The sequence below is a fragment of the Bacillus sp. ISL-7 genome, assembly GCF_018613065.1.
Genome location: NZ_JAGGQW010000034.1, coordinates 115,344 through 173,014, shown reverse-complemented (window position 1 = coordinate 173,014; position 57,671 = coordinate 115,344). Strand labels below are relative to the sequence as shown.

At 38.3% G+C, this 57,671-nt stretch carries 50 protein-coding genes and 1 pseudogene (2 of these 51 cut by a window edge); 1 reads left to right on the top strand and 50 read right to left on the bottom strand.

Going from position 1 to position 57,671, the window contains the following annotated elements; genetic code table 11:
• A protein-coding gene (locus J7E66_RS12540) for a DUF3388 domain-containing protein (protein ID WP_088086418.1) crosses the window boundary here: on the bottom strand, positions 1-553 show its 5' portion. Its footprint begins 239 nt before the window's first position; only the first 553 of its 792 coding nucleotides appear in the window; the start codon lies at positions 551-553; the stop codon falls past the left edge of the window.
• Between the two features lie 283 nt (positions 554-836).
• Between J7E66_RS12540 and J7E66_RS12535 the strand changes: the two are divergent.
• Positions 837-1,225, top strand: a pseudogene (locus tag J7E66_RS12535) (IS5/IS1182 family transposase); the annotation flags it as partial.
• A 356-nt stretch (positions 1,226-1,581) separates the two neighbouring features.
• Here J7E66_RS12535 and J7E66_RS12530 read toward each other — a convergent pair.
• The 49 genes from J7E66_RS12530 to sucC form a co-directional block, all read right to left on the bottom strand.
• Positions 1,582-1,839, bottom strand: coding sequence for a DUF3243 domain-containing protein (locus tag J7E66_RS12530; protein ID WP_215000413.1), 258 nt, complete (start codon positions 1,837-1,839; stop codon positions 1,582-1,584).
• A gap of 78 nt (positions 1,840-1,917) precedes the next feature.
• Positions 1,918-2,637, bottom strand: a complete 720-nt coding sequence (ymfI, locus tag J7E66_RS12525) for an elongation factor P 5-aminopentanone reductase (protein ID WP_215000411.1) — start codon at positions 2,635-2,637, stop codon at positions 1,918-1,920.
• Positions 2,638-2,708: 71 nt separating this feature from the next.
• On the bottom strand, positions 2,709-4,001 hold the full coding sequence (gene yfmH / locus J7E66_RS12520; RefSeq protein WP_215000410.1) for an EF-P 5-aminopentanol modification-associated protein YfmH: 1,293 nt from the start codon (positions 3,999-4,001) through the stop codon (positions 2,709-2,711).
• On the bottom strand, positions 4,002-5,282 hold the full coding sequence (gene yfmF, locus J7E66_RS12515) for an EF-P 5-aminopentanol modification-associated protein YfmF (protein WP_215000408.1): 1,281 nt from the start codon (positions 5,280-5,282) through the stop codon (positions 4,002-4,004).
• Between the two features lie 193 nt (positions 5,283-5,475).
• Positions 5,476-6,435, bottom strand: coding sequence for an ABC transporter permease (locus J7E66_RS12510; RefSeq protein WP_088086413.1), 960 nt, complete (start codon positions 6,433-6,435; stop codon positions 5,476-5,478).
• A gap of 1 nt (position 6,436) precedes the next feature.
• Positions 6,437-7,483 (bottom strand): ABC transporter permease, encoded by a 1,047-nt coding sequence (locus tag J7E66_RS12505; RefSeq protein WP_215000407.1) that lies wholly within the window; start codon positions 7,481-7,483, stop codon positions 6,437-6,439.
• The gene (locus J7E66_RS12500) at positions 7,476-9,011 is read right to left on the bottom strand and encodes an ABC transporter ATP-binding protein (RefSeq protein ID WP_215000405.1); all 1,536 of its coding nucleotides are present in this window, start codon (positions 9,009-9,011) and stop codon (positions 7,476-7,478) included. The genes J7E66_RS12505 and J7E66_RS12500 overlap by 8 nt, the downstream gene beginning before the upstream one ends.
• Positions 9,012-9,217: 206 nt before the next feature.
• Entirely contained in the window at positions 9,218-10,300 is a 1,083-nt protein-coding gene (locus J7E66_RS12495) for a BMP family lipoprotein (protein ID WP_215000403.1), read from the bottom strand.
• 85 nt (positions 10,301-10,385) lie between these two features.
• Positions 10,386-11,111 (bottom strand): GntR family transcriptional regulator, encoded by a 726-nt coding sequence (locus J7E66_RS12490; RefSeq protein ID WP_214714505.1) that lies wholly within the window; start codon positions 11,109-11,111, stop codon positions 10,386-10,388.
• A 409-nt stretch (positions 11,112-11,520) separates the two neighbouring features.
• The gene (locus J7E66_RS12485; protein WP_215000401.1) at positions 11,521-13,869 is read right to left on the bottom strand and encodes a DNA translocase FtsK; all 2,349 of its coding nucleotides are present in this window, start codon (positions 13,867-13,869) and stop codon (positions 11,521-11,523) included.
• A gap of 133 nt (positions 13,870-14,002) precedes the next feature.
• The gene (locus J7E66_RS12480) at positions 14,003-14,242 is read right to left on the bottom strand and encodes a YlzJ-like family protein (protein WP_215000399.1); all 240 of its coding nucleotides are present in this window, start codon (positions 14,240-14,242) and stop codon (positions 14,003-14,005) included.
• On the bottom strand, positions 14,239-14,994 hold the full coding sequence (locus tag J7E66_RS12475; RefSeq protein ID WP_215000397.1) for a ClpP family protease: 756 nt from the start codon (positions 14,992-14,994) through the stop codon (positions 14,239-14,241). Before J7E66_RS12475 ends, J7E66_RS12480 begins: the two co-directional genes overlap by 4 nt.
• Positions 14,995-15,131: 137 nt before the next feature.
• On the bottom strand, positions 15,132-16,799 hold the full coding sequence (locus J7E66_RS12470; protein ID WP_215000396.1) for a ribonuclease J: 1,668 nt from the start codon (positions 16,797-16,799) through the stop codon (positions 15,132-15,134).
• 192 nt (positions 16,800-16,991) lie between these two features.
• The gene (dapA, locus tag J7E66_RS12465; RefSeq protein WP_215000394.1) at positions 16,992-17,864 is read right to left on the bottom strand and encodes a 4-hydroxy-tetrahydrodipicolinate synthase; all 873 of its coding nucleotides are present in this window, start codon (positions 17,862-17,864) and stop codon (positions 16,992-16,994) included.
• Between the two features lie 97 nt (positions 17,865-17,961).
• The gene (dapG, locus tag J7E66_RS12460) at positions 17,962-19,206 is read right to left on the bottom strand and encodes an aspartate kinase (protein ID WP_215000392.1); all 1,245 of its coding nucleotides are present in this window, start codon (positions 19,204-19,206) and stop codon (positions 17,962-17,964) included.
• Positions 19,207-19,239: 33 nt separating this feature from the next.
• The gene (asd, locus tag J7E66_RS12455) at positions 19,240-20,289 is read right to left on the bottom strand and encodes an aspartate-semialdehyde dehydrogenase (RefSeq protein ID WP_215000390.1); all 1,050 of its coding nucleotides are present in this window, start codon (positions 20,287-20,289) and stop codon (positions 19,240-19,242) included.
• A gap of 191 nt (positions 20,290-20,480) precedes the next feature.
• Positions 20,481-21,080, bottom strand: coding sequence for a dipicolinate synthase subunit B (gene dpaB, locus J7E66_RS12450; RefSeq protein WP_026566481.1), 600 nt, complete (start codon positions 21,078-21,080; stop codon positions 20,481-20,483).
• The gene (dpaA, locus tag J7E66_RS12445) at positions 21,077-21,979 is read right to left on the bottom strand and encodes a dipicolinic acid synthetase subunit A (RefSeq protein WP_168242784.1); all 903 of its coding nucleotides are present in this window, start codon (positions 21,977-21,979) and stop codon (positions 21,077-21,079) included. The genes dpaB and dpaA overlap by 4 nt, the downstream gene beginning before the upstream one ends.
• 168 nt (positions 21,980-22,147) lie before the next feature.
• Positions 22,148-22,390: a YlmC/YmxH family sporulation protein gene (locus tag J7E66_RS12440; protein WP_088086400.1), complete on the bottom strand. Its 243-nt coding sequence runs from the start codon at positions 22,388-22,390 to the stop codon at positions 22,148-22,150.
• Positions 22,391-22,544: 154 nt separating this feature from the next.
• On the bottom strand, positions 22,545-23,783 hold the full coding sequence (locus J7E66_RS12435) for a M16 family metallopeptidase (protein ID WP_215000388.1): 1,239 nt from the start codon (positions 23,781-23,783) through the stop codon (positions 22,545-22,547).
• Positions 23,784-23,885: 102 nt separating this feature from the next.
• Positions 23,886-24,812, bottom strand: a complete 927-nt coding sequence (locus J7E66_RS12430; RefSeq protein ID WP_215000386.1) for a polysaccharide deacetylase family protein — start codon at positions 24,810-24,812, stop codon at positions 23,886-23,888.
• 180 nt (positions 24,813-24,992) lie between these two features.
• The gene (pnp, locus tag J7E66_RS12425; RefSeq protein WP_215000384.1) at positions 24,993-27,107 is read right to left on the bottom strand and encodes a polyribonucleotide nucleotidyltransferase; all 2,115 of its coding nucleotides are present in this window, start codon (positions 27,105-27,107) and stop codon (positions 24,993-24,995) included.
• 243 nt (positions 27,108-27,350) lie between these two features.
• Positions 27,351-27,620 (bottom strand): 30S ribosomal protein S15, encoded by a 270-nt coding sequence (gene rpsO / locus J7E66_RS12420; protein ID WP_026566475.1) that lies wholly within the window; start codon positions 27,618-27,620, stop codon positions 27,351-27,353.
• Between the two features lie 159 nt (positions 27,621-27,779).
• Positions 27,780-28,745, bottom strand: a complete 966-nt coding sequence (ribF, locus tag J7E66_RS12415) for a bifunctional riboflavin kinase/FAD synthetase (RefSeq protein ID WP_215000382.1) — start codon at positions 28,743-28,745, stop codon at positions 27,780-27,782.
• 15 nt (positions 28,746-28,760) lie between these two features.
• Positions 28,761-29,696: a tRNA pseudouridine(55) synthase TruB gene (gene truB / locus J7E66_RS12410; RefSeq protein WP_215000380.1), complete on the bottom strand. Its 936-nt coding sequence runs from the start codon at positions 29,694-29,696 to the stop codon at positions 28,761-28,763.
• Between the two features lie 57 nt (positions 29,697-29,753).
• Positions 29,754-30,125, bottom strand: a complete 372-nt coding sequence (gene rbfA, locus J7E66_RS12405) for a 30S ribosome-binding factor RbfA (protein WP_088086394.1) — start codon at positions 30,123-30,125, stop codon at positions 29,754-29,756.
• A 17-nt stretch (positions 30,126-30,142) separates the two neighbouring features.
• A complete protein-coding gene (locus tag J7E66_RS12400) occupies positions 30,143-30,424 on the bottom strand; it encodes a DUF503 domain-containing protein (RefSeq protein WP_088086393.1) in 282 nt (93 codons plus the stop codon).
• Positions 30,421-32,739, bottom strand: coding sequence for a translation initiation factor IF-2 (gene infB / locus J7E66_RS12395; protein ID WP_215000378.1), 2,319 nt, complete (start codon positions 32,737-32,739; stop codon positions 30,421-30,423). The genes J7E66_RS12400 and infB overlap by 4 nt, the downstream gene beginning before the upstream one ends.
• Positions 32,740-32,758: 19 nt before the next feature.
• The gene (locus tag J7E66_RS12390; protein ID WP_088086391.1) at positions 32,759-33,061 is read right to left on the bottom strand and encodes a YlxQ family RNA-binding protein; all 303 of its coding nucleotides are present in this window, start codon (positions 33,059-33,061) and stop codon (positions 32,759-32,761) included.
• An 8-nt stretch (positions 33,062-33,069) separates the two neighbouring features.
• Positions 33,070-33,342: an RNase P modulator RnpM gene (gene rnpM, locus J7E66_RS12385; protein ID WP_088086390.1), complete on the bottom strand. Its 273-nt coding sequence runs from the start codon at positions 33,340-33,342 to the stop codon at positions 33,070-33,072.
• Between the two features lie 19 nt (positions 33,343-33,361).
• Positions 33,362-34,483: a transcription termination factor NusA gene (nusA, locus tag J7E66_RS12380; protein ID WP_215000376.1), complete on the bottom strand. Its 1,122-nt coding sequence runs from the start codon at positions 34,481-34,483 to the stop codon at positions 33,362-33,364.
• A gap of 36 nt (positions 34,484-34,519) precedes the next feature.
• Positions 34,520-34,990, bottom strand: a complete 471-nt coding sequence (gene rimP / locus J7E66_RS12375) for a ribosome maturation factor RimP (protein ID WP_098933006.1) — start codon at positions 34,988-34,990, stop codon at positions 34,520-34,522.
• 318 nt (positions 34,991-35,308) lie between these two features.
• Positions 35,309-39,634 carry a PolC-type DNA polymerase III gene (locus tag J7E66_RS12370; protein ID WP_215000374.1) on the bottom strand — a complete coding sequence of 1,442 codons (4,326 nt, stop codon included), beginning with the start codon at positions 39,632-39,634 and terminating at the stop codon, positions 35,309-35,311.
• Positions 39,635-39,819: 185 nt separating this feature from the next.
• On the bottom strand, positions 39,820-41,079 hold the full coding sequence (gene rseP / locus J7E66_RS12365) for an RIP metalloprotease RseP (protein ID WP_215000372.1): 1,260 nt from the start codon (positions 41,077-41,079) through the stop codon (positions 39,820-39,822).
• A 59-nt stretch (positions 41,080-41,138) separates the two neighbouring features.
• Positions 41,139-42,281: a 1-deoxy-D-xylulose-5-phosphate reductoisomerase gene (gene dxr / locus J7E66_RS12360; protein WP_215000370.1), complete on the bottom strand. Its 1,143-nt coding sequence runs from the start codon at positions 42,279-42,281 to the stop codon at positions 41,139-41,141.
• A 36-nt stretch (positions 42,282-42,317) separates the two neighbouring features.
• A complete protein-coding gene (locus J7E66_RS12355; RefSeq protein ID WP_215000368.1) occupies positions 42,318-43,112 on the bottom strand; it encodes a phosphatidate cytidylyltransferase in 795 nt (264 codons plus the stop codon).
• A 25-nt stretch (positions 43,113-43,137) separates the two neighbouring features.
• Positions 43,138-43,914, bottom strand: coding sequence for an undecaprenyl pyrophosphate synthase (locus J7E66_RS12350; protein WP_168242774.1), 777 nt, complete (start codon positions 43,912-43,914; stop codon positions 43,138-43,140).
• 464 nt (positions 43,915-44,378) lie between these two features.
• Positions 44,379-44,936, bottom strand: a complete 558-nt coding sequence (frr, locus tag J7E66_RS12345; RefSeq protein WP_215000366.1) for a ribosome recycling factor — start codon at positions 44,934-44,936, stop codon at positions 44,379-44,381.
• The gene (gene pyrH, locus J7E66_RS12340) at positions 44,936-45,661 is read right to left on the bottom strand and encodes a UMP kinase (RefSeq protein ID WP_168242772.1); all 726 of its coding nucleotides are present in this window, start codon (positions 45,659-45,661) and stop codon (positions 44,936-44,938) included. Before pyrH ends, frr begins: the two co-directional genes overlap by 1 nt.
• A gap of 126 nt (positions 45,662-45,787) precedes the next feature.
• Positions 45,788-46,669: a translation elongation factor Ts gene (tsf, locus tag J7E66_RS12335; RefSeq protein ID WP_098933009.1), complete on the bottom strand. Its 882-nt coding sequence runs from the start codon at positions 46,667-46,669 to the stop codon at positions 45,788-45,790.
• Between the two features lie 132 nt (positions 46,670-46,801).
• The gene (rpsB, locus tag J7E66_RS12330; protein WP_088086379.1) at positions 46,802-47,506 is read right to left on the bottom strand and encodes a 30S ribosomal protein S2; all 705 of its coding nucleotides are present in this window, start codon (positions 47,504-47,506) and stop codon (positions 46,802-46,804) included.
• A gap of 196 nt (positions 47,507-47,702) precedes the next feature.
• Positions 47,703-48,482, bottom strand: coding sequence for a GTP-sensing pleiotropic transcriptional regulator CodY (gene codY / locus J7E66_RS12325; RefSeq protein ID WP_168242771.1), 780 nt, complete (start codon positions 48,480-48,482; stop codon positions 47,703-47,705).
• A gap of 122 nt (positions 48,483-48,604) precedes the next feature.
• Positions 48,605-50,008, bottom strand: coding sequence for an ATP-dependent protease ATPase subunit HslU (hslU, locus tag J7E66_RS12320; protein ID WP_215000364.1), 1,404 nt, complete (start codon positions 50,006-50,008; stop codon positions 48,605-48,607).
• A gap of 20 nt (positions 50,009-50,028) precedes the next feature.
• Complete coding sequence (gene hslV, locus J7E66_RS12315; RefSeq protein ID WP_088086376.1) at positions 50,029-50,571, bottom strand: ATP-dependent protease subunit HslV; 543 nt, start codon at positions 50,569-50,571, stop codon at positions 50,029-50,031.
• A gap of 331 nt (positions 50,572-50,902) precedes the next feature.
• Positions 50,903-52,210 carry an FADH(2)-oxidizing methylenetetrahydrofolate--tRNA-(uracil(54)-C(5))-methyltransferase TrmFO gene (gene trmFO / locus J7E66_RS12310; protein ID WP_215000362.1) on the bottom strand — a complete coding sequence of 436 codons (1,308 nt, stop codon included), beginning with the start codon at positions 52,208-52,210 and terminating at the stop codon, positions 50,903-50,905.
• Between the two features lie 167 nt (positions 52,211-52,377).
• Positions 52,378-54,456: a type I DNA topoisomerase gene (topA, locus tag J7E66_RS12305; protein WP_215000360.1), complete on the bottom strand. Its 2,079-nt coding sequence runs from the start codon at positions 54,454-54,456 to the stop codon at positions 52,378-52,380.
• Positions 54,457-54,794: 338 nt separating this feature from the next.
• Positions 54,795-55,682, bottom strand: coding sequence for a DNA-processing protein DprA (dprA, locus tag J7E66_RS12300; RefSeq protein ID WP_215000358.1), 888 nt, complete (start codon positions 55,680-55,682; stop codon positions 54,795-54,797).
• Between the two features lie 90 nt (positions 55,683-55,772).
• Positions 55,773-56,675 carry a succinate--CoA ligase subunit alpha gene (gene sucD / locus J7E66_RS12295; protein WP_215000356.1) on the bottom strand — a complete coding sequence of 301 codons (903 nt, stop codon included), beginning with the start codon at positions 56,673-56,675 and terminating at the stop codon, positions 55,773-55,775.
• Between the two features lie 22 nt (positions 56,676-56,697).
• On the bottom strand, positions 56,698-57,671 hold the 3' portion of the coding sequence (gene sucC, locus J7E66_RS12290; protein ID WP_215000354.1) for an ADP-forming succinate--CoA ligase subunit beta. 187 nt of this gene lie beyond the right edge of the window; the window shows 974 of its 1,161 coding nt (coding positions 188-1,161); its start codon lies off the right edge, out of view; the stop codon is at positions 56,698-56,700.

Genomic DNA, 57,671 nt, shown 5'->3' with positions numbered 1-57,671 from the left:
TTCCATCAAGAATAAATAGATTATTTTCGTTGTACTCATCTTCAATTAATTGATTGCGGATTGTTTGTTTTAACAGTGTCGATGAAACAAATAACCAACGTTTATTTGCACAAACACTCGCTGCAACTAACGATTCTGTTTTACCTACCCGTGGCATTCCACGAATACCAATCAGTTTATGTCCCTCCTGCTTAAATAATTCTGCCATAAAATCAACTAATAAGCCAAGTTCATTCCTTACAAAGCGGAAGGTTTTTTTATCATCAGCATCTCTTTGAATATATCGGCCATGTCTAACTGCAAGCCTGTCACGCAGTTTTGGTTCCCTAAGTTTAATTAGTTTTATTGTGTCCATAGTATGTAAAATTGACTCTAGTCGTTTAATTTGATCATCGTCTTTTGCTAAAATGAGCAAACCACGTCTTCCTTCATCCACACCATTAATCGTCACAATATTAATAGAAAGCATACCCAATAGGGATGAAATGTCACCCAATAGCCCTGGACGGTTCTTTTGAATCTCATATTCTAAATACCATTCTTTTTTCACGATATAAACCTCCTATAAAGAAGTTTCGACACTTTTCTGCATTTCAGCATCTAACCCCTATAATAAATGATTTTGGATGAAGATGAAAGTAAAAACACAGATATTCGTTTCTTTAATGGAGTTTATAGATTTATACATACAAAAAGAGAGGAGAAACCTCCTCTCTCAGGCTGTCGAGAAACTTTCGACAGCCTCTTATTTTCTACAATAACTTTAACCATTCACCGCGTTAATTTATTATAATATTATTAATATATAGGCTTTGCAACATGTCTGTTGATTTGCGCTCCAGGCAATGAATCACAAAATGGTAGGTGGTCGTGTCTTATTTTCGGATTCTACTCATTTAAAGGCTAACGCTAATAAACATAAATTCACAAAACAAGAAATTGAAGTAGAGACTCGTGAATATTTTGATGAATTGAATAAAGCCGTAGAAGAGGACAGATTAGCTCACGGAAAAAAGCAGTTAAAGGAAAGGGAAGAAGTGAAGGAAACTAAAGAAATTCGGGTTAGTACCACTGATCCTGAATGTGGATTTATGTCTCGTGAAAATAAGCAGGAAATGTTTGTTATCTCGATCACCGGACTACTGATATGAAATTTAACATTATTACCGAGGTATATGTTACTCCTGGAAATGTTCATGATTCTGTTCCTTACCTAAGCCGGTTACGGGGATTGAAGAAAGCAACGAACAGGCTGTCCTTACGGCAGCCTGCCAAAATATGAAAAAGATTGCAACACAATTAGCAAGGCTAGAAAAAGTGTGTTGCAATTCTTTAGGTTGATTACCTCCCTGTTGCTTTCTGCGGAAGGGACGCAGACTCCTGCGGGAGGACGGGGCTGGGGAGACCCCGCAGGCACTAGCGCCGAGGAGGCTCCCCGGACCGCCCGCGGAAAGCGAAGTGCCTGGAGCTGAAATCAACAGACCCATTAGCAGGTACAATGAATAATTAAATGCTGAGAATAAAAAATTGCCGAGAAAAATACCCTTTCTCGACAATCTGAGAGGAGAAACCTCCTCTCTTTTAGCGGGCGCCATTATTTTGAATCAATTTAACCATGATATTTGCAATAGCTTGTTGTTCTTCTTTATCAGCAACAGACCAAAGATCAGAAAGAATTCTTTCTTGTTCGTTTTTTGGCTCTACTTGGCTTGATAAATAATCACCAATTTGAAAGGCAAGATTATTAATTGCTCCCTCACTCATACCTTCATTTTGTGCATGGTGAAGACGATCAGCAAGAAAGTCCTCCCACTGTTTCCAGTTATCTAAAACAGACATTGTTTTCCCTCCTTTAAATTAGTACAAGTTTATTTTGCGATGAAGTGAAAGGAACTATACATGAATAACTTGTGAATTTTATGTATACCAGCCACCATTTAACGCAAGGACTTGGCCTGTCATATAGGAAGATTCATCTGAGAGCAAAAAAGCGACACTCCTTGCTATTTCTTCGGGCTGACCAAGTCTTCCCATAGGTATCTCATAAGAAATCTGATCCACCTCTTCTTGTGAAAAACTTTCCATCATTGGTGTCTCGATCGCACCAGGGGCGATCGCATTAACGCGAATGCCATTCATTGCTAATTCTTTACTTAATGCCTTTACAAAGGCAATTTGTGCACCCTTTGCGGTAGAATAGGCCACTTCACAGGCCGCACCTGTTTGACCCCAAATGGATGTAATCACGACAATGTTCCCTTTCCCTTTAACAAGTAAATTCGGCAGGAGCTCTTTGGTCAGCATTAATGGATTTAGTACGTGAACATTCATTAATGCCTCTGCTTCAGACTGTTGCAAATCAATAAGAAGTCCATATTGACTGATTCCACCGCAATGGATGATGGCGTCTAGCGAAAAAACCTCAGAGTAGACTTTCTTATATCCATTAGGACCGCCAAAGTCTGCTTGGATAGGAATATACTCTCCACCGTATGGCTGCAGTTTTTCGATTAGGTCTCGAATCGATTGTTCATTTTTATTATAATGCAGATACAAATGATAGCCTTTTTCAGCGAGTTTAAGCGCAATGGCTTGTCCTATTCCACCACTTGCCCCAGTGATCAGTGCATATTTCATTTCTTCACTCTCTCTCTAATAAAAAAACTTTTATACGAAGAAAAAGCGCCGTGTTACGACGCCTCACTTTTCTATTTTTTCTTTGGAACTACTTGGCAAACTGAAAAGCGTTCTTCCGAGATCACCTGAGATGCTAGTGATTGCACATCGTTTAAGGTGATTTTTTCAAGTGTTGGAACAACATCAAAAAGATTCATATCATTAAATGCATAGCGAGTAAATTGATTTGCGATATATTCAGGTGAATTGATCGCTCGTAGAAATGCACCTATCTTCTTTCTTTTCGCTCTTTCCAATTGCTCTTCATCAAAGATCATTTGGCTTTTAGCCTTCAAAAGCATTTTTTCTAGTGTTTCAGCCAGCTTATCAGGTTCACCTGTATCCCCGCCAATCATCGCAAACCCAAAGCCTTGTTCCTGCGTGTAATCAAAGGAAAAGGTTTCATCAATTAAACCTTCATTATACAACTGATTATAATTTTCTGAGCTTTTTCCAAACAATAGATCCAGTAAAACATTCATTGTTAATTCATTTTTAAGCAATTCATCGCCTGTTTGGTCGATATGAAGTGCTTTAATACCTAGTAAGCATTTTGACGTTTGAACATTCATTTCAAGTACTTGTTTCTTTTCGGCTGCTTGTGGTGGTTCTGTTTCAAATTTCCGCTTGATTTCAGGCATATCCTTGTATTCTTTTTTTGCTTGATTTTCTTTCACTTGGTTCATGAAACTGTTGGGGTCCACTGGGCCAACAATAAATAACAGCATGTTGCTCGGGTGATAGAAGGTGTTATAGCATTCATATAGCCAATCTTTTGTAATATGTGAAATAGACTCAATTGTACCTGCTATATCAATCTTAACTGGATGATTCTGATATAGATTTTGGATTAATCCAAAGTATAAGCGCCAATCTGCATTATCATCATACATTGTGATTTCTTGCCCAATAATCCCTTTTTCTTTTTCGACCGTTTTTTCTGAAAAATAAGGATCCTGAACAAAATCAACGAGTGTTTCAAGGTTCTTTTCAACTTCAGAGGTGCTTGAAAATAAATAAGCAGTCCGTGTAAAGGAGGTAAAAGCATTTGCGGATGCCCCTTGACGGCTAAATTGCTGGAAAACATCACCGTCTTCCTTTTCAAAAAGCTTATGTTCTAAAAAGTGAGCTATGCCGTCTGGTACTTTAACATACTCCTCTTTTCCTAATGGAACAAATGTATTATCAACAGAACCATATTTCGTCGTAAAGGTAGCAAAGGTTTTATTAAAACCCTTTTTAGGCAAGATATATACATTTAGTCCATTGGCTAGTTTTTCATGATAAAGCTCTTCCTGAAGCTGGTCAAAAGTTATTTTCTCCATCTATTTGCCCGCCTCCGTTCCAGTTAAGAAGTATATGGTATCAATTACGATTTTTTTTGCAACTTCTACAATTTCTTCTTTCGTTACTTTTTGCATTTCTTGCAGCCATGTATCCAAATTAATATTTGCATCGGCCACGACGTTATGATATAGAATTTCCGTAAGTCCTCTTGATGTGTCTATCGTCTCAAGAATTTGATTTTGAATCACTGCCTTGGTTTGTACGAGTTCTTGGTCTGTGAAATCACCATTTTTCATTGCCTCTAATTGATCATGAATAATTCCAACTGCCTGGTCATAATTCTTTAAATCAATGCCTGACATAACCATCATCAAGCCTTTGTGACTTTCAAGACGGCTCGCCGCATAATAAGCAAGGCTTGCTTTTTCCCGTACATTAATAAATAATTTGGAATGCGAAAACCCCCCAAAAATTCCGTTAAACACCTGCAAGGCAAAATATTCTGGGTCTCCATAGACGATATTTGTCCGATAACCAATATTTAATTTACCTTGTTTTACATCTTGTTCTTCTTTTATTTCCTGTACCTGACTTTTTCGGTTTATTTCCTGTGGTACTAACTTTTTCGGTTTTCTGCCCTCAAAATGTAAAAGTTCAGCAGCATAATTCTTTACCTCTTCTTCGTTTACATCCCCGATGATATATAAATCCATTTCATCATTTAAAAAAGCGTTTTTGTAATATTCATATAGATTCTCAGGTGTAATGGCTTCTACATCTGCCGCATCTCCATTAACCTCTAAGGCATAAGGTTCACCTTTACACATTTCTTGTATTAGTCGGACATTCGAGTAGCGCATTTTATCGTCAAAAACTGATTGGATCCTTTGTTTTTGTGTCCGCTTCTCTTTTTCTACAGTATCATGGTCAAATGCATTACCCTGAATATTTGGATTGGTTAATATTTCGGCTAACAATTCAAACCCTTTTTTTAATAATGGGCTAGGATCATTTAAGAATTTTTCATTGGCAATTTCGATGGAGAAACTCATTATATGGTTTTCACCTTTTTTCGAGAGGTCTACAAAAAAGGTGGCACCATATAACTCATCGAGATACGACCGAAGTGCCGTGGTTGTAGGATACTTTTTAGTGCTGCTTTGCAATACTTGAGGAAGAAGAGCGCGTTTGGTGACATCCTCCTTTGTTAATGGTGCTTTCATCTTCCAAATCAATGTATTCGTTTTATATTTTTCTGTTGGTATAAAGTGTAGTTTATACCCATTAAGTTGTGTTATTTTTTCTGTAGCAGTGGCCATTTACATTCCTCCTTAACTGTTCAAAGATCATACTTAACAATATGTAAACATTTTTCTTTATATCTTTTCCTTTGTAATAAAACCTATACTACTTATTACTATAATTTGACATGCTTGGTCATTACAAGCAAATACTCTTTGTTTCAAAAAAAAGAACCTCTGAAAGAAAATCAGGGGTTCTTTTTTCAACCTATTATCGATTACCTTTGATGTAGTGGGTTCCACTAGCTTTTGGTGCATCGGCACGACCGATAAATCCAGTTAAAGCTAATATGGTTAACACATATGGAGCAATTAACAAGTATACATTTGGAATTTCCTTTAAGAAAGGTAAACTTGATCCTATGATACTGATACTTTGCGCGAAACCGAAGAAGATTGCAGCACCTAATGCACCAAGTGGATGCCATTTACCGAAAATCATTGCGGCTAACGCCATGAAACCTTGACCACTGATTGTCGAGTGGCTGAAGTTAGACGTAATAGATTGTGCATAAACTCCACCACCGAGACCACCAAGAGCTCCGGAAAGGATGACACCCAAATAACGCATTTTGGTGACATTTATACCCATTGTGTCTGCCGCCATCGGATGTTCACCGACTGAGCGAAGGCGGAGACCAAATGGTGTTTTGGTAACAATAAACCATACTAAAATGGCAACCAAAATTGCTAGAAACGATGTCCAATACGTATTTTGGAAGAAGATTTTACCGATTACAGGAATATCCTTTAAAACAGGAATATCAATTTTGCTAAACCCCTTACTGATAATTCCAGTTTCACCTTTATCATAAATGAGCTTTACAAGAAAAAGGGTAAGTCCTGTTGCGAGTAAGTTTATTGCCACACCGGAAACCGTATGGTCCGCCCGGAAGGTAATTGCCGCAACCGCGTGTAATAAGGAAAAGATTGCTCCTGCAGCCATTGCTATTAATAATGCTATCCAAGGTGTAGCACTGCCAAATGTATCAAATGTAGTTAAGTTAAATACGATCGCCGAAAATGCCCCAATTACCATTAAACCTTCAAGTCCAATATTAACTACCCCAGAACGCTCCGAGAAAATACCGCCTAATGCAGTGAAGACAAGAGGAGCAGCCCATAATAAAGTGGATGGAATAAGAATGATTAAAATATCCATTAAACTCAACTTACTTCACCTCCTTCTTACTGAATCGGTCAAGAAATACTCTTATTATATAGCTTGATGCAACAAAGAATACGATTAACGCAATAATGATATCAACTAATTCATTTGGTACTCCAGCTTCAAGCGGCATGTTTAGTGCTCCTACTTTTAGAACACCAAATAGTATCGCTGAGAAAAATACACCTAGAGCAGTATTACCACCTAGTAATGCAACAGCAATTCCGTCGAAACCAACGCCTGAGAATCCACCCTTTACAGCGTCATATTCGAATGTTCCTAGTCCTTCCATAGCACCAGCTAATCCAGCAAAGGCTCCGGAAATAACCATTGAAAGGATAATATTTCTATTAACATTCATGCCCGCATATTGTGCGGCATGTTGATTAAAACCTACTGACCTTAATTCAAACCCTCTTGTTGTTCTTTCTAATAAGAACCACATTATAAAACAAGATATAATAGCAAGAATAATACCCCAGTGAAGTCTTGAATAGTCAGTTAGACTTTCCAACCAGCCAGATCGTAATGTTGCTGATTTATGAATAGGACCTGAATTGTCCCCATGATTTGTGATTACATTACGAATAAGATAATTCGATACATGTAAGGCTATATAGTTCATCATAATGGTTACAATTACTTCATGCACACGAAAACGTGCTTTTAATAGACCAGGAATAAATGCCCAAAGCGCACCTGCAACTATGGACGCTAAGATAGCAAGTGGTAAATGAATAATACGCGGCAGGTCAAAAGCTACCCCTACCCAAACCGCTGCAAGCCATCCTACTAAGAATTGCCCCTCAACCCCGATATTAAATAAGCCCACTCGGAAAGCAAAAGCAACAGCTAATCCGGCTAAAATATATGGGGTAAACTGTCTTACTACTTCCCCGATATAATAGATATCTCCAAATGCGCCATTCCATAGTGCAGTAAAGGCCGCAATTGGATTGTACCCACTAAATAACATGATAATTGTTCCAACAATGATGCCTAATAAAACAGCAATAATTGGTGTTAAAATACTTTTAAACCGTTTAGACATGGTTTTGTTCACCCGCTTCCTTTCTATTCGATCCAGCCATCAACAATCCAAGTTCCTGCTCAGTCGTTTCCTTTGGATTAACAACAGCCACGATTTTCCCCTCATAAATAACCGCAATACGGTCACTAACATTCATAATTTCATCCAATTCAAAGGATACAAGCAAGACACCTTTCCCATTATCGCGCTGCTCGATTAAGCGCTTATGAATGAATTCAATTGCCCCAACATCCAATCCGCGAGTTGGCTGTGCCGCAATGAGTAGGTCAGGGTTACGGTCTATTTCACGTCCAATAATCGCCTTTTGTTGATTACCACCAGAAAGGGCACGTGCCAATGTGTATTCACTTGGTGTACGAACATCAAACTCACTTATTAGCGATTTAGCCTTTTTATAGATTTCACTAAAGTTTAAGATTCCGTTCTTTGAGAATGGCTTTTTATTATACGTTTGTAAAACCATGTTCTCTCCAATTGGGAAATTCAATACTAACCCGTGCTTGTGGCGATCCTGAGGAATATGGCCTACGCCCGATTCAGTAATTTGCCTTGGAGTATGATTGATCAATTCTTTGCCGTTTAATTTTACACTGCCCGTTTCAGCTTTACGTAATCCTGTAATTGCTTCAATAAATTCAGATTGTCCATTTCCATCAACTCCAGCGATTCCGACAATCTCCCCAGCACGGATAGAAAGATTAAGACCATTAACAACCATAACACCACGAGGGTCTTTAACAACTAAATCCTTGATTTCAAGTATTTCTTGTTTTGGGGTTGCTTCCTTTTTATCCGTTTTAAAGACAACCTCACGTCCAACCATTAGGCTCGCAAGTTCATTAGGGTTTGTTTCGCTTACGGTTACAGTTCCAATCCCCTTACCTTTACGAATGACGGTACAACGGTCTGAAACTTCCATAATCTCTTTAAGTTTATGGGTTATGAGAATAATAGATTTTCCTTCTTTAATAAGCGTTTTCATAATTTGGATTAATTCTTTAATCTCTTGTGGTGTTAATACGGCTGTAGGTTCATCAAAAATAAGAATTTCTGCCCCACGATAGAGTGTTTTTAAGATTTCAACCCGTTGCTGCATCCCCACTGAAATATCGGATATTTTTGCTTGCGGGTCAACCGCTAGACCATAGCGCTCTGAAATTTCACGAACTTGTTGTTCAGCCTTTTTTAAATCAATTCGACCAGCTGAGGTTATTTCTCTACCAAGGATAATATTTTCAGTGACAGTGAAGGTATCGACCAACATAAAGTGCTGATGGACCATTCCAATTCCAAGATCATTAGCGATATTAGGGTTTGCAATGTTAACCGGTTTCCCTTTAACACGGATTTCACCTTGTTCTGGCTGATATAAACCAAATAGAACATTCATCAAGGTTGATTTTCCTGCACCATTTTCTCCAAGCAAGGCATGGATTTCACCCTTTTTTAATTGAAGGGTTATGTTATCATTCGCAACGAAGCCATTAAACTCTTTACGGATGTTTAGCATTTCAATTACATATTCCATCTTTTCTCACTCCCTGTGATAAGGTAAAAGGAAAAATTGACCAACAGTAGTAAGAGGTCAGACCTTTCCGAATTTTAAAAAAACAGGGAATTCCTCCCCACTAAAATCTTAAATGAAAAGTAGAATATTTATTCTACTCTTCAGTTAGGATTCCTTAGAAAGGAAAAAGCGAGCACTAGTTATATCCCGCTTATTCCTCACAAAAATTATTTTACACTAAAAGTCTTTAATTCAGCACGAGTTCCTGGAACCTTTACTGCACCTGATTTAATCTTTTCAACCCATTCTTTAACTGCAGCTTCAATCGCATCTTTTTTATCTGCTTTTGCGTTGATTGGCGCTAAGCCCACTCCATCTTCAGCTAAACCGTATAATGCAACTTTTCCACCAGGGAAATTGCCATCCATTGCTTTTTTAGATAAATCCTGAACCGCTACGTCAACACGTTTTAGTGCAGATGTAAGAACAATATCTGGACCCATGTCGTTTTGGTCACGGTCTACACCGATAGCCCAAATTTCTTTACTAGGATCTTTTGCTTTTCTGTCAGTTGCTTCTTTGAATAGACCGTTCCCAGTACCACCAGCAGCATGGAACACTACGTCCGCACCTGAAGAATACATTTTAGATGAGATATTTTGACCTAATTCTGCTTTATCAAATGCACCTGCATACTGAACATCCACTTTCACTTCAGGTTTTGCAGCTTTAACGCCTGCTAAGAAGCCAGCTTCGAAACGTTCGATAACTGGGATTTCCATCCCACCGATGAATCCAATATGGTTAGATTTTGTTTGAAGGGCAGCTGCTACACCAGCAAGGAATGCTGCTTCTTGCTCTTTGAAAAGAACACTTGCAACGTTTGGTTGTTTAACTTCAGCATCAATAATTGCAAAGTGTGAATCTTTTTGTTGTTTCGCAATTTCTTCTACAGCAGCTTGCATTAAGAAACCAATTCCGTAAACTAAATCAAAATCTTGACGTGCAAGAGTATTTAAGTTAGTAGAATAATCAGCATCAGATTTTGATTGAAGGTAATCATATCCACCTTTACCTTTTGTTAAGCCATTGTCTTTACCGAACTTTTGAAGACCTTCCCATGCAGATTGGTTGAATGATTTGTCATCAACACCACCAACATCAGTTACCATTCCTACAGAGAATTTATTTGCCTTTTCTCCACCTGTAGCTGGTTCTTTACTTTTATCATCACTTTTTCCACATGCCCCTAAAAGTGTACCAGCAGCTAGAACTAGTGATAAAGCCATTCCAATTTTCCGCTTCTTCATGGTATTGACCCCCTATGAATATTGTTTGATTTAATAAAAATGTTTTTATAGCAAGACTGGTTGCGTTTTCAAAAAGGATAAAAAATTAAACTCTTTTCCTTAAAACATGAAAACTAAACTTGTCCGCTTTAAAATAGTTTACCGAAAATAGGATTGGCTCATCCATTTCATCGAAATGCATTTGTTTTAAAACTAACAAAGCAGTTTCTGGTTCGCATTCTAGAATTGGGGAAATTTTTTCATGATAGCCAATTGGCTCGATTTGAGCAACCGCGTATGTAATCCTTCGGTTTGCCTTATCTTCCAAAATACTGAAGATAGATTCTTCTGTATGGGAAAATGTTTCTGGCAATATGCGTTCTGGTACCTTGTCGACACAGTAGACGACCGGTTCTCCATTTGCGGTTCTTACCCTCTCCATCACGAAAATCTCCTCACTTGTAGAACAAGAGAAACGACGAACATCCTCTTCGGTCGGACCTTGCGTTGATGAACTAAGGAAAATTGTTCCTGGTATCATTCCAGCTTGCTTTATCATAGCAGTGACACTATTAAGTTGTTCAATCCCTGAAGTAAACAATGGCTTAACATTAACAAAAGTTCCAACACCGTGGCGTCTAATGATAACGTTTTCTTCTTCAAGTATTCGCAATGCTTCACGAAGGGTGGCCCTGCTTACACCAAGCTGTTTAGCAAGATCAAACTCAGAAGGTAATTTTTCTTTTTCTTTATATACCCCATCAGCGATATCTTGCTTTAACCGATCGATTACTTGTAAGTATAAATGCCGGTTATCTGATTTTATAGACATGCTGTTTCCTCCAGCCTTATTCCTTAGACATCAGACATCTGATATCATTTCTACTAATCGAAATTATATTAACACTTTTTTTCGGATAAATAAATAGCTATTAAAAAATTTGTCGAAAAAGGCTACGAGGTAATGTCACAAATATAACTAGGATTTTTCACCCATTTTCTATTTAGAATCCCCGGGGATATATGCAGGTATTATATTTATTACGATGAGACTTTAGTATCTAGTTCTATATTGTTGTAACCTCCTACTATTTTATTATTTTTTTTGACTCATTATTCATAGTATGAAAAAAGCCTTTATTATGAGTTGTATTCTTCAACATAATAAAGGCTGTGAATAGAAGTTAATTAACCTGTTCCGGACTTTCAATTATACTTTTTTGTGCTAACTTCTTATTCAATTATGAACTTTGTTCTTCTTTATCTTTAGGTTTTGGCTGTAAAACAGCACGTGGCTTACTGCCCTCATATGGACCAACGATACCGCGTGCTTCCATTTCATCTATTAACCTTGCAGCTCTTGTATAGCCAATACGGAACCGTCTTTGTAGCATGGAAACAGATGCTGTTTGCATTTCAATAATTAACTCAACTGCATCATTATATATATCATCATCGACCGCACCTGTTACTTCAGGAATGTCATCTGGGATCATCTCATCTTGGTATTGTGCTTTCTGTTGGGAAATAACAAATTCAACAGTGTCCTCGACTTCTTGGTCTGAAAGAAACGCACCTTGAACACGAACTGGTTTGGATTCTCCAACCGGAAGGAACAACATATCCCCTCTTCCCAAAAGCTTTTCCGCACCACCCATATCTAAAATTGTTCTTGAATCGGTTGCACTTGACACTGCAAAGGCAATTCTGGAAGGAATATTCGCCTTTATTACCCCAGTAATTACATCTACGGATGGCCGCTGCGTGGCAATGATTAAATGAATTCCCGCTGCTCTCGCCATTTGAGCAAGGCGGGTAATCGAATCTTCTACATCCGAAGAGGCCACCATCATTAAATCAGCCAACTCATCAACAATTACCACAATAAAGGGCAATAATGGCTGTTTATCATTTTCTTCTAAATTATGCTTTCTTACGTGGTCATTATAGCCCTCAATATTTCGTGTACCCGTGTAGGAAAACAATTCGTACCGTCTTTCCATTTCATTTACCACTTTTTTCAAAGCTTGTGATGCTTTTTTTGCATCCGTTACAACAGGTGCTAACAAATGAGGAATTCCATTATAAACATTGAGTTCAACCATTTTCGGGTCAATCATCATTAGTTTCACTTCATGGGGCTTTGCTCGCATTAAAATACTCGTGATAATGCCATTTATACAAACACTTTTTCCGCTTCCAGTTGCACCTGCAACAAGTAAATGGGGCATTTTATTTAATTCAGCTAAAACAGCTTCACCTGTAATGTCCCGGCCTAAGCCAATTAAAAGCTTGGAGTCAGGCTTGTCATTTTGTGTTGCTTCTAATACCTCGCGAAGCGAAACTACAGCGACCTCAGAGTTAGGAACTTCAATACCAATGGCGGATTTACCAGGAATCGGCGCTTCAATTCTTATCCCCTTAGCAGCTAGTGCTAAGGCTAAGTCATCACTTAAACTGACAATTTTACTTACCTTTACACCAACGTCAGGATGAACTTCATATTTTGTTACAGCTGGTCCTAAATGGACCTGTGTTACTCGTGCTTTCACGCCAAAGCTTTGAAATGTCCTCTCTAGCTTTGCCGCATTTGCATGAATTTGTTCATATTCTCCACTCTGATCTGTTTTCTTTGGCAAATTGAGCAATCGAAGTGGTGGCAGCTCATAGGCAATATTCTCTACTTCCGTAAAGGTGATTGGTGGGATACTATCCTCATTTTCTTCAGAAGTTCCTTTTCCATCCTTTGTATCTTCTCGGTGATTCTTATCCTTGGCCTCTTCTTCCACATATGCCTTATCGGCAAAACTTGATATAATTGGCTCAGATGGTCTAATTTCCTCTTGGAGTGGTTGAGTTTCTGCAGTTAAGATAGGCTGATTTTGTTCACGATTTTCCTGCTCTTTTCTTTTTTGTGTAATTCTTTCTGCTTTTCGCTCTCGTTGTTTTTGTTTCCAATCTGTCATATCCGTTTTAAAGGCATCCCATTGACTTTTTGAAAAATCAACCATCACAATCATGATTTTCCCGATGAAATCTCCAAATGATTTACCGGTAAGTAAGATAATTCCAATTAAAATGAAAATAAATGCAATAATTTTCGTACCTGTTTCAGCGAATAAATAATGGAATAAGGCAAATAAAACTGCCCCAAGCATTCCCCCACCAAGATCGGTGGTGCTTGTTTCACCTCTAAGTTCCATCATAAACAATTCCCATGTATTGCTGATTACACTAGGATCTTTAAATTTCCCATCATTTGTTAGCAAATGAAATAGGGTGACATGGCTTAAAAGCAGAATAGCAGAAGTAATAAAATAACTTCCAACCAATTTAATATGGAAGAAAAAAGGAATAGTCCGTTTCCACATTAAATAAACGCTTAACACAACAAGCCCAATTAAACTGAGCATATACCATTCTCCCATCCAAAAACGGAAGAAGATAACGGTTGCCTTCCCAACTGCACCAAGCTTAGCTATTGATATGATCGCAATAGCTAAAAGAGCCAGTGCGGATAATTCAAATTGAACGGTCTTTTTCAAATGGTTATCTCTCTTTTTTGGTTGTCTTCTTTTTTTCTTTGCCATCTAATCACCTTGTTGTTTCATTATGGTATATTTAATCCTTTTTTATATTACATCCTTTAGTAAAAGGAGTTAAAAGGAAGAAAGCAGCCATTCAGGCTGCTCTTGTATCTTACCCTGATTATACCATAATCTACTATTGCAATGCGGACAATCCTTCCAGGCTCGCGAAAGAAATTTTTGCGCCAGGGCATATTTGATTATCCATATAATGCTGTGGATCCGTGCTCAGAATTCGGATAACTTGAACATTTTGCCCATCTAGAGACTCGACTAGGAGTGGAATTCCTTGATAGCTTGCCATTTGTTGATTGCTAGGTGAACTGGCCTCATATGGAAAAATGAGCTCTGGTGGCATCATCGTATAAAGAATCATTGAATCAACACTTCATTCTTTTCTTTATGAAGATCTATCAATTCATTTAACTTTTTCATTGCCTGCCCAAGACCGCCAACTTCATCGATAAGACCTGTTTTTACGGCATCAACACCAATGACATTTGTCCCTATATCTCTGGTTAAATTACCTTTAGCAAACATTAAATCTTTAAATGTTTCTTCAGTAATTTTGGAATGCTTTGTTACAAAATTGACAACCCGCTCTTGCATTTTATCTATATATTCAAAGGTTGCTGGAACGCCAATCACCAGGCCAGTTAATCGGATCGGATGGATCGTCATTGTTGCGGTTTCCGCAATAAAAGAGTAGTTACATGAAACAGCAATTGGGACCCCTATTGAATGCCCTCCTCCTAATACCATTGAAACGGTCGGCTTCGATAGGGTCGCTAGCATTTCGGATATTGCGAGACCCGCCTCGACATCGCCACCAACCGTATTTAAAATAATAAGGACCCCCTCAATTTTTGGATTTTGTTCTATTGCAACGAGTTGAGGTAATAAATGTTCATATTTTGTTGTTTTATTTTGTGGCGGCAGTGCTAGATGTCCTTCAACTTGACCAATAATGGTCAGACAATGAATTTTAGAATCAGTTGAAAGCTGTGGAACATTGGTTTGTCCTAGCTGCTGAATCTTTTCTATCAATGCAGAAGAAGGTTTTTCCTCTTTTTGAGGCTCCCCGCCTTCTTGGTTTTCATATTCATTTTTTTGTATGTCGTTATTCATCCTAATACTCCCTTCAAGCATGATATAGTTTAGTATTTACCTGTAGGAGGTAATTTCATGCTTAAAATAAAAAGCACTGGATCCCCAGTGCATTTTAATAAGAGTAATATTCCATTTTTGATATAGGTTTAGCTTTTTTAGATTTCCATAATTATTGGAAGAATCATTGGTCTTCTTTTTGTTTTTTCATATAAATTTCGGTTTAATTCTTCTCTAATATCCTGCTTTAAACTTGACCATTCAAAAGAATCTTTTGCAATATTTCTTTCTACAATGTCTCGAACTAGATTTGTTGAATCATCCATCAATTTCTCGGATTCACGAACATAAACAAAGCCTCTTGAGATAATCTCCGGTCCTGCAGCTATTTTCCGATCTTGTTTTGTTAAGGTCACTACCACAATAAGAATTCCATCCTGCGATAAAAGTCTTCGGTCGCGAAGGACTATATTTCCAACATCACCAACACCAATTCCATCAATTAGTATATTCCCAGATGGAACCTTTCCAGCAAGGGCAAGCTTCCCTTCTTTCATTTCAAGGATATCACCACGGTCTGGAATTAAGATTTGTTCATCGGTAAGTCCACATTCCATAGCCAATTTTCGGTGAGCCTTTAGCATCCGGTATTCACCGTGAACAGGTATTAAATATTTCGGCTTCATCAAGTTAATCATAAATTTTAATTCTTCTTGGCTTCCATGACTTGATACATGGATGGTTCTTTTACCTGATATAACATTTGCCCCGGCTCTAAAGAGCATATCAACAGTCTTGAATAAAAATACTTCACTACCCCTAAGAGGTGAAGCAGCGATTAAAACGGTATCTCCCTTTTGAATATTAACCACTTTATCAATTTGCTTTGCCATTTTCTGCAATGCCTCTATAGGTTCACCCTGACTTCCAGTCATTAATACAACTATTTCTCGGTCTTGATAATTTTTTATCTCACTAATAGGAATGATTAAATCCTCTGCTACTTCTAAATATCCTAAATCAAGGGCAATATGATAAATTCTTTCAAGACTTTTCCCTACCACTGCGACTTTTCGTCCATTCTCATTTGCTGCATTAAAAATATGCTGGATTCTATTTATATCTGAAGCAAAACAAGCAGCAATAATCCTCCCCGGTGCATTATAGAAAGCATTTGACATTTCACGCTCAACAATTGCTTCAGATGCGGTGTACCCCGGCTTTTCTGCTTCTGTACTATCAGACAACAAACATAATACCCCTTGTTCTCCGATGGATGCCATCTTCCCAATTTCTGGTTTATAAAGCTTTGTAGCCGCTTGATCAAATTTAAAATCACCAGTATAAACGATAATCCCTTCAGAGGTATGTATACAAACACCAACAGAATCAGGGATACTATGATTGGTTTTAAAGAAGCTTACATCAACAGCATCCAAGTTAATAATCGTATCCGAATCCACCTCAATAAAATTTGTTTTACCAAAATAATCTTGTTCTTTAAGTTTAGCATTTGCAAGGGCAAGTGTTAGCTTGGTTCCATAGACAGGGACATCTAATTGACGAAGTACATACGATAAAGCCCCTATATGATCTTCATGGCCATGAGTTAAGAAAATTGCTTTTACCCGGTCTTTATTTTCTTTTAAGTATGTAATATCCGGAATTACTATATCTATGCCAAGCATTTCTTCCTCGGGGAACATTAAGCCGGCATCTATGATAAATATGTCCTTGTCCACCTCAACAAGATACATATTCTTTCCGATTTCTCCTATACCACCAAGTGTAATTAACTTAATGGAATTATTTATTTTCTGTACCAAATTGTAAATCCTCCTAAGTTGAAACGAGTATACGCCGTTAACATGCGCTTCCGCTTTTTAATTTCCGATCGAGATCAGTTAGAGTTATTATACTAGATTTCTGAAAACCTTTCCAACATTTATAATAATTATGCTAATTCTAAACAAAAAATAAGCCAACCGAATGATCCTTCGATTGGCTTTAGGTAGTCATTATAACTTTTTTAATAAAGTAATTAACGCTCCACGTTCTTGTTCTGTTAGCCCTACGAGAGGAAGCCTTACTGATCCAACGTCTAATCCAGCTACCTGTAAGGCTGTTTTAACAGGTGCAGGACTAGGAGCAGTAAATAAACCTTGCATGAAAGGGAGGAGATGCTGATGCAACTTTGCAGCCTTTTCATTCTCACCATTAAAGAATGCCTTTACCATTTCTTGCAATTGATTTCCAATCACATGTGAAGCAACCGAAACAACACCTGCACCGCCAATGGAAAGAACAGGGATTGTCAGGCTATCGTCCCCACTATATAAAACAAAATCATCATCCGTATTGGCAATGATGTGTGTCATTGCATTTAAATCCCCGCTTGCCTCTTTGACTGCAACAATATTAGCTAATTTAGAAAGTCTAATGATCGTCTCGGGAAGGATGTTAACTGCAGACCGGCCAGGGATGTTGTAGACCATAACCGGCAGGGATGTAGCTTCTGCAACGGCTTTAAAATGCTGATATAGACCTTCCTGATTTGGTTTATTATAATAGGGTGCGACAACCATTATAGCATCCACGCCAAGTTGCTCAGCTTTTTTTGTCAATTCAACAGATGCATAAGTATTATTGCTTCCTGTTCCTGCTATTACGGGAATCCGCTTTTTTACCGTTTTTACAACATGATCAAATAATGCCAACTTTTCTTCCTTAGTTAACGTTGGGGATTCACCAGTGGTTCCAGCAACCACAAGTGACTCTGTTCCATTTTCTATTAAAAAATTCACTAATTGCGTGGTCTTGGCAAAATCAATATGTCCTTTTTTATCAAAAGGGGTAACCATTGCCGTCGATACTCGCCCAAAATGAACCATATTCTTACTCCTCTCAATACAATCCAGCATACTAAAAACACTCATTTTCTCTTTCGAATTCATTTATAAGGATTTACCATTGAATTGGTGAAATCATCTATAAATCTGAAAGATTATATTCAAATGATTCTTCTTCTAATTGAAAAGCATCATGAAGGGCATTTACGGATTTAACCAAGTCCTCCTGCTTTACAAGTACCCAAATCGTAGTATGACTATCTGCAGATTGTAGTATCCGAATTCCATGATCCGATAAGGCCGTTACGATTTTCGAAGTAACTCCAGGAACTCCGGCAATCCCTGCACCAACAACAGAAACTTTTGCACAATGACGCTCTACGACAGGATCATGACCTAATTTGTTTAAAACCTGTATTGCTCGATCGGTCATTTCCTCTGTTACTGTATAGATTACTCCGTTTGGCGAAATATTGATAAAATCTACACTGATTCCTTCATTGGCCATCGCCTTAAATACTTCTGCTTGCAAGTAATATTGATCCTTTTTAGCGAATACCTTTATTTGCGTAACATTTGAAACGTGAGCGATTCCAGTTACAACTCGTTCCTTTATGTCACTGCCACGATTATTTTTATTTAATGAGGTTACCAAGGTTCCTAAATTATCTGAGTAGGTTGAGCGAATCCGAATTGGTACTTTTGCCTGCATTGCGATTTCAACTGCTCGTGGATGAATGACCTTTGCCCCCTGATAAGCCATATTACACACTTCTGTGTAAGTTACTATGGGAAGTGGCCGTGCATTTTCTGCAATGCGTGGATCGGCTGTCATAATTCCTTCCACATCGGTAAAAATATCTATCCATTCTGCATTAAGGGCAGCACCTAAAGCTGCAGCTGAGGTATCACTTCCGCCACGACCAATTGTGGTAATATCGCCATTTTTTGCAGCTCCTTGAAAACCGGCAACCACAACAACATCATTTTTCTCTAACTCACTTAGGAGCCTGTCACATTTCATTTCATTGATTTTTGCATTTGTGTGGTCGTTGTTTGTTCGGAAGCCTGCTTGAGCGCCCGTTAATGCAACAGCATTAATACCCTTTTCCAATAACATATTTACAAAAACGACACTAGAAATAATCTCACCGCAGGACAATAATAAGTCGTGTTCCCGTTTTGAGATTTTGCTTAAGTTCCCATCGATTAATGAAAGTAATGTGTCCGTAGCATAAGGATCACCTTTTCTTCCCATCGCACTGACAACGACAACCACTTTATAGCCATCAGCTAAAGCTTTCTCGATATGGCCTTCCGCATATTTCCTACCTTTTTCATCTCTTACAGATGTACCGCCAAATTTTTGAACAATAATTTTCATGGTGACACCAAAACCTGCCTTTTTGATGTAACTTTATTTTACAATACCTAATTTAACTAAACTTTCTGCGATTTGAACAGAATTCCAAGCTGCTCCTTTGAGTAAGTTATCAGAAACCACCCACATATGGAAACCACGAGGCTCATCAATGTCTTTTCTAATCCGTCCAACAAATACATCATTTTTCCCAACGCAATTCGCAGGCATAGGATATAGTTGATTTTCCGGATCATCCTGCAAAATAACACCGGGGGCATCTTTTAATAATGCTTTAATGTCATTCGCACTTATGTCATCCGCTTCAATTTCAAAATAAACAGATTCAGAATGACCTACTGCTACTGGTAGTCTTACACAAGTAGCGGAAACCTGTAATTCTGGTAAGTGCATGATTTTTTTTGTTTCATTAATCATTTTCATTTCTTCAAATGTATATCCATTGTCTTGAAACTTATCAATTTGTGGAATTGCATTAAAAGCAATTTGATAGTGATTTTTATCTGATTTGACAGGTAAAATCTTAGGCTCATATACTTCACCGTTTAAGATTGAACGAGTTTGTTCCATTAATTCCTCGACAGCAGCGGCACCAGATCCTGAAACAGCTTGATATGTTGAAACAATAACTTTTTTCAAACCAAATTGTTGACGGATTGGCTCAAGTGCTACAACCATTTGGATGGTAGAACAATTGGGATTAGCAATAATACCATTTTGATTGTGAAGGTCCGCTTCGTTCACCTCAGGAACGACTAATGGTGTATTCTCATCCATTCTAAAAGCGCTAGTGTTGTCCACCACGATAGCACCACGTTTAACAGCTTCTGGACCAAGTTCCTTTGATACACTCCCGCCCGCACTGAATAAGGCAATCTCGACCCCTTCAAAACTCTCAGGCTTTGCTTCTTCAAGGATATATTCCTGTCCATTAACCTCCACTTTTTTACCAGCTGAACGTGCGGATGATAATAAAGTAAGTTTTCTGATTGGGAAGTTCTCTTTTATTAAAGTGTGAATCATTTGTTGTCCTACTGCTCCTGTTGCTCCAACAACAGCAACGTGATATCCATTTTGTTGATTCATTACAGGTTCCCCTTCCATACTAGCTGGTCATTATATTTCAAAAAGGAATTGGCCTTTATATAGCTGCCAGCATGTTCATATTTTTTATTATCTCATCAGTGGGTATTGAAACTCCCCACTGATGATAGAATAATTTATTTTACCATATTCCTTTAAAGAAATAACCTTTTTTGATGAATGAGGGGGGATAATTAGTCAGAATCTTTATATCTTTCTACTAACACTGGTTGAATTTGTTTCCCTTCGATCGCAGCTTCGACTGTTTCTGTGAGTAACGTCATTCTTGCTACCATTGAATTTGGCTTTTTTATTGGGTCATCCTGGCCATAGGGAATAAAATAAATATTCTTTGTTGCCATTAGCCTCATTAAGTTTACTCCATTTAATCCAAGTGCATCATTAGTCGAAATTCCGAGTACAACGGGTTTTAAATTTCTCAATGTTGCTTTCGCAGCCATTAATACTGGACTATCGTTCATTGCGTTGGCAAATTTACTCATTGATACACCGGTTAATGGAGCAATGACCATACAATCAAGAGGGATTTTGGGTCCCAGAGGCTCGGCTTTGACGATCGAATCAATGACTTTATTTCCTGTTAAATCTTCAATTCGCTGGATCCAATCCTCGCCTTTACCAAACCGGGTGTCTGTATTTTTAACTGTAAAAGTTACCACTGGCATTACTTCAGCACCGGCTTGAACTAATTTTTCTATTTCAGGGAATACTGCATCGTACGTACAATGAGAGCCAGTTAAGCCAAAGCCAATTCTTTTACCCTTTAAACTCATTTCACTTTCCCCTTTCGCTTTCGTAAATCATCTTGGAGCAGTTGAGCAAGAACATTTGCCAGAATTTGGCCGGCTGTTTTTGGCGCAACAATCCCTGGCAATCCCGGGGCAAGCAATGCTTTTATTCCCCTTTTCTCCGCATATCTAAAATCAGTTCCTCCCGGCTTTGATGCAAGGTCAATAATGAGCGTATGTGATGGCATTTTAGAAATAACCATCGCTGTTACGATTAAATGTGGTGCTGTGTTAATTAAAATATCAGTATTCTTTACTTCATTTTCCAAATCCTTCAAATGAAACGGTGTTAAGCCCATTTCAGTGATTCTTGCCAAATGTTCACTTTTCCTAGCCCCTACCTTAACTTTGGCTCCAAGGGCTGCAAATGTTCTCGCCACACTCATACCAACTCTGCCTAACCCTAGAACCGTGATATTCGACCCATGTATTGTAAAATCAGTGTGTTGGATCGCCATCATAATCGTCCCTTCTACTGTAGGGATTGAATTATAGATGGCTACATCATCCCTTTCAAATAACTGAATAAGAGTCCGTTTAGCTTGCTTGGTAATCCCATTTAAATAAGCATTGCTGATTCCTGAATAAATCGTACAATGTTCTGGAGTCTTGGAGAGTAAATCCCCTGTCAAAATAACCTTTTCATTTGAAAAGATTGTTTCTACCTGCCCTTCTAAATTTGTACCAGGTACTGGCAAGATCAGGGTATCCACTGTTGAAAAGTCTACCTCATCCAGCTTTTCCTTGACTGCACCTGTAAAGGCATGATCAAGCTGTTCAAAACCAATAAGCGATAATCTCGCATCTAATTCAGTTAACTTACGGATGATTTCCAGCTGTCTGGCATCCCCGCCAATCACGGCAATCTGCATCCCTGTCAGCATGAAAACATTCACCTTCTTCTTTTTAAAAATCCTACTAAGAATTCCTTTTCTATATATCACTTCACCATCTTATGTAGGTAAACTTCATTCGGTGAGTTTTCCATACATACTAAATAAAAAAGCCCAAGCAAGTTGACACTCGCTTGGGCTTTTTTTGCTAAAGTGTTATTAATCTTCATCCGGTACATCGATTATTATCATATCAGATCCTATCTTTTTAATGTGTTGCCAAGGAACCCTGATTTCTTCCCCTTGTTTTCGGAAACCAAACCATTTTATTGAAGGTATTAGCAGTGCTTGAATTTGTCCGGTGCCTTCATTAATCTCTAAATCGGTTTGTCCAAGTACACCTAACCGTTCTGCCTTTTTTACGTCAACAATTTCCTTTCCGCTTAATTCACTTAACCTCAATACAAGATCCCCCCTTCATTTGCCCCTTATTAATAGTTTATAAGTGGAAGTCCCTATTTAGACTAAGAAATGCACAAGCGCTGTTAAGTGGATCTATAGTATCTAGGACAACAAAAAAAGAGGTAATCCATCAGCATGGAATACCTCTTTTCATTTACGATAATGTATTCGGAAATTCTCCGTCTGGACTAATTAATGTCACGGAATAGTTGTCTGTAAAAACGGCCTTTGTCATTTCGTCCACACTTTTTTTGGTAACCCCATCAATCTGATCAATAATTTCATCCATTGAACGATGACGTTTTAATAAAAGTTCATTTTTACCATTACGACTCATCCTGCTATTTGTACTTTCAAGACTTAGCATCAAGCTGCCCTTAAGCTGCTCTTTACTATTAGTTAATTCCCGTTCAGTAATCCCTTCTTGCTTTAATTTATTAAGTGTTTCTTGGATGGTTTCAAATAGTACATTCAGCTGTTTAGCACCTGTTCCACCGTAAACCGTCACAATCCCACTATCTTGATAAGCTGAATGGTAAGAGAAAACTGAATAGGCTAAGCCCCTTTGCTCACGGACTTCCTGAAATAATCTCGAGCTCATACTGCCGCCCAATATATTATTTAGTGTAATTAAGCTGTAGATGTCTTCATGCCCAACCTTTAATCCTTCAAAACCAATACATAAATGGGCCTGTTCCGTATCTTTCTTGCGCGAAATTCGATTCGAATGGAAAGTAGGTATATTTTCAATTGCTTGGTTATTAGCACCTTTATAGGATCCAAAATACTTTTCGACTTCTTTAATAAATGTTTCAGATACGTTGCCTGCGATTGAGATAACAACATTTTCAGGAGTATACCTTTCATGAATATATTCCTTTAACGTTTGGCCAGTAAACGTATTAAGTATTTCCTCTGTACCTAGTATTGGATATCCTAGTGGATGATCTCCATACACTGCTCTACTAAGTAAATCATGAACAATATCGTCTGGAGTATCTTCGTACATTTTTATTTCTTCTAAGACTACATTTCTCTCTTTGTTTAGTTCCTCTTCCACAAAAGTGGAGTTAAAGAACATATCAGCTAACACATCTAGTGCAAATTGGGAATGTGTATCAAGGACTTTTGCATAATAGCAGGTATACTCCTTTGAAGTAAACGCATTCACCTGTCCGCCAATACTATCAAAGGATTCGGCAATTTCCTTAGCAGACCTTGTGGTAGTACCTTTAAAGAACATATGTTCCAGAAAATGCGAAACACCGTTGTTTTGTGGGTTCTCATCTCTTGAACCCGTACCAATCCATACGCCTATTGCAACTGAACGTACAGTAGGGATATTTTCTAAAACAATTCTAACTCCATTTTGGCAAGTATATTTATTAATCATCGACTTCCTCCAGTCTATATACAGAAGCTGCTATTACTCCATCTATCATTATACTTAGTAAAATGTTTTTTCTCCAATTCTCAGTATATCTTACTGTGATTATTACTCAACTCTTTCTTCGCTCATTAACTCAGAAACTGTTCCAATTTCAAGGTTTTTTTGATTGATCTGCGTGATTAAGCGATCGAGCGATTTCGCAGTGGCTTCTGTTGGATGCATAAGGACCATTGAGCCATTATTAATTTTTGTCATTACACGATTTATAAGTACATCTGGTGATGGTTTTCTCCAGTCAACCGTATCAACGGTCCACATAACCGTCATCATTTTTAATTCGTTGGCAACTTTTATTGTCTCATCCCGAAAACTGCCACTAGGCGGAGCAAACCAAACACATTTCTCCCCTGTAGCCGCTTCTATAATTTCATTCGTTTTCACCATTTGTTCCCTTGCTTTTCCAGCCGTCAATTGTTTCATATCAGGATGAGAATAGGAATGATTCCCCACTTCATGACCAGAACTGACAATCATTTTAGCAAGATCGGGGTTTTTTTTGACCCAATTTCCTTCTAAAAAAAAACTAACCTTTATATTATGTCTTTTAAGAGTAGCAAGCATCTCCGATAAATATTCATTCCCCCACGCTACATTAATAATAAACGTTACCATTGGTTTATTAGGGTTACCTTTATAAATTGGAGCTGGCGGCAAATCTTCGAGGTGAACCTTTGGCTTTTTCTGGGTAAAGACAAGGTTCTTTTCATTAAAAACACCTTTGTTTTTCATATGCTTATAGGAAGCTGCAATGTTAACCTCTCGCCCATTATAGCCCGGAATTGCCTTCCAGACCCTATCAATAGTCGCATCTATAGGCGGTATTTCATATGTAGGGGCATTTTTAACAATACTTTGATAAAGAGGGTCTGACTCTTTTGCTGTTGGCACTGCTGATTCCTTTTTTATAAAAGGATTACCCACGGCGATCCAAACTGCTAAACAAATACCAATGAGGATAAATACCTTTTTCAATTAACTTTCCCCCTTTCCATACAGATTATGTATAAGAGGGACAAGGTAGAACTTTAGGATACTGTTCGCCGCTGATTCTAAAGAATATAGAGAGAATTATTAAAAATCATACACGGAAAAAAGCCAGGGTTTGTCCCCTGACTTCCTTACCATCTCAGATTAAATGTCCCGAGTCTTTTGTTATTGATTTTCAGCCTTTTCACGCTGTTCCTTTAAAATAGCTTTACGTGAAAGGTTTACACGGCCCTGTTTATCAATTTCGGTTACTTTCACTAGAAGTTCGTCCCCGATCTTAACAACATCCTCTACTTTACCTACTCGTTCTTCGGCAAGTTCAGATATATGAACGAGACCATCTTTACCAGCAAAGATTTCCAGGAAGGCTCCAAATTTTTCAATTCGTTTTACCTTACCAAGATACATTTCGCCTACTTGAACTTCACGAACAATATCTTCGATGATTTTCTTTGCCTTTTGGTTCATTTCTTGATTTGTAGAGGCAATAAATACGGTACCATCCTGCTCGATATCAATCTTAACGCCAGTTTCCTCAATAATCTTATTGATTTGTTTACCGCTCGGTCCGATAACGTCCCTGATCTTATCTGGGTTAATTGACATGGTTAAAATCTTAGGTGCAAACTGTGAAAGTTCTGTTCTTGGTTCCGTAATGGTAGCAAGCATTGAATCTAAGATGTGCATTCGGCCAACTTTTGCCTGCTGGAGGGCTTCTTCCAATATTTCACGAGAAAGACCTTCAATCTTTATATCCATTTGAAGTGCAGTAACCCCTTTAGCAGTACCTGCTACTTTAAAATCCATATCCCCAAGATGGTCTTCCATTCCTTGAATATCAGACAAAACAGTATAATGTTCTCCAGATTTTACAAGTCCCATTGCAATTCCTGCTACAGGAGCCTTAATCGGAACACCTGCATCCATCATCGCTAATGTACTAGCACAAATACTTGCCTGCGAAGTGGAACCATTAGATTCAAGTACCTCAGATACAAGTCGAATGGTATATGGGAAATCCTTTTCAGATGGAATAATTGGTTCAAGGGCACGTTCACCAAGGGCACCGTGACCAATTTCACGACGACCAGGTCCTCGGATTGGGCCAGTTTCACCAACACTGAATTGAGGGAAGTTATAATGATGCATAAAGCGCTTTTCTTCCTCAATTCCAAGACCATCAAGAATTTGAACATCACCCATTGCACCGAGAGTACAAATGCTTAGGGCTTGAGTTTGTCCACGTGTGAAAAGTCCCGAACCGTGGGTACGTGGTAAAATACTTATTTGTGAAGAAAGCGGACGGATTTCATCAATTTTTCGGCCATCAGGACGAATCTTCTCCACTGTTATTAATCGGCGAACTTCACCTTTTACAATCTTGTCCAATATTTGCTTTACTTGCTTCATATCTTCATCTGTAGCTTCTTGTTCCACAAATTTGGCAATCACTTGGTTTTTTACTTCTTTAATGGCATCTTCACGGGCATGCTTTTCTTGGACCTGAATGGCTTTTACCATATCAGCTTCGCATATTTCCCTTACTTCTGCCTCAAGTTCCTTATCTATTTCGTAAAGATTGATTTCTCTTTTTGGTTTGCCAATTTCAGCGACAATTTTCTCTTGGAACTCAATTAACCGTTTAATCTCATCATGGCCATACATAATTGCTTCTAGCATAGTTTCTTCAGGAACCTCTAACGCACCTGCTTCTACCATGTTGATTGCATCTTTAGTACCTGCAACAGTTAAATGGATATCACTTTTTTCAGCTTGTTCTACAGTTGGGTTAATAACAAATTCATTGTTAACCCGTCCTACGATAACACCAGCAATCGGTCCTTCAAAAGGAATATCTGATGTACTAAGTGCTAACGAAGATCCGAACATTGCAGCCATTTCGGTAGAACAATCCTGATCCACACTCATGACAATACTAATAACTTGTACATCATTACGAAAGCCATCAGCAAATAGCGGACGAATCGGTCTGTCAATTAGTCTGCTTGCCAAAATTGCCTTTTCACTCGGGCGCCCCTCACGTTTAATAAAGCCGCCTGGGATTTTTCCGACAGCATATAGACGTTCCTCATAGTTAACTGTTAATGGAAAAAAGTCTAAGTTTTTTGGTTCCTTTGAGGCTGTTGCCGTACTCAATACTGCTGTATCTCCATAGCGTACCAAGACTGCACCGTTTGCTTGCTTTGCTAATTGTCCAATTTCGACAGTTAATTTACGGCCTGCCCAAACCATGGAATATTCATGTTTCAATTGTTCCATATTTTTACCCCTCTCTATCTAAATCACTTAGGAGGATGATGCGAAAATTTCCACTTCCGCTGTACTCATCATTCTAAATCTAACTATTATTAAAAAGCTTAGAAAGCTATAGTTTAAATGCGAAATCACCTTAATAGTATGCACAAAAAAGTCATGACTTAAAAATATGTATAAAAAATTCTTTATTTTCTTTTCCTCTTTTTAAAGCTAATAAAAAAGCGGGAATAATCCCGCTTCTGTAAACTAACGACGTAGACCAAGCTTATTAATTAACACACGGTAACGTTGAACATCTTTGTTACGTAGGAATGTTAAAAGATTACGACGTTTACCAACCATTTTCAAAAGACCGCGACGTGAGTGGTGATCTTTTTTATGAGTACGTAAGTGCTCATTCAAATTGTTGATTGATTCTGTAAGGACAGCGATTTGAACTTCTGCAGATCCAGTGTCGCTTTCATGAGTTTTAAACTCATTGATAAGTTCATTTTTACGTTCTTGAGTGATTGCCATCCGGATTCACCTCCTAAATTTTACAAATCCCCTGGTACCGAGCAAGCGTTGGTGATTCGTCTTGCCAAGTAGAGGTTATTTTTAATACGTTAATAAGAATACAACTTTTCACATCAAAAAGCAAGGCTATAACGAAGTTTATTGTAGGAAAAACGCCTTTTATAAGTGAGAATGTGGAAGATTGTCTTGTTTTTTAAAATACTCTAGTGAATTTTGCTTATCTCTTTCAATTTGTGCAACGAGCTCTTCAATCCCTGAAAATTTTTGTTCCTTACGTAAGGGAAGATGCCACTCGATGACCACTTCTTGACCATAGATATCTTTATTAAAGTCAAATAAATGAACTTCAACAGAAAGATGTAAGGCTTCCTTATTAAATGTTGGTTTATAACCAATATTACAGACTCCATTGTACCATTGGGTTTCAACTTTCATTCTTACTGCATATACGCCGGTCGGCGGGATCATGTAATCGTCATTTAAGTCAACATTCGCCGTTGGAAAGCCAATCGTCCTGCCTCGTTTATCACCATGAATGACTTTGCCCGATGTTGTATAAGATCGTCCAAGAAGTGATAAAAGCGCGTCTGTTTTTCCTTCTTTAAGCAAGTTTCTAATTCTAGTTGAACTAACCTTTTGATCACCTTGAGTAAACTTTGGAACGACCGAATAAGAAAATTGATTTCTTGAATGGAAGGGCAATGTTTCCATCGTCCCCTTTCCCATACGCCCATAGGTAAAATCAAAACCAGCAACTACGTGCATTACGTTTAGTCGAATAACATATTGATCAATGAATTCCTGAGGAAGCAAATTGGCAAATTCAGTAGTAAAGTTAATGATAAATAAATAATCAATACCAAGTTCTTCGATAATTTTTATTTTTTCAGATAATGGAGTAATATACTGTATCTGCTGTTCCATTTTCCCTAACACTACCGAAGGATGGGGGTCAAATGTCATGACCGCACTGCAAATATCTTTTTCTTCAGCATGCCTTTTTGCCTCAAGAATTACCTGTTGATGGCCACGGTGCACTCCATCAAAGTAGCCCATAGCCATTGCTAGGGGCGGAAATTCAACATTTGTTATATCGTATGGAAATCTAAGCTTAATTACTTCCAATGAAACTCACCTTTTCTATACCGTACCTTTTTCTTCTAAATCATTACGTAACACTTTAACTGGTTTAAAGAGGTCTGGCTTGCTTGGATGTTTTGAATAAATAGCAAGAGCTAGTCCATCAGCAGTTTCAGTGACAATCGGTCCGTTACTAGTTTTTAAATGCTCTGGCATTTGTAATAATGCGCCATTTTTCACTTTCTCTGCTACTTTATCATTAATTAGGAATTTCGGCAAATGAGAAAGTGCTGTTTCTAAAGGCCTTAAAACACTTGAAATTGTCCCAGCCTCCATATGTTTTTCAATTTCATCAAACGTCAAACAATCCTCCAATGAAAAAGCAGCCGATTGAACTCTTTGTAAAAAGGACATATGTGCAGGGAAGCCCAGAATTTCACCAATCATTACCGCTAAAGTCCGGATGTAGGTCCCTTTACTGCAACTGACCTTAAACCTAAACTGTACAGTTTCACCGATAAATTCATCACGGTCATCTAATAATTCGATGGAATAAATCGTTACCTTTCTAGTGGGACGTTCGACTTCTATACCCTTCCGTGCATATTCATATAGACGGACCCCTCCCACTTTTACTGCCGAGAACATAGGAGGTGTTTGTTCAATTTCACCGGTTATTGAATGAAAAACTTGGAGAATCTCTTCTCGTCGAATGGTCCGATCCACTGGTTTCTGCTCCACAATTTCACCAGAAGCATCTTCAGTAGTAGTCGAAAAACCAATTGTTACTTCTCCCTCATACGATTTACCCGCATCGGTTATGTATTCAGCAACTTTTGTTGCTTTCCCTATACAAATTGGAAGCACTCCTGTTACGTCTGGATCAAGAGTACCCGTATGCCCAACCTTTTTTGTTTTTAAAATCTTTCGCAATCTAAACACACAATCATGGGATGTCAAACCCGCAGGCTTATATAACGGTAATATGCCTTCCAATTAAAATCCTCCAATCAAAAAATTATCGAAAAAAAAGGATAGACAATGTCTATCCAATTATTCTTCTTCACTTTTTTCTAAAGGCTTTTCATCCTTATGCAGTTGATGAAGAAGTGTATCAATTCGATTCCCGTAATCGATAGATTCATCCCATTCAAAGATGATTTCAGGTGTTTTACGAAGGCGAATACGGTGGCCAATTTCGGTCCGAATAAAACCTTTTGCTTTGGCCAGCCCTTTTAAGGTATTTTCCCTTTGCTCTTCATCACCTAATACGGAAATATACACTTTCGCTTGTTGTAAATCTCCTGTTACTTCAACGTCGGTAACCGTCACAAAACCAATACGTGGATCTTTGATTTTGCGACCGATGATGTCACCTAGTTCTTTTTTCATTTGTTCTCCAACACGATTTGCTCTGTGGCTCATCACATTCACCTCTTAACTTAAAGCCATTCAATCTCGGTGATCGTTCTCTCTATTTCTGGAAATGAGTCGATTAATTTCAAAGCATTTTGCAACTCATGTTCCGTCGATACACGCGTGGAAGTTACGACAACTATGGCAATTTTCGTTCGTTGCCACATATCCTGAAAGCCAACTTCTGATACAGAAACATTAAATTTCTGTTTTAAGCGTGTAAGGATTCGTTGAAGGACAGCCCGTTTCTCTTTTAAAGAATGAGCATCATAGATCATACATTCACATTCGGCCACACCGATGATCATTTACGTTCAATTTCTTCCATTACGTATGCTTCAATGATGTCTCCTTCTTTAACATCATTAAAGTTTTTAATTGTAATACCACATTCGTAACCTTGGGCAACTTCTTTTACATCATCTTTAAATCGTTTTAACGCATCAATATTACCTTCAAAAGTGACAACACCGTTACGAATTAAACGAATACCGCTGTCGCGAGTAATTTTACCATCCGTTACATATGAACCAGCAATTGTTCCTACCTTTGAAACTTTAAAGGTTTGACGGATTTCTGCTTGACCAATTATTTTTTCTTGGAATTCAGGATCAAGCATACCTTTCATTGCTGCTTCAATCTCTTCAATCACTTTATAAATTATACGGTGAAGACGGACGTCAACTTTCTCCGCTTCTGCTGCACGTTTCGCATTTACATCAGGGCGAACGTTAAAACCGATGACGATGGCATTAGACGCAGCAGCAAGACTAATATCCGACTCATTAATTGCTCCAGCACCGCTATGAATAATTTTGATGTTAACACCTTCAACATCTATTTTTTGAAGAGAAGCGGCAACGGCTTCAGCAGACCCTTGAACATCCGCTTTAAGAATGATGTTTAAATCCTTCATTTCACCTTGCTTTAATTGATCAAAAAGCGTTTCTAGACTAACAATGGATTTTTCACCACGTTGGGCTACCAGTGCTGTTTGAGCTCGTGATTCTCCAACTTGACGTGCAGTTTTTTCGTCTTCAAACACAACGAAACGATCTCCAGCTTGTGGCACGTCATTAAGTCCAGTTATTTCAACAGGAGTTGACGGACCTGCCTCTTTGACACGGCGTCCTTTGTCATTCACCATTGCACGGACACGACCAAAGGTATGACCAACAACAATAGGATCACCAATTTTTAGTGTACCGTTTTGGACTAGTAAGGTTGCAACGGATCCACGCCCTTTATCTAGTTGTGCTTCGATAACAGTACCAACGGCTTTACGATTTGGATTCGCTTTATATTCTTCTACTTCACTAACGAGTAATATCATTTCTAGAAGGGTGTCAATGCCTTCTCCCGTTTTTGCAGAAAGTGGTACAAAGATAGTATCTCCACCCCATGCTTCTGATACTAATCCATGTTCAGTTAATTCTTGCATTACACGGTCAGCATTTGCAGCTTCTTTATCCATTTTATTAACTGCTACAATAATTGGAACCTCTGCAGCTTTTGCATGATTGATTGCTTCAACTGTTTGCGGCATTACACCATCATCTGCAGCTACTACTAGGATGGTAATATCAGTTATTTTAGCACCACGTGCACGCATTGTCGTAAAGGCAGCGTGTCCTGGTGTATCAAGGAAGGTAATCTTTTTCCCGTTTTCAACCACTTGATAGGCACCAATATGCTGGGTAATTCCCCCCGCTTCTCCTTCTGTAACCTTTGTGTTACGGATGGAATCTAACAAGGTTGTTTTACCGTGGTCAACGTGACCCATTATTGTTACAACAGAAGGTCTTTCCACTTGAGAATCCTCTGAATCCTCAGTAAAGTACACTTCAAGATCTGTTGTATCAACTTTAATTTCTTCTTCCACTTCAACCCCATATTCGCTTGCAATCAATTCAATCGCATCTTTATCTAAGACTTGATTAATTGTGGCCATGACACCTAGTAAAAAGAGCTTTTTAATAATCTCTGAAGGCTCACGGTAAATCTTCTTTGCTAATTCGCCCACAGTTAGAGATTCACTGAAAGTAATTTTCGCTGGAAGCTCCTTCTCTTTTTTCTTCTGTGGCTGGGCTTGTTGAACTGGTGTATGTGTTTTTTTCTTATTTTTATTATTATTATTATTACGATTTTGATTATTATTATAAGGCTTGGCTTTAGCTTTATCAGCATTGCTGAAAACCTTATTTTCTTTGGATTGATTTTCCTGGTTTTGCTTTTTGCCTTCGACCGTCTTTGGAGGAGAAACAACTTTTACCTTGCTAGGAGCGGCATTTTTATCAGCAGCTTCTTCAAATGCTTTAGGAGTTTTCGTCTGAACTTGCGGCCTTTGCGTTGACTGTGCAGGTCTTTGGTTTTGACGCTGCGCTTGAGTTGGACGAGAGTTAGTTCGTTGTTGCTGCTGTCCATTTTGTTTATTCTCTGTGTTTTGCTGTGGCGCCTTGTTATCCTTTTTACTGAATGTTTCGTCAAGCTTTTTAACTTCTGCGTCTTCTATTGTTGCCATATGATTGGAGACCTCTATATTCATTTCTTTTAGTTTTGTGATGATATCTTTACTTGAAATGTTGTGTTTTTTTGCATACTCATATACACGTATTTTACTCATCTTTTCACCCCCGCTAGATTTAATCGAGCAACGTTACCATTTTTTTGGCAAATCCATCATCCAGAACAGCTACAACAACGCGGGCTTCCTTGCCAATTGCTTGACCAAGAAGATGACGATTTTCCACAATTTTATATGGAACCTCATACGAATTACACTTATCAGTAATCTTTTTTGTCGTATTTGCAGAAGCATCTGCGGATAATAAAATGAGATGCGCCTTTCCGCTTTGAATCTGCTTCACGGTAAGCTCCTCACCTGATATGATTTTGCGTGCTCGATTGGCCAAGCCAAGCAATGACATCCATTGATTTTGTTTCATTTGGATTGTCAATTCTCCTTCTCTATAAGCTCAAGTAGCTCTTCGTATAACGAATCATTTATAGAAACCTGTAAGTGATTAGATAGGGTATTTTTTTTCTTGGCTAGTAAGACAGCTTCCTTGTCCCTTGAAAGGTAAGCACCCCTTCCGGATTTCTTCCCCGTCAGGTCGATGGATACCTCCCCTTCCTTTGAGCGAACGATGCGAACAAGTTCTTTTTTCGGTTTCATATCACCGGTTGCAACACACTTGCGCATAGGAACTTTTTTCTGATTGTTCATTCATCATTCACCTCACTTTTTAGTCCAACTCTTCTTCATAATCGAAATCAGTATCAACTTGATCATCAAAAAGCCTAATGGTTTCTTCACGTGGATAAATTCCATTCTCACGTGCTTCAGTTTCTGATTTAATATCAATTTTCCAGCCTGTTAGTTTTGCTGCTAGGCGGGCATTTTGTCCTCGTTTCCCGATTGCTAATGAAAGCTGATAATCAGGAACTACAACTGTTGTTGCTTTTTCATTCTCGTTAACCATAACATCTAATACTTTTGAGGGACTAAGTGAGTTTGCCACAAACACTACTGGGTCCGCTGACCACTTAACAATATCGATTTTTTCACCCTTTAATTCATTAACAACCGCTTGAACCCTCGCACCCTTAGGTCCAACACAAGACCCAACTGGATCTACCTCATTATTATCCGAGTGGACAGAAATCTTCGAGCGATCCCCTGCCTCACGGGCAACTGACTTAATTTCAACGGTTCCATCATAAATTTCAGGAACTTCAATTTCAAACAAACGTTTTAAGAGACCAGGATGTGTTCGAGATACGAATATTTGCGGCCCCTTGGTGGTCTTTTCAACTTTTGTAATAAATACTTTAATTCGATCATGAGGCTTATAACGTTCATTTGGCATTTGCTCGTTTACAGGTAATAATGCCTCGATTTTCCCGAGACTTACATAAATAAATTTAGAATCGAGTCTTTGAACAATACCAGTCATAATATCTTCTTCACGGTCAATAAATTCCGAATAAATAATTCCGCGTTCTGCTTCTCTTACACGTTGAGTAACCACTTGCTTGGCAGTTTGAGCTGCAATCCGCCCAAAGTCCTTGGGTGTAACTTCCATTTCAACAATATCTTCAACTTGGTAATTTGGTGTGATTTGTCTCGCATCCTCTAAGGAAATTTCGAGACGAGGGTCAAATACTTGATCGACCACTTCTTTTCTAGCAAAAACGCGCATTGATCCTGTCTGTAAATTTAAATCAATCCGAACATTCTGGGCTTGATTAAAATTTCGGCGATATGCCGAAACAAGAGCTGCTTCGATCGCTTCAATTAAAACATCTCTGGAAATACCTTTTTCTCTTTCCAGTATTGTAAGAGCATCTAATAATTCGCTGCTCATCTTTTTGTATCCCCCTATCCTTCATCTATAATTTCATTACGAAAAAGTAACAGCTAATCGCGCGTTGGCTACTTTTTCATAGGGAATTTCAATTGTCTTCTTCCGGGTTTTAATCTTCATTTCGATTTTTAAATGTTGACCATCAAATTCTAATAATGTCCCTTCGAAGCTTTTCTCCCCATCAATCGGTTCATAAGTTTTGATAAAGACACTTTTACCTATTGCCTTTTGGAAATCTTTATCTTTTTTCAATGGACGCTCTGCTCCAGGTGAAGAAACTTCAAGAAAATAGTTATGGGGAATCGGATCAAGCTCATCGAGTTTTTCGCTGAGTTTTTCGCTAACGAGTCCGCAATCCTCAATATCAACACCGTTGTCTTTATCGATATATACGCGAAGAAACCAGCTTTTTCCTTCCTTCACATACTCAATTTCCACTAATTCCAAACCAAGCTCTTGAAAAATAGGCGTAGCCAGCTCTTCTACAACTTCCGTTACCTTGCTCATGCCTTTACCTCCTTTTCCGAAAATTTCACCCATATTGTATGTAGTTCACGGAGAGTTTTATCAAGTTACTAAGAAAAAAGATTTATACAAAAACGAAAGAGCGGGTTTCCCCACTCTTGATCACGAGAGTATTTCTTAGTATTTCCAATAAAACTATACCATAACCAACATTTTAATGCAAATAGCGCCCAAAAGCGGAAGCGCCTTGATCAGGGGCGACCAGCATAAGACAAGCGCTGACAGAAGGCGTTTTTGCCTTCCGAAGAGATTGGCTTATGACTCGTGCCCCTAGGCGCTGGAGCTAGATGATAATCCAAGTTAAAACAGAGAAAGCTGGTTTTGCTCTGGAAGGGATGATAGGCATCCTTGCTTGTCTAAATATTCAAGGATAGTCTTAGATACCTTTCCTCGTTGCTGTAAATCTTCTTTGGATAAAAATTCTCCTGATTCCCTTGCCTTGACAATATTATAGGCCGCATTCGTTCCTAAGCCTGGAATCGAATTAAACGGCGGTATTAAGGTATTACCTTCAATGATGAATTCGGATGATGAAGATTTATATAAATCGTAGTTCTGGAAAACAAAGCCCCTTTCAGTCATTTCAAGTGCTAGTTCCAAAACCGTTAATAAGTTTTTTTCTTTGTTAGATGCTTCTAGCCCTTTTGCATTTATTTCTTCTATTTTTGCACGTATCGATTCTGAACCGCGCGACATTGCTTCAATGTCAAAGTCTTCCGCGCGGACAGTAAAATAAGCGGCGTAATAAAGGAGCGGAAGATGTACCTTGAAATATGCAATTCTAACTGCCATAAGTACATATGCAGCAGCATGGGCCTTTGGGAACATGTATTTAATCTTCTTACAAGAGTCGATATACCATTCTGGAACTTCGTTTTTCCGCATCTCTGCTTCCATTTCTTCGCTTAAGCCTTTACCCTTACGAACTGATTCCATAATTTTAAAAGCAAAGGATGGGTCCAGTCCCTGATAAATAAGGTAGACCATGATATCATCACGACAGCCAATAACTTCACTAAGATTACATGTTTTATTATGGATTAATTCTTGGGCATTCCCAAGCCATACATCGGTACCATGTGATAACCCCGATATTTGAACAAGTTCAGAGAACGTTGTTGGTTTCGTATCCTCAAGCATTTGCCGAACGAAGCGAGTTCCAAACTCTGGAATACCAAGTGTTCCAGTTTTACACATGATCTGCTTTTCTGTTACGCCTAATGACTCGGTCCCGCTAAAGATTTTCATGACTTCAGGATCATCTGTAGGGATTGTTTTCGGATCCATTCCGCTCAGGTCTTGAAGCATCCTAATCACGGTCGGGTCATCATGTCCGAGGATATCTAGCTTCAAGACATTATCATGGATGGAATGGAAATCGAAATGTGTTGTTTTCCATTCTGAATTTCTATCATCTGCCGGGAATTGAATCGGTGAAAAATCATAAACATCCATGTAATCAGGTATAACAATAATACCACCTGGATGTTGACCCGTTGTTCTTTTAACACCCGTACAGCCTGAAGCAAGGCGTTCTACTTCGGCACCACGAAGTTGTAGATTGTTATCCTGTTGATATGCTTTAACATATCCAAAAGCGGTCTTGTCTGCGACTGTACCAATCGTCCCAGCGCGGAATACATTATCCTCACCAAACAGGACCTTTGTATAATTATGGGCCCTCGGCTGGTATTCACCAGAAAAGTTTAAATCGATATCGGGAACTTTGTCCCCTTTGAAACCAAGGAACGTTTCAAACGGAATATCGTGTCCGTCCTTATGGTATTTCCCGCCACATTGCGGGCAATCCTTATCAGGTAAATCAAAACCTGAACCGACAGAACCATCATTAAAAAACTCTGAATGTTTACAGGTTGGACACACATAATGCGGTGGTAGTGGATTTACCTCGGTAATTTCTGTCATTGTTGCTACAAGTGATGAACCAACAGACCCCCTTGAGCCTACAAGGTAACCATCATCCAAGGACTTTTTAACAAGCTTATGAGAAATTAAATAAATAACAGCAAATCCATGCCCAATAATACTTTTCAATTCCTTTTCTAACCTGGCTTCCACAATTTCCGGCAAGGTGTCACCGTAAATTCTCCGCGCCATTGAATAACTCATTTCACGCATTTCTTCATCGGCGCCTTCAATTTTCGGTGTATACAAATCGTCTTTAATTGGTTTAATGACTTCAATCATATCCGCAATTTTATTCGTGTTAGTTACAACAATTTCTTTTGCTTTCTCTTTTCCTAAAAATGAAAAAGCATCAAGCATTTCATTGGTTGTCCTAAAGTGAACATCGGGAAGTTCATGGCGATTTAGCGGGTTAGCTCCACCCTGGGAATTAATTAATATTTTTCGATAAATTTTATCATTTTCATTAAGATAATGGACATTTCCAGTTGCAACAACTGGCAATCCTAATTTATCACCAAGCGTAATGATTTTCGCAATAATATCTTCCATTGCTTTTTCATCGCTCACCAATTCCATTTCAATCAACGGTGCATTTACTTCTTTCGGCATGACTTCAAGATAATCATAAAAACGGGCAGCACCTTCCACTTCCTCTGGGGATTTTTGCATCATCCCTTCAAATACCTCACCTTTATTACAACCGGAGCCAACTAAAATCCCTTCCCTGTATTTTTGCAAAACAGATCTTGGTAATCTAGGAACTCGATAAAAATATTCAAGGTGTGATATAGATACGAGTTTAAAAAGGTTTTTTAATCCCGCTTGTGTTTGGGCTAAAAGTGTACAGTGATAGGGACGTGCCCGTTGGTAGGCATTTCCTTTCCCCATATTATCATTAAACTGGTCATGGTATTCAATTCCTTTTTCGAGGGAATCCTTTAACATTTTCAAAAGTAGATAACCGGTTGCCTCTGCATCATAAATGGCGCGGTGATGTTGGGTTAATTCAATATCAAACTTCTTAGTTAGTGTATTTAAACGATGGTTTTTCATCTCTGGATAGAGAAATCTTCCAAGTTCAAGTGTATCAATAACAGGATTCCTAGCCTTTTCAAAGCCTATTTTTCTATATCCGACATTGAGGAAACCCATATCAAAGGAAGCATTATGGGCTACAAGAACAGCATCACCCGCCCATTCACTAAAATTCCGTAGAACTTCCTCAATTTCTGGAGCGGTTTGGACCATATCATCGGTAATTCCAGTGAGGTTGATTGTTGTTGCCGATAAACGGTGATGAGGATTGGCAAAGGATTCGAAGCGGTCAATGATTTCACCGTCATGTATTTTCACAGCAGCAAGCTCAATAATTGTATTGTACACCGCTGATAGTCCCGTAGTTTCAACGTCAAATACAACATAGGTATCCTCAGCTAGTTGACGATGTGCGTCATTATAGGCAATTGGCACCCCATCATCTACTAAATTTACTTCAACGCCATAGAGAATTTTAATATCATTTTTCTTCCCAGCACCATACGCTTCAGGGAATGATTGTGCAACCGCGTGATCGGTTACTGCAATTGCTTTATGTCCCCATTTTTTTGCCTGTGCAATCAGTGTGCTAACAGGTGTGACTGCATCCATTTGACTCATCGGTGTATGAAGATGGAGTTCTACACGTTTCTGATCTTCGGGTGCAGTATCCTTTCGGCCAACAGGCCTAATTTCATTAATATCATTTCCAATCATCACGAGGTCACGAACAAAGGTATCATTCTGAATGCTGCCTCGAACTTTTACCCACATTCCTTTTTTGACAAGCTGGAACAGGGCTGCATCCTCTTTATCGCGTGAAAACATTTTTACCATAATAGAGCTTGTGTAATCAGTTATTTTGAAGGTCAGTAGGGAACGGCCGCTCCTGAGTTCACGTATTTCCGCATCAAAGATAAACCCTTCTACAGCTATTCGTCTTTCTTCATCACCAATATCAATCAGACTTCGGAAGTCATTATTATCCTTAATGGTAAGACCAATAGTAAGCGGTCCAGATGGAAGATCACCAGATGCCTGATCCTTTTCAGCTTCTTTTCTCTGCAATTCAACCATTGCTTGAAGTCCGCGTTCTTGATCCTCCTTTTGCTTTGCAAGAAGAAATTGTTGATATTCTTCATTTTTCTCGTTACTTTTTATTACTGTCTCAATCGATAAATTGGGAAATCCAAATGATTGATAGATTTTAGCGATCGTCTCGCCATATTTCCGCTTTAGTGCTTGTCCCTCAGTATCATTATGAACTGAAATTGTAAGCTTATTACCGTTCACTTCGGGAAGTTGTTCATGTAATAGTTTTAAAAGCGGCGGAGCAATTCCATCAATTTGCTGAATGCTATAACTCCAATAATCTCGTAATAATTCCGGTGAAATAATTTGATTTGTTACATTTATATGGAAGGAAATCGTTGCAATGTTTGAAAATGTCCGTTCGAGCTGTGACGTAAACATTACATAAACATTATAGGGAAGTATATTTTCGAATAAAAATTGAAAATGCCACTTTCTAGCTTTTTTTTCAACTAATAACCTTTCAATTTGCGCATTGTTGAAATGCACTACAACAGCATCCTCGATCAATTGCAGCTGCTGGAGCAAGAGTTGGAATCGCTCTTTTTTGCCTAGGGCATGTTCGCTCATCGTTCTCTCTCCCATCTATTAAATATCGCTTTTTTTATCTCGTCAAAAAGTAATTATATCATATGACTCAAAATGATTCGGCTTTATTCGACAGAAAAATTTCTCCATTTTAGTTAATTAGTTTTCTTTAAAAATAGAATAGGGACCGTATTTAACGGCCCCCAAAATAAATTAAAGATTACATACTATAAGAAAAACCTTTGAATGTCATTCCAAGTTACAACTAGCATGAGCAGCATTAAGAGGGCGAATCCTATAAAATGAACCATACCTTCTTTTTGACGGTCTATCGGCTTGCCTCTAACAGCTTCGACAGCAAAAAACATTAATCTTCCACCGTCAAGAGCGGGAATAGGTAATAAGTTCATAATACCTAAGTTAATGCTTAAAATCCCTGCCCATTTCATTAAATAATAAATACCCGATTTAGCTACAGAATCTGTTGCTTGGTAAATACCAACAGGACCAGAAAGTGCATCAATTGAAAATTGGCCAGTGACTAATTTACCAACCATTACAAAAATCTGTTTCGTCCAAAAATAGGTTTCTGTGAAACCTGCCTTAATTGCTTGAATAGGAGACTTTTCTACAGGACTATAAACACCAATAAGCCCAATTTTCTTTCCTTCAACCGTTTTTTCAATTGGGGTTACCGTGATATCTAAATCCTTTTTGTCACGGCGAATAGAAAATTCGAGCTTTTCATTTGGATTTTTCCGAATGACCTCCACTACATCAGACCAACTCGAAATTTCTGAACCATTAATCGTCTGGATGAGATCACCTTTTTTAAGACCAGCAGCCATCGCTGCCCCATCAGGAGTTATTTCACCTAACTTAGGTTCATTCGTAGGTACCCCCTGTATAAAAGCAATAATAATAAATAAAATGAATGCAAGTACAAAATTCATCATCGGACCAGCAAAAATAGCCATCGTTCTTTGTCCTAATGTTTTTGATCCGAATTGACGGTCAATTGGAGCAATCTGTGACTCGATTCCATTTTCCACGATGGCTGCTTTTGGGTCAATGATAAAGGTTTTTAATACTTCATCTTCATCTTCAGGAAATCCTTTAATAACTAAATCCTTTTCGATATCAGCATATTCCACTTCAACGATCCGACAATTAGGAAATTTCTCTTTATTATTTAAGATGATTTTATTTACTTTTTCATCCTTATCAAACAACAAGCCAATACGATAACCAGGCTTTATTTCAATCATTTCCGGGTCTTCGCCAGCCATGCGCACAAATCCACCAATCGGAAGTAACCGAATGGTATAGGTTGTCTCCGCTCTTTTATGGGAAAATACTTTTGGGCCAAAACCAATTGCAAATTCACGGCATAAAATACCAGCCCTTTTTGCGAAAATCAAATGACCTAATTCATGAAAGAATACGAGTGCGCCAAAAATCACTATAAAGGCAATAACTGTAGTCAAAATAAAACCACCTTTTTTTCAGGATAAGAGAGATTCTTTTACTTGCGCTTCCGTTTTTCTTACAGGAGTGAATGAACATAATCTCTTGTTTCTTTGTCTATCTCTTGGATGGAAGTTAGGCTAGGGTGTTCCGTGATTTGGTGGGCGGTTAGGGCTTTCTCAATCAAATCTTCAATCTGCAAGAACCGAATTTTCCCTTCTAGAAAAGCTGCCACGGCCACTTCATTCGCTGCATTCAATACCGTTGGCATCGATCCACCTTTTTTCCCAGCCTCATAAGCAAAACCAAGACAGCGGAATCTCGCGGCATCCATTTCCTCGAAATGCAATTTCCCAATCCTTGCCAGATCCAAACGTTTTGATGAAGGCAATGGCAAACGATCAGGATAGGTGAGCGCATATTGAATCGGCACTCTCATATCTGGTGTTCCAAGCTGAGCAATGATACTGCTATCGTGAAACTCAATCATTGAATGGATGATGCTTTCTTTATGAAGCAGTACATCAATTTTTTCATATGGCATATTGAAAAGCCAATGAGCTTCAATTACTTCTAAACCTTTGTTCATCATTGATGCCGAATCAATTGTGATTTTTGCCCCCATCGACCAATTTGGATGGTTTAGTGCTTGCTCCACGGTAACATTTTTCAATTCTTGCCTAGAGAGGTCACGAAAGCTCCCGCCGGAAGCAGTTAGAATTAATCTTTCAATGTTTTTCTCCTTTTCCCCCTGCAAGGCTTGAAAAATGGCAGAATGTTCACTATCGACCGGAAGGAGTGGTACATTATTTCTTTTAGCCGCATCCATAACTAAATGACCTGCAGTAACCAGTGTTTCTTTATTGGCAATAGCGATTATCTTCCCACATTCAATCGCTTGTAAAGTCGGGTTTAACCCCACACTTCCAAGAACTGCGTTGACAAGAATATCGGCTTTTTCATAAACTGCTGTCTCGATTAGTCCTTCCTGACCAAAAGTGAATTTAATATTAGGAAATTCTGCTTTTAATGTATTACAGTCATGATAGTCTTGTACAGAAACAAGCTCAGGCTGAAATTCAACAATCATTTTTCGTGCCAACTCGATATTTTTACCCACAGAAAAGGCTGCTAATGTAAAGTCAGATGGATGCTCACGGATAATATCTAAGGTTTGGGTTCCTATCGATCCGGTTGCACCCAATAAGCTAATGGTTTTCAATAAAAAGTCAACTCCTAAATGTGAAGCGCACGCGCTCTATAACCAAAGGTGAAAAAAATGTAACAAGGGCCAAACAAATAATAGGCTGTCAAATCGATCAAGAATTCCACCATGACCTGGCAAGATTGTACCAGAATCTTTGACATTAAAATGACGCTTAAAGGCTGATTCAACTAAGTCACCAATTTGTCCAAAAACGGAAAGGACGATTGTAATTCCCATTAAAGTTAAAAGACCGACGTTAATGTTTGAGAGGAGTACAAATATGACAGCCACAACAACTGCACAGGCGATTCCGCCAATCGACCCTTCAACTGTCTTATTCGGGCTAATTTCGGGCCATAGCTTTGTTTTACCAAGAGCTTTTCCAATAAAATAAGCACCTGAATCCGTAGCCCAAATCATAAATAAAGAATACAAAATATAGACAAGTCCCCCATCCTGCCTCGTTTCAAAGAAAAAGTAAAAGCCAATACCTACATAAATGGCTGATAGGATAGAAAAAGAAACGTCTTCAAATGTAAATTGATTTTTGGTAATAACGGTGTAAGTTAATAACAAAAGAATTAATGCAATACATATCTCTATTTTTGAATAATAAAAGGAATCGAATATGGGATAATATTTTTCAGGAAAGAGCAACACCCACAGAAATAAAAGTGCTAACACACCATTAACCGAAAAAATAGTAAGTTTTTTCATTTTTAATAACTCATACAAGCCGATTGTCGCTAAAAAGTAGGTTAATATTACAAGTGGAAATCCACCATAATAGACAATTGGTAAAAATAGTGCAGCTGCAATGACTCCTGTTATGATTCTTTGCTTCATCTAATATTTCAACACCTTTGTTGTTCTATATGCCACCAAACCGACGCTGCCGATTCTGGAACGTTTCAATTGCTTCAAGTAAATGTTCTTCATTAAAGTCTGGCCATAAGACATCTGTAAACCAAAACTCTGAGTAAGCCAACTGCCAAAGCATAAAGTTACTCAAGCGGATTTCACCACTAGTACGGATTAAAAGATCTGGGTCTGTAAAATTAGCAGTCATTAAGTAGGAGGAAAAGACCTTTTCGTCTAACTCCGTCTCGTTTAGTTTACCACTTTTGCTGTCATTTAAGACTTGCTTCACAGCATCAAGAATCTCAGCTCTGCTCCCGTAATTTAATGCAAAGTTTAATACTAATCCATCATTATTTTTTGTTTCTTCTATAGCTTTTTCTATTGCACGCAGTGTATGTACTGGAAGTTGATTTTTATAACCCATCATTTTCACTTGAACATTTTCCTCAATTAAATCCGGCAAAAATGTTCCTAAAAATTCATCAGGCAAACTCATAATATATTCGACTTCATTTTTTGGCCTTTTCCAATTCTCAGTTGAAAAAGCATACAATGTTAAGGTTTTAATGCCAAGCTCATTTGCTAATTTCGTTGTTTTCCGAACAACCTTCATGCCCTCATGGTGACCAGCAATACGTGGTAATGCCCGTTTCTTAGCCCAACGTCCGTTGCCATCCATAATAATTGCCACATGCTCAGGAACAGGCGATTTTTTTATTTCCTCTATTTTATTTCGGAGTGTGGAAGTGTTATTTCGGTTCTTCCCAAGCCTTAATTTATTAAACATAACATTGCTCCTCCAATTAGTTAATCATTTCCTCCGAAAATTAAATCATATATCAATTCCATTGAAGCATGTGTGTTGTTATGTAATGGACATTTCGGGGTAGCATGTTTTTATCATACCAAAAAAGCAAAAAGATATCTCTAATATTTAACTTATGTAAAAAAACAGAGATTAAGAATAATGTTCAGACAACTTTAGGGAACAATCAAATATCCCCAAAATACATAATAAAATAGTGAAAAACCCCCTAAACAGAGGGTTCTTATTTATTAATTAGGCTGTGTTAAATTTGTCTGTTGATTTCCGCTCCATGCGCTTCGCTTTCCGCGGGCGTGCCGGGGAGCCTCCTCGGCGCTACGCGCCTGTGGGGTCTCCCCTGCCCCGTACTCCCGCAGGAGTCTCGCGCATTCCGCTCCAATCAACAGAGTTTTAAAATCAACATTTAGTTTTAACACAGCCATTAATTAAACTTCCAAAATTTCCTTTTCTTTGTCTTTTGTAATTTGATCAACTTTACTAATAAATTCGTCGGTAAGTTTTTGGATATCCTCCGAATGACCGCGAAGACTATCCTCAGTAATTTCACCATTCTTCTCAAGCTTCTTTAATTCGTCATTACCATCTCGACGGATATTACGGATAGCTACCTTCGCTTCTTCTGATTCCTTTTTGACCAATTTTACTAACTCCTTGCGGCGCTCCTCAGTCAATTGTGGAATAGCAAGACGGATTACCATTCCGTCGTTGGTAGGATTTAATCCTAAATCAGATTTAAGAATTGCTTTTTCAATATCCCCAAGGGTGGATTTATCATATGGTTGAATAACAATAAGCCTAGCTTCAGGTGTTGAAATTCCAGCCATTTGGTTTACAGGTGTTGGTGCACCATAATAATCAATTGTAATTCTGTCCAATAACGAAGCGCTTGCTCTCCCCGCACGGATGCTGGCAAGCTCACGCGAATATGACTGAATCGCTTTTGTCATACGATCTTTAATGGTAGAGATGACTTGTTTTGGCATTAATGTTTCCCCCTAACAATTGTTCCTATTTTTTCCCCCATAACGGCTCGTTTAATATTCCCCTGCTCCATAATCGAGAAAACAATCAATGGAATATCATTGTCCATGCATAAGGAGGAGGCAGTAGAGTCCATAACTGCTAATCCTTCTTTAAGAACATCTAAGAAAGACAAATCTTCATATTTAGTAGCATTTGCATCTAATCGAGGGTCTGCAGAATACACTCCATCGACATTATTCTTTGCCATTAAGATTACTTCAGCATCGATTTCCGCTGCTCGGAGTGCAGCGGTTGTATCCGTTGAGAAATATGGATTTCCTGTACCCGCCGCAAAAATGACTACCCGTTTTTTTTCTAAATGCCTAATTGCACGGCGTCGAATATAAGGCTCAGCCACCTGGCGCATTTCAATAGAGGTTTGCACCCGTGATTCAATTCCTAAGTGCTCCAAACTATCTTGCAGTGCTAAAGAATTCATAACCGTTGCAAGCATCCCCATATAATCTGCAGTTGCCCGGTCCATACCCATTTCACTGCCAATTTTTCCGCGCCAAATGTTACCGCCACCGACAACGACAGCAACTTCTACACCAAGCTCTGCTATTTCTTTAACTTGAATGGCAATCGATTTGATCACAGAAGGTTTAATTCCAAAGCTCGATTCACCTGCAAGTGCTTCTCCGCTCAACTTTAATACTACGCGTTTGTACTTAGGACCGCTCATATAAACCTCCATTATGTAATTAATTCTTTTTAAAAAAGGGAACACACCGTGTCCCCTATTTAAAAACCTATTTCATTAACATTCCCTTAAAACTATTTTGTTTTTATGCTAGAGAATAGTTTTTGATTATTTTTTAATTTGATTCATAACTTCTTCAGCAAAGTTATCTTCACGTTTTTCGATACCTTCTCCGACTTCGTAACGGACGAACTCACGGACTGTAGCACCCTTAGATTCAACAAACTGACGTACTTTTTGATCAGGGTTTTTAACGAAAGTTTGATCAAGTACACAAACATCTTCAAAATATTTTCCAAGACGGCCTTCAACCATTTTTTCAACGATTTTTGCAGGCTTGCCTTCGTTAAGTGCTTGTTGTGTTAATACTTGACGCTCATGCTCAACTTCTTCTTGAGAAACTTCGTCACGAGAAACATATTTTGGTTTTAGTGCAGCAATATGCATTGAAACATCCTTCGCAGCATCCGCATCTGTTGTACCTTCAAGTACTGATAGGACTGAAATGCGGCCACCCATATGAATATATGCTCCAAATGCATCATTGTCTGTTTTTGATGTAACAGAAAAGCGGCGAAGTGTTAATTTTTCACCAATCTTAGCAATAGATGCATTGATATGATCTGCAACAGTTGCACCATTTTCCATCGTTTGAGCAGATGCTTCTTCAACAGTTGCAGGCTTGTTCTTTAGAAGATGTGCAGCTAGATCTTTTACAAGAGCTTGGAACGCTTCATTCTTCGCAACAAAGTCAGTTTCAGAGTTTACTTCTAGAATAACTGCATCGTTACCTTCAGTTACAACATAAGTTAAACCTTCTGCAGCAATACGGTCACCCTTCTTAGCAGCAGATGCAATCCCTTTTTCGCGTAAGAAATCAATTGCTTTGTCCATATCTCCATCAGTTTCAGTTAGTGCTTTTTTACAATCCAACATACCTGCACCAGTTTTTTCACGTAGTTCTTTAACCATTTGAGCAGTAATTGCCATAATGTAAATTCCTCCTTTATTTTACTATGTATCCATATCTTAGCCAATGACAGCTATTCTAAAACTTTCCAATAAAAACCTTCTTTAAAAAAAGGTGATAAAGGGTCTCCCTCTTATCACCTTTTGATTTAATTAAGCCTGAACTTGTACTTCTTCACCTTGTTTAGCTTCAAGGATAGCATCTGCCATTTTACCTGTTAAAAGCTTAACCGCACGAATCGCATCGTCATTCGCAGGAATAACTACATCGATTTCGTCTGGATCACAGTTTGTATCAACAATACCTACGATAGGAATGTTCAATTTCTTAGCTTCTGCAACCGCGATACGCTCTTTACGAGGGTCAATAATGAAAAGTGCATCTGGAAGTTGTTTCATATCTTTGATGCCGCCTAAGAATTTCTCTAGACGCTCTTGTTGTTTCTTTAATTGAACAACCTCTTTTTTAGGTAATACTTCAAAAGTTCCGTCTTCAGACATTCTTTCGATATCTTTTAAGCGGCCAATACGCTTTTGAATTGTTTCAAAGTTTGTTAAAGTACCACCTAACCAGCGTTGGTTAACATAGTACATACCAGAACGGCCCGCTTCTTCTTTAACAGAATCTTGAGCTTGTTTTTTTGTACCAACAAAAAGAACTGTTCCGCCGTTACCAGCAAGTTCCTTTACCCAGTTATAAGCTTCTTCAACTTTTTTAACTGTTTTTTGAAGGTCAATGATATAGATACCGTTACGCTCTGTGAAGATATATTTCTTCATTTTAGGGTTCCAACGGCGAGTTTGGTGTCCGAAGTGTACACCAGCTTCAAGCAATTGCTTCATAGAAATGACTGACATGATTTTTCCTCCTAATGGTTTGTTTTCCTCCGCTCACCTCATCTTTAAACAGAAACTGTTATGAACAGCACCATCTGAATAAATCAATGAGCGTGTGTATTAACACCATGAAATAATATAGCATATGTAATAATAACAATCAAGCATTAGTTTAATAAAAAAACAAAATCCCCAGTTAGCTGGGGATTAGTTATGATTAATTTGATCTTAATTTATCAAGTTCCATCAGAAACTTATCATTTAAAACTTTGATATATGTTCCTTTCATCCCTAGGGAACGTGATTCAATTACCCCTGCACTTTCAAGTTTTCTTAGTGCATTAACGATAACAGAACGAGTAATACCAACACGATCAGCTATTTTCGAAGCAACCAATAAGCCTTCACGGCCATTTAATTCTTCAAAGATATGTTCAATCGCTTCAAGTTCACTATATGATAATGAACTAATAGCCATTTGAACCACTGCTTTGCTTCTAGCTTCTTCTTCAATTTCTTCAGACTTTTCTCGTAAAATCTCCATACCTACAACTGTTGCACCATATTCTGCAAGGATTAGATCATCATCGTGGAACTTTTCTTGTAATCTTGCAAGAATTAACGTGCCAAGGCGTTCCCCGCCGCCAATAATTGGAACAATCGTAGTTAAACCTTCTTTAAATAAATCTCTGTTTTCTATTGGAAAAGCAGTATATTGGCTTTCAATATCAAGATTTGATGAGGTTTCTTGAATATTAAATAAACCATTTGTATATTCCTCAGGGAATTGACGATCCTCAAACATCTTTTTCATTCTTTCATTTTCAATTTGCTGATGAATAGAGAACCCTAAAAGTTTACCACGACGGCTAACAATATACACATTTGCTTCAATCGTTTCACTTAAAGTGACCGACATTTCCTTAAAGTTAACTGGCTTTCCTGCTGCTTTTTGTAATAAAACATTAATTTTTCTCGTTTTTGTAAGTAAATCCATCTGTTTCTTCCTCCTAATAACTACAACCATTATTAAATTATTAATTAATCTTCAAATACTACATTTTAGGGTATTTAAAAAATGAACATTTCTTCATACATGAGATTATCAGACGTTCATTTTTATAAGATAAACTGACTTAAATCTTTATTTTTCGAAATAGCACCAAGTTTATCGTCGACATACTGTGGTGTAATTGTTATCTTCTCCATCGAAATTTCTGGAGCTTCAAAAGATAAGTCTTCTAAAAGCTTTTCGAGAATCGTATGAAGACGTCTTGCACCAATATTGTCTGTATTTTGATTCACTTCAAATGCAACTTCGGCTATTCTACGAATAGCATCGTCAGAAAATTCAATTTGTATACCTTCTGTTTCCAATAATGCCTGATATTGCTTAATAAGGGCATTATCTGGTTCGATTAAGATTCTGAAGAAATCTTCCACAGTTAGCTTTGTTAGTTCTACACGAATTGGGAAACGCCCTTGAAGTTCTGGAATTAAATCGGAAGGTTTCGCCATGTGAAATGCTCCAGCAGCAATAAATAATACATGGTCTGTTTTTACTGACCCATATTTGGTCACTACTGTTGAACCTTCAACTATAGGCAAAATATCTCTTTGGACCCCTTCTCTGGATACATCTGCAGATGAGCCTCCCGAATTTTTACTAGCGATTTTATCAATTTCATCGATAAAAATAATACCAGCTTGTTCCGCACGATAAACGGCCTCAGAATTTACTTCATCCATATCAATAAGCTTAGAAGCCTCTTCACTTGTCAGCACCTTGCGAGCTTCACGGACAGTCAATTTTCGCTTTTTGCGTTTTTTTGGCATAAAGCTGCTTAGGGCATCCTGCATATTCATTCCCATTTGTTCAATCCCTGAGCCTTGCAGCATATCAAACATGGATGGAGCTTGCTCATCTACTTCAACCGTAACGATTTCATCCTCTAGTTGACCAAGTGCTAATTTCTCTTTGACAATTTTTCGTTTTTCAGTAATCGAATAATCCTCTTGATGTGTTTCTGGCTCAGTTGATGTATTCCCGCCTCCAAATAACATTTCTAGCGGGTTTTTATAGTTACTCGTTTTTTTGGCTGATGGCACAAGCAAATCAACTAGCCTGTTGTTGGCATTCTCTTCTGCACGTTCCTTTACACTTTGCATCCGTTCCTCTTTTACTAAACGAACAGAGGTTTCAGCAAGATCTCTAACCATGGATTCTACATCTCGCCCGACATAGCCTACTTCAGTAAACTTAGTAGCTTCCACCTTAATAAAAGGGGCACCCACAATTTTGGCAATCCTTCTGGCAATTTCCGTTTTCCCAACTCCAGTCGGACCTATCATCAATATATTTTTGGGGATAATTTCATCCCTAAGTTTTTCATTTAACAATCCTCTTCTGTAGCGATTTCTTAAGGCAACAGCAACCGCTTTCTTAGCATCCTTTTGTCCAATAATATATTGATCAAGTTTTTCAACAATTTGACGAGGGGTTAAATTAGTTGTTTTTCCCATGATAATTAGTCTCCTTCCCGTTATAGCTCTTCAACAATAATGTTATGGTTCGTATAGACACATATTTCAGCTGCTATTTCTAAAGAAGCTTTTGCTATTTCCTTTGCAGATAAATGGTCTCCTGAGTATTTCTTTAGAGCACGTCCAGCAGATAATGCATAATTTCCACCTGAACCAATCGCAAGAATTCCATCGTCAGGTTCAATTACTTCTCCCGTTCCTGAAACAAGTAGCAAATATTCACGATTCATAACAATTAGCATCGCTTCAAGCTTCCTGAGCACTTTGTCACTTCGCCACTCTTTGGCAAGCTCAACAGCAGCTCTTTGAAGGTTTCCGTTAAATTCTTCTAATTTTCCCTCGAACAGTTCGAAAAGAGTAAAAGCATCTGCAACAGAACCTGCAAAACCTGCTAATACCTTTCCATTAAATATCTTTCTTACTTTTCTCGCTGTGTGCTTCATCACTACCGCATTACCAAATGTCACTTGTCCATCACCTGACATAGAATATTCACCATTATGATGAATTGCAAAAATCGTTGTCGCATGAAATTGGTTCATTAAGATGAGCCTCCCTTTGGAGTGATTTCTATTCACATTACTTCGCAGATAAGTATGTAACAGGTGAACTACCATATACATGAAAGTTATGAAAACTGACTATGTTAACTAGAATATTTGACATCATTACTTTATGGGTTATTTCAACCATGAAGATAAGAAATTTTACTGATGTCATGTTGATTAGGATTCAAGTGTATATTTTGAGTAATTAAAATCTATTTGTAAATACTCAATAATTAACTTTAAAAAAACATTCACATTTATCATAATATTCACCTCGCAAGGGCTACTAAATCGTAACATACTTCGTATCCCCTTGCAATAAACTTTACAAAACTTTCACAAAGTTCTGAATTGTTTCTAACGCTCTATTTGCGTGTTCTAAATTCCTCTCCTGCTTTCCTTTAATTCTTACCGGCAGCTCTGGAAATAAACCAAAGTTAGCATTCATTGGCTGAAAATTTTTAGCGTTCGTCGTAGTAATATATCGGGCCATGCTTCCAATCGCGGTCTCTTCAGGAAATTCAAGTGGCTCCATTCCTTGTATTAAACGCGTTGCATTTATACCAGCAACTAAACCGCTAGCAGCAGATTCTACGTATCCTTCAACGCCAGTCATTTGACCAGCAAAAAATAAATCTTCACGATTACGGAATTGGTAAGTTGCTTTTAGTACCTTGGGAGAATTGATAAATGTATTCCGGTGCATCACACCATATCGAATAATTTCTGCATTTTCTAACCCCGGTATTAATTGTATAACTTCCTTTTGCGCACCCCACTTTAAATGTGTCTGAAAACCGACAATATTAAAAAGTGTGCCCGCGGCATCATCTTGACGGAGTTGTACTACGGCAAAAGGACGTTTTCCTGTTTTGGGATCCTCTAAACCAACTGGTTTTAACGGACCGAAAAGCATTGTTTTCTTTCCCCGTGACGCCATCACTTCAATTGGCATGCACCCTTCGAAAAAGACTTCCTTTTCAAATTCCTTTACTGGAACAGTTTCAGCGGATATAAGCGCTTCATAGAAACGGTTAAATTCTTCTTCAGTCATTGGACAGTTAAGATAGGCAGCTTCCCCTTTATCATAGCGGGATTTTAAATAAACTTTCTCTAGGTCTATGCTTTCCTTTTCAAGTATCGGTGCTGCAGCATCATAAAAATAAAGGTAATCCTCACCGGTTAGCCCTTTGAGCTGCTCTGAAAGGTCTGGACTTGTCAGCGGCCCCGTTGCAATGATTGTTGTTCCCTCTGGAATTTCAGTTACTTCTTCATTAATAACCGTAACATTTTCATGGTTTTTAACCAAATTTGTTACTTTGGCGGCAAATTCATGACGATCAACAGCTAACGCACCGCCTGCTGGAACAGAACAAGCATCCGCTGCAGCGATAATAACGGAATCAAGCTTTCGCATTTCTTCCTTTAACACCCCTACTGCATTTGTTAGTGTGTTGGCACGTAATGAATTACTACAAACTAATTCTGCAAATTTATCTGTATGGTGTGCAGGTGTTTGCTTCACTGGCCGCATCTCATATAAGCGAACTTTTACTCCACGCTTCGCAATCTGCCATGCGGCTTCACTTCCAGCTAATCCCGCACCGATTACGTTAATTGTGACATCTTTCATTTAGAATCCTCCTAATAGATACCATGGTTTTATGTAAATAAAAGGTAGTGCACGTACCTATCAATACTTTTCCCACTTTTAAGTCCATCTTGCATTGTACTATACGAATGGAAAAGAAAAAAGTTTTATGCAAATAACGAAGAGAGTGGACTATGCCCACTCTCACTTTAACTTTGCGGTTCTTCCTTGTAATCACAATTAACGCATTGAACTTGAACACCTTTTTTTAATTTCTTTTCAACAAGCAGCCCTTCACATTTTGGGCATTCCCTTGGTAATGGTTTATCCCAAGAGATAAACTCACATTCAGGGTATTGTGTACAACCGTAAAAGAGTCGCTTTTTCTTACTTTTACGCTCAATGATCTGTCCTTCTTTACAATTAGGGCAGGTAACACCGATTTCTTTAACAATCGGTTTTGTATTTCGGCAATCTGGAAAATTGCTGCAAGCCATAAATTTTCCGTAGCGACCCATTTTAAAAACCATAGGGTTTCCACAATTCTCACAGTCTTCACCAGCTGGTTCATCTTTGATTTCAACAGACTGCATTTCTTCTTCTGCTTTTTTTAAATGAATTTCAAAATCTTGATAAAACTCATCGATAATATTGACCCAAGGTACTTTTCCATCTTCGATATTATCTAAGCCCTGTTCCATTTTCGCTGTAAATTCGACATCTAGAATATCTGGAAAAAACTCTAAAATCAACTCATCGATAATTTCACCGAGCTCGGTTGGAATAAATCTTTTATTATCGAGTGCCACATAGCCCCGCTTTTGAATCGTGTCAAGGGTTGGTGCGTATGTAGACGGGCGACCAATACCAAGCTCTTCAAGTGTCTTAACAAGTCTTGCCTCCGTGTACCTTGGCGGTGGCTGAGTGAAATGCTGCTTTGGCTCGATATCCTTTTTAAACACTTCATCCCCTTCCTTAAGGTCAGGAAGCATTCTGTCTTTTTCATCCACTTGGTCATCTGATCCCTCAACATAAAGCTTCATGAAACCAGGAAACTTAATTTTTGAGCCATTTGCTCGGAAAAGGACATTGCCATTTTGTAAATCTACGCTCATTGTATCCATGACGGCCTGAGCCATTTGACTAGCTAAAAACCGATCCCAGATTAATTTATATAATCGGAGTTGGTCTCTTGATAAAAATGTTTTTAAACTATTGGGATCCCTTAAAGTACTGGTTGGTCGAATCCCTTCATGTGCATCTTGGGCATTCGATTGCTTTTTCTCTTTTCTTTGTTCATCTTTTAAATAATCTTCACCATATTCTGAGCGGATGTAGTTAGCCGCCTCTGTTTGAGCAACTTCAGAAATCCGTGTTGAATCCGTTCTCATATATGTAATAAGACCAACCGTACCCTCTTTGCCAAGCTCAATCCCTTCATAAAGCTGCTGTGCGAGCATCATCGTTTTCTTTGCTCGGAAGTTAAGCTTTCTGGCTGCTTCTTGTTGCAATGATGATGTAATGAAGGGCGGTGCCGGATTCCTCTTTCTTTCTTTTTTGGTAACAGATACAACTTTGAATTTATTATCATCCATTTGTTTTAAAATGGTTTGGACATCTTGTTCAGATTTCAGTTCAAATTTTTGTTTGTCAGCTAAAGAAAAATATTGGGCACTAAAATGGTCTTTCCCCTTTAAAAATTCTCCATCAATCGTCCAATATTCTTCAGGGACAAAGGCTTTAATTTCCTTTTCCCTAACAATAATTAAATGGACGGCAACAGATTGAACTCTGCCTGCACTTAAACCTTTCTTTACCTTCTTCCAGAGCAACGGGCTGATATTATACCCAACAAGACGGTCAAGAATCCTACGAGCCTGCTGAGCATCCACCAAATCCATATTAATTGGCCGAGGATGTTTAAACGACTCTTTTATCGCATCTTTTGTGATTTCATTAAAAACCACCCGGCAATCTGAATTAATATCGACAGATAGACTATGGGCTAAATGCCATGCAATTGCTTCCCCTTCGCGATCCGGGTCAGCCGCCAGATAGATTTTTTTTGCTTTTTTTGCCGCTGTTTTCAAGTCTTTTAAAACAGGACCTTTTCCGCGGATTGTAATATATTTTGGTTCATAGCTATTTTCTACATTGACCCCCATTTGGCTCCGTGGCAAATCGCGAATATGTCCCATTGATGCTTTTACTTTATATTTATTCCCTAAATATCGTTCGATCGTTTTCGCTTTTGCTGGCGATTCAACGATTACAAGAAAATCTGCCATTTAAAAATCCTCCTTAAGAGGGAAAGTGTAGAAGCGCCCCGAATCTGGCAAATGCTGTTTCTAAGGTGCTAATCATTTGAGAAGCTTTCCTAAATTCCAGTTTTACCTAATTAGACCGGAGAAAATACTTTACAAAACTGCCCTATCCCAAGTTTTTCTTTATATATTAATATGAATATTATTTATTCCATTTCCAAATATTCTTTTTTTCGAACATCTGTTGGAAAATGTATAACAAATTAGAAAATAATGCAACCTTTTTTAGCTAAATTCTCCGTTTATTCATAAAAACCTTCAAAATTAACGATTTTTAAGCAAAATTTCTTTAGATAAGAGTCTTATCTAATTTCCTCTAAAATATCCTCTGCACCGGTTACAAGTTTAGCCCCTTGTTGAATTAATTCATTGGCCCCGATAGAATATGGATTAAAAATGCTTCCAGGCAAGGAAAATACATCTCTTCCTTCATTTACTGCAAAATTCGCCGTGATGAGTGACCCGCTTTTTCGTTTTGCTTCTATAATAAATGTCCCTTTTGACAAACCGCTAATAATTCGATTTCTTGATGGAAAATGCCATCTAAGCGGCTTAGTATCTGGAGGGTATTCCGAAAGAACTAGCTGGTTTTTCATCATTTCAAGGGCTAAGCTCGTATTTTCCTTTGGATAGATATGATAGAAACCACCAGCAATCACAGCTATTGTTTTTCCTCCATTTTTTATTGCATATTCATGTGCGAGGGCATCAATTCCCCGTGCTAAGCCGCTAACAATTAGAACACCTTTGTCAATTAAACCTGGAAAAATCAACCGAATTGCATTTTTCCCATATTGAGTCGCTTGCCGTGAACCAACAACCGCAAGTTTGGGGTCTGTTTCAAGTAGCGAGAGATCACCCTTGGTAAATAGTGCCCATGGAGGCTGATATATTTCTTTTAATAATGGTGGATATTCCTTATCTAAAATAGTAATGACTGTAATCTCATTTGTTTTGTATTGACGAATTTGATCGCGAATAATGTCAGGATGAAGAGGTACGCTAGAAGACTTTTCTGAAGGGTTATTGGTGGTAGTGGGTGGAAATAAGCATGTTTGCTGAGGGGATTGCTTTTGTAACTGATATAATTTCTGTAGTGTCGGGTCTTTTTTTAGCATTTGTAAAACGGTGTTCCAGGAGATATTGGGGTAATGCAGCAAGGAAATAAGTTTTTCTTTGAATTCATCCATTTAACTATTTGCCTCCCTATAGATATAAAATTAGAATAAATAGCCCCTCGTTTTTGAGGGACTATCTGAAATTATCTAGTTGCACAATTATTAGTGGGTTTTACACTTTTCGTACAAACCTTGTTCTTTTAATACTTCAATTAATGTGTCACCCATCACAGATGGAGTGTCAGCTACTTTAATACCGCATTCGTTCATAACGCGGATTTTTTCATCTGCAGTACCTTTACCACCTGAAATAATCGCACCTGCGTGTCCCATACGTTTTCCTGGAGGCGCTGTACGTCCACCGATGAAGCCAACAACAGGCTTGGTCATGTTTGCTTTAACCCACTCAGCTGCTTCTTCTTCGGCAGTACCGCCGATTTCACCAATCATAATTACAGCATATGTTTCAGGATCTTCATTAAATGCTTTTAATACATCGATGAAGTTTGTTCCGTTAACAGGGTCGCCGCCGATACCAACAGCAGTAGTTTGGCCTAATCCGGCTTGTGTTAATTGGTGAACCGCTTCGTATGTTAATGTTCCAGAGCGTGATACAACACCTACATGGCCTTTTGTATGGATATAACCAGGCATGATGCCGATTTTACACTCATCAGCTGTAATAACACCAGGACAGTTTGGACCGACTAAGCGAGTCTTTTTACCTTCCATATAACGCTTAACTTTAACCATATCCAATACTGGAATATGTTCAGTGATACAGATAGCAAGATCCAATTCTGCATCAACCGCTTCGATAATCGCATCTGCAGCAAATGGTGCCGGTACATAAATAACGGATGCAGTTGCACCAGTTGCGCTAACAGCATCTTTAACCGTGTTAAAAACAGGAACTCCTTCTACTTCTAACCCGCCTTTTCCTGGAGAGGTACCGCCAACAATCTGTGTACCATATTCAAGCATTTGCTTTGTATGAAACAGGGCTGTTGATCCTGTAATCCCTTGAACAATAACCTTTGTATCTTTATTAATAAAAACGCTCACGTTAATTCCCCTTTCTTCGATCCTATTTCACTAATGAAACGATTTTTTGTGCGCCGTCAGCCATGGATTCAGCAGCAATAATGTCTACACTTGACTCTGATAGGATTTTCTTACCTAAGTCAACATTTGTTCCCTCTAAGCGAACAACAAGCGGAACACTAAGTCCAACCTGCTTAGCTGCTTCTACTACACCCTCAGCAATAACATCACACTTCATGATTCCACCAAAGATATTGACGAAAATACCTTTTACGTTTGGATCAGAAAGGATAATTTTGAATGCCTCTGTAACCTTTTCAGCTGTCGCGCCGCCCCCAACATCAAGGAAGTTTGCGGGATCGCCGCCGTAATGTTTAATTATATCCATCGTTGACATGGCAAGTCCTGCACCATTAACCATACAGCCAATGTTTCCATCTAAAGCAACGTAGCTTAAATCATATTTAGATGCTTCAATTTCCTTTGCATCCTCTTCTTCAAGGTCACGGTACTCTAGTACATCTTTCTGACGATATAGGGCATTTGAGTCAAAGTTTAATTTTGCATCAAGAGCCATTACCTTACCGTCACCTGTAACAACGAGCGGATTAATTTCTGCAATCGAGCAATCTTTCTCGATATAAGCATTATACAAAGCGGTCATAAATTTTACAGCTTGATTAATTAATTCTTTTGGAATATTAATATTGAACGCAATTCGGCGAGCTTGGAATGGCTGTAATCCGACGACCGGATCAATTTCTTCTTTAAAAATTTTCTCTGGAGTCTTTTCAGCAACCTCTTCAATTTCCGTTCCGCCTTCTTCAGATGCCATTAGGACAACACGTGAAGTAGCACGGTCTAATACTAAACCAACATAATATTCTTTTTTGATGTCACAGCCTTCTTCAATAAGCAGGCGCTTGACTTCTTTTCCTTCAGGACCTGTTTGGTGTGTTACAAGTGTTTTGCCGAGGATTTCGCTTGCATATGTACGAACCTCTTCAAGATTTTTCG

What these genes read in the sequence shown, in the direction of transcription:
- J7E66_RS12530 (WP_215000413.1), bottom strand. Translation starts at nt 1,839, where the DNA reads ATGTCTGTTTTAGATAACTGGAAACAGTGGGAGGACTTTCTTGCTGAT.
- ymfI (WP_215000411.1), bottom strand. Translation starts at nt 2,637, where the DNA reads ATGAAATATGCACTGATCACTGGGGCAAGTGGTGGAATAGGACAAGCC.
- yfmH (WP_215000410.1), bottom strand. Translation starts at nt 4,001, where the DNA reads ATGGAGAAAATAACTTTTGACCAGCTTCAGGAAGAGCTTTATCATGAA.
- yfmF (WP_215000408.1), bottom strand. Translation starts at nt 5,282, where the DNA reads ATGGCCACTGCTACAGAAAAAATAACACAACTTAATGGGTATAAACTA.
- J7E66_RS12505 (WP_215000407.1), bottom strand. Translation starts at nt 7,483, where the DNA reads ATGTCTAAACGGTTTAAAAGTATTTTAACACCAATTATTGCTGTTTTA.
- J7E66_RS12500 (WP_215000405.1), bottom strand. Translation starts at nt 9,011, where the DNA reads ATGGAATATGTAATTGAAATGCTAAACATCCGTAAAGAGTTTAATGGC.
- J7E66_RS12495 (WP_215000403.1), bottom strand. Translation starts at nt 10,300, where the DNA reads ATGAAGAAGCGGAAAATTGGAATGGCTTTATCACTAGTTCTAGCTGCT.
- J7E66_RS12490 (WP_214714505.1), bottom strand. Translation starts at nt 11,111, where the DNA reads ATGTCTATAAAATCAGATAACCGGCATTTATACTTACAAGTAATCGAT.
- J7E66_RS12485 (WP_215000401.1), bottom strand. Translation starts at nt 13,869, where the DNA reads ATGGCAAAGAAAAAAAGAAGACAACCAAAAAAGAGAGATAACCATTTG.
- J7E66_RS12480 (WP_215000399.1), bottom strand. Translation starts at nt 14,242, where the DNA reads ATGATTCTTTATACGATGATGCCACCAGAGCTCATTTTTCCATATGAG.
- J7E66_RS12475 (WP_215000397.1), bottom strand. Translation starts at nt 14,994, where the DNA reads ATGAATAACGACATACAAAAAAATGAATATGAAAACCAAGAAGGCGGG.
- dapA (WP_215000394.1), bottom strand. Translation starts at nt 17,864, where the DNA reads ATGGTTCATTTTGGGCGAGTATCGACGGCAATGGTTACCCCTTTTGAT.
- dapG (WP_215000392.1), bottom strand. Translation starts at nt 19,206, where the DNA reads ATGAAAATTATTGTTCAAAAATTTGGCGGTACATCTGTAAGAGATGAA.
- asd (WP_215000390.1), bottom strand. Translation starts at nt 20,289, where the DNA reads ATGAATCAACAAAATGGATATCACGTTGCTGTTGTTGGAGCAACAGGA.
- dpaB (WP_026566481.1), bottom strand. Translation starts at nt 21,080, where the DNA reads ATGAGTTTAAAGGGTAAAAGAATTGGCTTTGGCTTAACTGGCTCTCAT.
- dpaA (WP_168242784.1), bottom strand. Translation starts at nt 21,979, where the DNA reads ATGCTGACAGGGATGCAGATTGCCGTGATTGGCGGGGATGCCAGACAG.
- J7E66_RS12435 (WP_215000388.1), bottom strand. Translation starts at nt 23,783, where the DNA reads ATGATTAATAAATATACTTGCCAAAATGGAGTTAGAATTGTTTTAGAA.
- pnp (WP_215000384.1), bottom strand. Translation starts at nt 27,107, where the DNA reads ATGGAACAATTGAAACATGAATATTCCATGGTTTGGGCAGGCCGTAAA.
- rpsO (WP_026566475.1), bottom strand. Translation starts at nt 27,620, where the DNA reads ATGGCAATCACTCAAGAACGTAAAAATGAACTTATCAATGAGTTTAAA.
- rbfA (WP_088086394.1), bottom strand. Translation starts at nt 30,125, where the DNA reads ATGAGCCACAGAGCAAATCGTGTTGGAGAACAAATGAAAAAAGAACTA.
- J7E66_RS12400 (WP_088086393.1), bottom strand. Translation starts at nt 30,424, where the DNA reads ATGATCATCGGTGTGGCCGAATGTGAATGTATGATCTATGATGCTCAT.
- infB (WP_215000378.1), bottom strand. Translation starts at nt 32,739, where the DNA reads ATGAGTAAAATACGTGTATATGAGTATGCAAAAAAACACAACATTTCA.
- J7E66_RS12390 (WP_088086391.1), bottom strand. Translation starts at nt 33,061, where the DNA reads ATGAAACAAAATCAATGGATGTCATTGCTTGGCTTGGCCAATCGAGCA.
- rnpM (WP_088086390.1), bottom strand. Translation starts at nt 33,342, where the DNA reads ATGAACAATCAGAAAAAAGTTCCTATGCGCAAGTGTGTTGCAACCGGT.
- nusA (WP_215000376.1), bottom strand. Translation starts at nt 34,483, where the DNA reads ATGAGCAGCGAATTATTAGATGCTCTTACAATACTGGAAAGAGAAAAA.
- rimP (WP_098933006.1), bottom strand. Translation starts at nt 34,990, where the DNA reads ATGAGCAAGGTAACGGAAGTTGTAGAAGAGCTGGCTACGCCTATTTTT.
- J7E66_RS12370 (WP_215000374.1), bottom strand. Translation starts at nt 39,634, where the DNA reads ATGAGCGAACATGCCCTAGGCAAAAAAGAGCGATTCCAACTCTTGCTC.
- J7E66_RS12355 (WP_215000368.1), bottom strand. Translation starts at nt 43,112, where the DNA reads ATGAAGCAAAGAATCATAACAGGAGTCATTGCAGCTGCACTATTTTTA.
- J7E66_RS12350 (WP_168242774.1), bottom strand. Translation starts at nt 43,914, where the DNA reads ATGTTTAATAAATTAAGGCTTGGGAAGAACCGAAATAACACTTCCACA.
- frr (WP_215000366.1), bottom strand. Translation starts at nt 44,936, where the DNA reads ATGCCAAAACAAGTCATCTCTACCATTAAAGATCGTATGACAAAAGCG.
- pyrH (WP_168242772.1), bottom strand. Translation starts at nt 45,661, where the DNA reads ATGAGCGGTCCTAAGTACAAACGCGTAGTATTAAAGTTGAGCGGAGAA.
- tsf (WP_098933009.1), bottom strand. Translation starts at nt 46,669, where the DNA reads ATGGCAATTACTGCTCAAATGGTTAAAGAACTACGTGAAAAAACTGGT.
- rpsB (WP_088086379.1), bottom strand. Translation starts at nt 47,506, where the DNA reads ATGTCAGTCATTTCTATGAAGCAATTGCTTGAAGCTGGTGTACACTTC.
- codY (WP_168242771.1), bottom strand. Translation starts at nt 48,482, where the DNA reads ATGGATTTACTTACAAAAACGAGAAAAATTAATGTTTTATTACAAAAA.
- hslU (WP_215000364.1), bottom strand. Translation starts at nt 50,008, where the DNA reads ATGGGAAAAACAACTAATTTAACCCCTCGTCAAATTGTTGAAAAACTT.
- hslV (WP_088086376.1), bottom strand. Translation starts at nt 50,571, where the DNA reads ATGAACCAATTTCATGCGACAACGATTTTTGCAATTCATCATAATGGT.
- trmFO (WP_215000362.1), bottom strand. Translation starts at nt 52,210, where the DNA reads ATGAAAGATGTCACAATTAACGTAATCGGTGCGGGATTAGCTGGAAGT.
- topA (WP_215000360.1), bottom strand. Translation starts at nt 54,456, where the DNA reads ATGGCAGATTTTCTTGTAATCGTTGAATCGCCAGCAAAAGCGAAAACG.
- dprA (WP_215000358.1), bottom strand. Translation starts at nt 55,682, where the DNA reads ATGGATGAATTCAAAGAAAAACTTATTTCCTTGCTGCATTACCCCAAT.